This window comes from Kitasatospora sp. NPDC029312 (assembly GCF_055569215.1).
In genome coordinates this window covers 27,499-71,234 of record NZ_JBVHXY010000043.1, presented here as the reverse complement: position 1 = coordinate 71,234, position 43,736 = coordinate 27,499, and the positions used below count along the sequence as shown (strand labels likewise).

General features: G+C 73.2%; 32 protein-coding genes. 7 read left to right on the top strand and 25 right to left on the bottom strand.

Annotation, left to right across the window (positions count from 1 at the left end; translation table 11 throughout):
- Nucleotides 1–347: 347 nt before the first annotated feature.
- The 9 genes from ACZ4WV_RS28525 to eccD form a co-directional block, all read right to left on the bottom strand.
- The gene (locus tag ACZ4WV_RS28525; protein WP_465751502.1) at nt 348–2,033 is read right to left on the bottom strand and encodes a ribonuclease J; all 1,686 of its coding nucleotides are present in this window, start codon (nt 2,031–2,033) and stop codon (nt 348–350) included.
- 170 nt (nt 2,034–2,203) lie between these two features.
- Nucleotides 2,204–3,103 (bottom strand): 4-hydroxy-tetrahydrodipicolinate synthase, encoded by a 900-nt coding sequence (gene dapA / locus ACZ4WV_RS28520; RefSeq protein WP_465751501.1) that lies wholly within the window; start codon nt 3,101–3,103, stop codon nt 2,204–2,206.
- A gap of 215 nt (nt 3,104–3,318) precedes the next feature.
- On the bottom strand, nt 3,319–4,050 hold the full coding sequence (thyX, locus tag ACZ4WV_RS28515; RefSeq protein ID WP_465751500.1) for an FAD-dependent thymidylate synthase: 732 nt from the start codon (nt 4,048–4,050) through the stop codon (nt 3,319–3,321).
- The gene (locus tag ACZ4WV_RS28510) at nt 4,047–4,505 is read right to left on the bottom strand and encodes a tetratricopeptide repeat protein (protein ID WP_465751499.1); all 459 of its coding nucleotides are present in this window, start codon (nt 4,503–4,505) and stop codon (nt 4,047–4,049) included. Before ACZ4WV_RS28510 ends, thyX begins: the two co-directional genes overlap by 4 nt.
- 7 nt (nt 4,506–4,512) lie before the next feature.
- A complete protein-coding gene (dapB, locus tag ACZ4WV_RS28505; RefSeq protein ID WP_465751498.1) occupies nt 4,513–5,259 on the bottom strand; it encodes a 4-hydroxy-tetrahydrodipicolinate reductase in 747 nt (248 codons plus the stop codon).
- A gap of 83 nt (nt 5,260–5,342) precedes the next feature.
- Nucleotides 5,343–6,710, bottom strand: a complete 1,368-nt coding sequence (locus ACZ4WV_RS28500) for a M16 family metallopeptidase (RefSeq protein ID WP_465751504.1) — start codon at nt 6,708–6,710, stop codon at nt 5,343–5,345.
- Between the two features lie 103 nt (nt 6,711–6,813).
- Nucleotides 6,814–9,021 (bottom strand): polyribonucleotide nucleotidyltransferase, encoded by a 2,208-nt coding sequence (locus ACZ4WV_RS28495; RefSeq protein WP_465751497.1) that lies wholly within the window; start codon nt 9,019–9,021, stop codon nt 6,814–6,816.
- A gap of 453 nt (nt 9,022–9,474) precedes the next feature.
- Nucleotides 9,475–9,765 (bottom strand): 30S ribosomal protein S15, encoded by a 291-nt coding sequence (gene rpsO, locus ACZ4WV_RS28490; RefSeq protein WP_030062424.1) that lies wholly within the window; start codon nt 9,763–9,765, stop codon nt 9,475–9,477.
- A 204-nt stretch (nt 9,766–9,969) separates the two neighbouring features.
- A complete protein-coding gene (gene eccD, locus ACZ4WV_RS28485; protein WP_465751496.1) occupies nt 9,970–11,433 on the bottom strand; it encodes a type VII secretion integral membrane protein EccD in 1,464 nt (487 codons plus the stop codon).
- A gap of 342 nt (nt 11,434–11,775) precedes the next feature.
- On the opposite strand from eccD, the gene eccCa reads away from it, so the two are divergent.
- Nucleotides 11,776–15,717 carry a type VII secretion protein EccCa gene (gene eccCa / locus ACZ4WV_RS28480; RefSeq protein ID WP_465751495.1) on the top strand — a complete coding sequence of 1,314 codons (3,942 nt, stop codon included), beginning with the start codon at nt 11,776–11,778 and terminating at the stop codon, nt 15,715–15,717.
- A 468-nt stretch (nt 15,718–16,185) separates the two neighbouring features.
- Nucleotides 16,186–17,592: an APC family permease gene (locus tag ACZ4WV_RS28475; RefSeq protein ID WP_465751494.1), complete on the top strand. Its 1,407-nt coding sequence runs from the start codon at nt 16,186–16,188 to the stop codon at nt 17,590–17,592.
- 90 nt (nt 17,593–17,682) lie between these two features.
- Here the strand turns inward: ACZ4WV_RS28475 and mycP are convergent, their stop codons facing one another.
- From mycP to ACZ4WV_RS28455, 4 genes are all read right to left on the bottom strand, one after another.
- The gene (mycP, locus tag ACZ4WV_RS28470; protein WP_465751493.1) at nt 17,683–18,957 is read right to left on the bottom strand and encodes a type VII secretion-associated serine protease mycosin; all 1,275 of its coding nucleotides are present in this window, start codon (nt 18,955–18,957) and stop codon (nt 17,683–17,685) included.
- Nucleotides 18,958–19,056: 99 nt separating this feature from the next.
- Nucleotides 19,057–19,347: a WXG100 family type VII secretion target gene (locus tag ACZ4WV_RS28465; protein ID WP_465751492.1), complete on the bottom strand. Its 291-nt coding sequence runs from the start codon at nt 19,345–19,347 to the stop codon at nt 19,057–19,059.
- Nucleotides 19,348–19,449: 102 nt separating this feature from the next.
- Entirely contained in the window at nt 19,450–19,752 is a 303-nt protein-coding gene (locus ACZ4WV_RS28460) for a WXG100 family type VII secretion target (protein ID WP_350747805.1), read from the bottom strand.
- 180 nt (nt 19,753–19,932) lie between these two features.
- Nucleotides 19,933–21,606: a type VII secretion protein EccB gene (locus ACZ4WV_RS28455; RefSeq protein WP_465751491.1), complete on the bottom strand. Its 1,674-nt coding sequence runs from the start codon at nt 21,604–21,606 to the stop codon at nt 19,933–19,935.
- Between the two features lie 333 nt (nt 21,607–21,939).
- On the opposite strand from ACZ4WV_RS28455, the gene eccE reads away from it, so the two are divergent.
- The 3 genes from eccE to ACZ4WV_RS28440 all read left to right on the top strand — a co-directional run bounded on the left by eccE (nt 21,940) and on the right by ACZ4WV_RS28440 (nt 26,280).
- Entirely contained in the window at nt 21,940–23,199 is a 1,260-nt protein-coding gene (gene eccE, locus ACZ4WV_RS28450) for a type VII secretion protein EccE (protein WP_465751490.1), read from the top strand.
- Complete coding sequence (locus ACZ4WV_RS28445; RefSeq protein ID WP_465751489.1) at nt 23,199–23,966, top strand: hypothetical protein; 768 nt, start codon at nt 23,199–23,201, stop codon at nt 23,964–23,966. The genes eccE and ACZ4WV_RS28445 overlap by 1 nt, the downstream gene beginning before the upstream one ends.
- Before the next feature lie 130 nt (nt 23,967–24,096).
- Nucleotides 24,097–26,280: a MinD/ParA family ATP-binding protein gene (locus ACZ4WV_RS28440; protein WP_465751488.1), complete on the top strand. Its 2,184-nt coding sequence runs from the start codon at nt 24,097–24,099 to the stop codon at nt 26,278–26,280.
- A 56-nt stretch (nt 26,281–26,336) separates the two neighbouring features.
- Here the strand turns inward: ACZ4WV_RS28440 and ACZ4WV_RS28435 are convergent, their stop codons facing one another.
- The 10 genes from ACZ4WV_RS28435 to rimP all read right to left on the bottom strand — a co-directional run bounded on the left by ACZ4WV_RS28435 (nt 26,337) and on the right by rimP (nt 39,646).
- Nucleotides 26,337–27,281: a bifunctional riboflavin kinase/FAD synthetase gene (locus ACZ4WV_RS28435; protein WP_465751487.1), complete on the bottom strand. Its 945-nt coding sequence runs from the start codon at nt 27,279–27,281 to the stop codon at nt 26,337–26,339.
- 65 nt (nt 27,282–27,346) lie between these two features.
- Nucleotides 27,347–30,925 carry a serine protease gene (locus tag ACZ4WV_RS28430; RefSeq protein ID WP_465751486.1) on the bottom strand — a complete coding sequence of 1,193 codons (3,579 nt, stop codon included), beginning with the start codon at nt 30,923–30,925 and terminating at the stop codon, nt 27,347–27,349.
- Nucleotides 30,926–31,161: 236 nt separating this feature from the next.
- Nucleotides 31,162–32,091 (bottom strand): tRNA pseudouridine(55) synthase TruB, encoded by a 930-nt coding sequence (gene truB, locus ACZ4WV_RS28425; protein ID WP_465751485.1) that lies wholly within the window; start codon nt 32,089–32,091, stop codon nt 31,162–31,164.
- A gap of 42 nt (nt 32,092–32,133) precedes the next feature.
- On the bottom strand, nt 32,134–33,237 hold the full coding sequence (locus tag ACZ4WV_RS28420; RefSeq protein WP_465751484.1) for a DHH family phosphoesterase: 1,104 nt from the start codon (nt 33,235–33,237) through the stop codon (nt 32,134–32,136).
- A gap of 2 nt (nt 33,238–33,239) precedes the next feature.
- Entirely contained in the window at nt 33,240–33,683 is a 444-nt protein-coding gene (gene rbfA / locus ACZ4WV_RS28415) for a 30S ribosome-binding factor RbfA (protein ID WP_465751483.1), read from the bottom strand.
- A gap of 152 nt (nt 33,684–33,835) precedes the next feature.
- The gene (locus tag ACZ4WV_RS28410; RefSeq protein ID WP_465751482.1) at nt 33,836–34,132 is read right to left on the bottom strand and encodes a DUF503 domain-containing protein; all 297 of its coding nucleotides are present in this window, start codon (nt 34,130–34,132) and stop codon (nt 33,836–33,838) included.
- Nucleotides 34,133–34,268: 136 nt separating this feature from the next.
- Nucleotides 34,269–37,403, bottom strand: a complete 3,135-nt coding sequence (infB, locus tag ACZ4WV_RS28405) for a translation initiation factor IF-2 (RefSeq protein WP_465751481.1) — start codon at nt 37,401–37,403, stop codon at nt 34,269–34,271.
- 230 nt (nt 37,404–37,633) lie between these two features.
- The gene (locus ACZ4WV_RS28400) at nt 37,634–37,876 is read right to left on the bottom strand and encodes a YlxR family protein (RefSeq protein ID WP_465751480.1); all 243 of its coding nucleotides are present in this window, start codon (nt 37,874–37,876) and stop codon (nt 37,634–37,636) included.
- Between the two features lie 126 nt (nt 37,877–38,002).
- The gene (nusA, locus tag ACZ4WV_RS28395; protein WP_465751479.1) at nt 38,003–39,004 is read right to left on the bottom strand and encodes a transcription termination factor NusA; all 1,002 of its coding nucleotides are present in this window, start codon (nt 39,002–39,004) and stop codon (nt 38,003–38,005) included.
- Between the two features lie 54 nt (nt 39,005–39,058).
- Nucleotides 39,059–39,646 (bottom strand): ribosome maturation factor RimP, encoded by a 588-nt coding sequence (rimP, locus tag ACZ4WV_RS28390; protein ID WP_465751478.1) that lies wholly within the window; start codon nt 39,644–39,646, stop codon nt 39,059–39,061.
- 293 nt (nt 39,647–39,939) lie between these two features.
- On the opposite strand from rimP, the gene ACZ4WV_RS28385 reads away from it, so the two are divergent.
- Nucleotides 39,940–40,944 (top strand): ferritin-like domain-containing protein, encoded by a 1,005-nt coding sequence (locus ACZ4WV_RS28385; protein WP_465751477.1) that lies wholly within the window; start codon nt 39,940–39,942, stop codon nt 40,942–40,944.
- A gap of 121 nt (nt 40,945–41,065) precedes the next feature.
- On the top strand, nt 41,066–42,004 hold the full coding sequence (locus ACZ4WV_RS28380) for an aminoglycoside phosphotransferase family protein (protein WP_465751476.1): 939 nt from the start codon (nt 41,066–41,068) through the stop codon (nt 42,002–42,004).
- A 29-nt stretch (nt 42,005–42,033) separates the two neighbouring features.
- Here ACZ4WV_RS28380 and ACZ4WV_RS28375 read toward each other — a convergent pair whose 3' ends face one another.
- Together ACZ4WV_RS28375 and ACZ4WV_RS28370 are read right to left on the bottom strand one after the other, a co-directional pair.
- A complete protein-coding gene (locus ACZ4WV_RS28375; protein ID WP_465751475.1) occupies nt 42,034–42,591 on the bottom strand; it encodes a GNAT family N-acetyltransferase in 558 nt (185 codons plus the stop codon).
- Between the two features lie 88 nt (nt 42,592–42,679).
- Nucleotides 42,680–43,573 carry a GNAT family N-acetyltransferase gene (locus tag ACZ4WV_RS28370; RefSeq protein ID WP_465751474.1) on the bottom strand — a complete coding sequence of 298 codons (894 nt, stop codon included), beginning with the start codon at nt 43,571–43,573 and terminating at the stop codon, nt 42,680–42,682.
- Nucleotides 43,574–43,736 lie beyond the last annotated feature (163 nt).

Sequence of the window (43,736 nt, the reverse complement as noted above, 5' to 3'; positions counted from 1 at the left end):
GTTGACTTTTGGCACGCTGTTGAGTTCTCAAGGAACGGACACTTCCTTCAGGCCGCCTTCCAGCGGGCCCTCCGGGCGCTTCGTTCTTTCGTGTTTCCAGCTTATCAGATGTTTTCCGCTCCGTTTTCCGAAGTTTCATTCATCCGATTCGGCTTTTGCCTTTCGGCGCTCCCGAACTCTACCAGAGTTTCTCGGTCCGTTTTCCCGGTCCTTCTCGAATTCAGATTCGAGAACTTCCTTGGGGCTCGTCCCGTGGGGCAACCCGGAGAACATTACGCACCGGGTCGCCCCACGTCAAACCAGCCCCAGGGGGCGGACGAGACTCAACCGCAAGCTGAGGAGGAGCCTCAGACCTCGACCACGACCGGCAGGATCATCGGCCGGCGGCGGTAGTTGTCCGCGACCCACTTGCCGACGGTCCGGCGCACCAGCTGCTGCACCTGCCGGGGCTCCAGCACGCCGTCGCTCGCCGAGCGGTCCAGTGCTTCCTGCAGCTTGGAGGCCACCGGTACGAAGGCGCCGTCGTCGATGCCGGAGCCGCGTGCCTGGATGGTCGGGCCGCCGATGATCTTGCCGTTGGTCGAATCGACCGCGACGAAGACGGAAATGAAGCCCTCCTCGCCGAGGATCCTGCGGTCCTTGAGCGAGGCCTCGGTGATGTCACCGACCGAGGAACCGTCCACGTAGACGTAGCCGGCCTGCACCTTGCCGACGATGCGGGCGACGCCCTGCTCCAGGTCGACGCAGACGCCGTCCTCGGCGATGACCACGCGGTTGCGCGGGACACCCGTGGCGATGCCCAGCTCGGCGGCGGCGCGCAGGTGACGCCATTCGCCGTGGACCGGCATCAGGTTGCGCGGCTTGCAGATGTTGAAGAAGTACAGCAGCTCGCCGGCCGAGGCGTGGCCGGAGACGTGCACCTTGGCGTTGCCCTTGTGCACGACCTTGGCGCCCCAGCGGGTCAGGCCGTTGATCACGCGGTAGACGGCGTTCTCGTTGCCCGGGATGAGCGAGGACGCCAGGACGACGGTGTCGCCCTCGACGATGCGGATCTGGTGGTCGCGGTTGGCCATCCGGGACAGCGCCGCCATCGGCTCGCCCTGGGAGCCGGTACAGATCAGCACGACGTCCTTGTCCGGCAGGTCGTCCAGCTGCTTGACGTCCACGACCATGTTGCCCGGGACCTTCAGGTAGCCGAGGTCGCGGGCGATGCCCATGTTGCGGACCATCGACCGGCCGACGAAGGCGACCTTCCTGCCGTACTCGTGCGCGGCGTCCAGCACCTGCTGGATGCGGTGCACGTGGCTGGCGAAGGAGGCGACGATGATGCGCCGGTCGGCGTTCGCGAAAACGTTTCGCAGCGCCGCCGAGATGTCCCGCTCGTGCGGGATGAAGCCGGGGACCTCGGCGTTGGTGGAGTCCACCAGCAGCAGGTCCATGCCCTCCTCGGCCAGCTTGGCGAAGGTCGGCAGGTCGGTGAGGCGCCCGTCCAGCGGCAGCTGGTCCATCTTGAAGTCACCGGTGGCCACGACCATGCCGGCGGGGGTGCGGACGGCCACGGCGAGGGCGTCCGGGATGGAGTGGTTCACCGCGATGAACTCGCAGTCGAAGGGGCCGATGCGCTCGCGCTCGCCCTCCTTGACCTCCAGCACGTACGGCCGGATGCGGTGCTCGACGAGCTTGGCCTCGATCAGGGCCAGGGTCAGCTTCGAGCCGATCAGCGGAATGTCCGGGTTCTCCCGTAGGAGGAAGGGGACGGCACCGATGTGGTCCTCGTGCCCGTGGGTGAGGACGATGCCGTCGATCTTGTCGAGACGGTCCCGGATGTAGGTGAAGTCCGGGAGGATCAGGTCCACGCCGGGCTGCTCGTCCTCGGGGAAGAGGACGCCGCAGTCGACGATCAGGATGCGGCCGCCGTACTCGAAGACCGTCATGTTGCGGCCGATCTCGCCGAGGCCGCCGAGCGGAGTGATGCGGAGGGCGCCCTCCTTCAGGGCCGGGGGCGCGCCGAGCTCGGGGTGCGGGTGGCTCAAAAGACTCTCCTCACGACGCACGCCATATGCCCGGGGTCCTCCCCCTGGAGACATATGGCGTGCGTACTCAGTGTCGTTTTCCTACTGGGTCTGTGCTCTCACGCCTGCTGTCCGGTCCAGCGGCGGGCCCGTGAGGGTCCGGCGAGCCGGGGCGCGCACGTCTGTGTCTGCTACAGGTGTACCCCGCCGGCGGCGAGATCCTGCTTCAATCGGTCGATCTCCTCGGCCGTCGCGCCGACCAGCGGCAGCCGCAGCGGGCCGGCCGGCCGGCCCTGGAGTTCCAGCGCGGCCTTGGCCAGGATGACGCCCTGGGTGCGGAACATACCGCTGAAGACGGGCAGCAGTCCCTGGTGGACGGCGGTGGCCTTGGCCACATCGCCCGCCAGGTAGGCCTCGATCATCGCCTTCAGCTCACCGGCCACCACGTGCCCGACGACGCTGACCACGCCGACGGCTCCGACCGACAGCAGCGGCAGGTTGAGGATGTCGTCACCGGAGTACCAGGCCAGGTCCGAGCGGGCGATCGCCCAGGCCGCGGCGCCGAGGTCGCCCTTGGCGTCCTTGTTGGCCACGATCCGCGGGTGCTCGCCGAGCCGGACCAGCGTCTCGTGGCTCAGCGCGACCCCGCTGCGGCCCGGGATGTCGTACGCCATGACCGGCAGGCCGGTGGCGTCGGCGACCTGCGTGAAGTGCCGGTACAGGCCCTCCTGCGGGGGCTTGTTGTAGTACGGGGTGACCACCAGCAGGCCGTGCGCCCCGGCGGCCTCCGCCTGCCGGGCCAGCTCGGCGCTGTGGCGGGTGTCGTTGGTGCCGACGCCGGCCACCACATGGGCCCGGTCGCCGACCGCCTCCACCACGGCGCGGACGAGCTGGGCCTTCTCGGCGTCGCTGGTGGTCGGGGACTCACCGGTGGTGCCGTTGACGACGAGGCCGTCGTTCCCGGAGTCGACGAGGTGCGTGGCGAGGCGCTGGGCGCCGTCGAGGTCGAGTCCACCGTCGGCGGTGAACGGGGTGACCATCGCGGTCAGCACCCGGCCGAACGGCGTCTGGGGGGTGGAGGTCGGAGCCATGCGTCCAAAGCTACTCGTAGGCGGTGGGGCGGTACCCATGCCGGTCCAGGGTTCGGACAGGTGTAGCAGGTCAGGGCTGAGGGAAATGGGATCCCGGTGCTGCCCGCTCGGGGGTTCGGGCAGCACCGGAATCCGTGTCATGAATGTAGGGAGCGGCTACAAAAGCCGCAATCCAGACATGCCCGACACTCTGCCCATATGCCTGTCATCCCAGGTCAGGGGGCGACCCGGCCGTGCTTCTCGAAGGCCGCATGGGTGAGCGGCATCAGCCGGGCCCACTGCTGCTCCATCTGCTCGGCGACCATCTCGATCTCGCGCTGCGGGAACGACGGCACCGCCGAGTTCTCCCGCTTGGTGCGCAGCGAGAGGAAGTGCATCAGCGAGCGCGCGTTGCAGGTCGCGTACATCGAGGAGAACAGGCCGACCGGCAGCACCGCGCGGGCCACCTCCCGGGCCACGCCCGCCGCCAGCATCTCCCGGTAGCGCGCGTACGCCTCGCGGTACGCGGCCTCCATCGCCCCGGTGGTGGTCCGGTGCTGCTCCGCAGTGCCGTCGACGAACTCGTAGCGACCGGGCCGGCCCTGCTGGACGAGCTTGCGCTCCTCGGCCGGCAGGTAGAACACCGGCTGCAGCTCGCGGTATCGCCCGGACTCCTCGTTGTACGACCATCCGCTGCGGTGGCGGTGGAACTCGCGGAAGACGAAGATCGGGGCGCTGATGAAGAAGGTCATCGAGTTGTGCTCGAAGGGCGTGCCGTGCCGGTCCCGCATCAGGTAGTTGATCAGGCCCTTGGACTTCTCCGGGTCCTGCTGGAGCGCCTCCAGGGACTGCTCCCCCGCGGTCGAGACCCGGGCCGCCCAGATGACGTCCGAGTCGGCGGCGGCGCTGCGGACCAGCTCCACCGTCACGTCGCTGCGGAAGCTGGGGGCCGTCGGTTCGTCGCTCACGCGTTACTCCTTGCGGGTTCGGTGCTGTGCAGCTTGATGGCGTGCTGCATGGTCTTGCGGGCGCGCGGGGTGTCACCGGCGTCGGCGTAGGCCACGGCGAGCCGGAACCAGACCCGCCAGTCGCCCGGTTCGGCCTCCGCCTCGGCCTGGCGGCGGGCGAAGACCGCGTCGGCCGAGGCCCGGTCGATCCGTCCGCCGGTGGTGCGCTTCAGCTCGTCCACCGGCAGGCCGCCCTCGGCCTCCAGCTCGCGGGCGAGCTGCTCGCTGGCCCGGCCGAAGCGGACGGTCTGGCGCAGGAACCAGACGCCGATCAGCGGGATGACGAAGGCGCAGAGGCCGATGCCGATGCCGAGCGGCTTGCCGGTGGCGACCAGCTGGACGCCCTCTCCCACGCAGAGCAGGGCGACCAGCAGCAGCACGCCGGACAGGACGAAGAAACCGGTACGGGAGGTCATGTCGGGCTCACAGGTCCAGGAAGTGTTCGAGGCCGAAGGTCAGTCCGGGCGTCTCGACGACCTTGCGCACGCCCAGCAGGATGCCCGGCATGAAGCTGCTGTGGTGCAGCGAGTCGTGCCGGATGGTGAGCGTCTCGCCGGTGTCGCCGAACATCACCTGCTGGTGGGCGAGGAGGCCGCGCAGCCGTACGGCGTGCACCGGCACGCCGTCCACGTCGGCGCCGCGGGCGCCGGGCAGACTGTGGGTGGTGGGGTCCTGCTGGGGCGGGCGGCCGGCCTCGGCGCGGGCGGCGGCGATCAGCTGGGCGGTGCGGGTGGCGGTGCCGCTGGGGGCGTCGGCCTTGCGGTCGTGGTGCAGTTCGACCACCTCGACCGATTCGAAGTACCGGGCGGCGATCTGCGAGAACTTCATGCCGAGGATGGCGCCGATGGAGAAGTTCGGCGCGATCAGCAGGCCGAGCTCCGGGGCGTCGTCGAGCCAACCGCGGACGGTGGCGAGCCGTTCGTCCGTCCAGCCGGTGGTGCCGGTGACCACGTGGACGCCGTGGTGCAGGCAGTAGTCGAGGTTGCCCATCACCGAGTCGGGGTGGGTCAGCTCGACGGCGACCTGGACGCCCGCCTCGGTCAGCTCCTCCGGCTTGGACCCGCGGCCGAGGGTGGCGACGAGTTCCAGGTCGGGCGCGGCCTCGACGGCCTTGACCGCCTCGGAGCCGATCCGGCCCCCGGCGCCGATCACGGCGACACGCAGCGTCATAGCGAAAGTCCTCTCACCAGCGAACTCGGATGGGATGGTCCCGGCCCGGGCGACCTCGGCCGGGCCGTCTCGACCGCGCAGTCTCAGACCAGCAGATCGGCGAGCTTGGCGGCCCGCTTGTCGTTGACCGGCCCGATCAGGGCCAGCGACGGCCGGTACGCGCCCAGCACATCACGGGCCACCGCGTGGACGTCCTCGAGGGTCACGGCCGCGATCCGCTCCAGCATGTCGTCCACGGACAGGTGGTGGCCGTAGCTGAGCTCGGCCTTGCCGATCCGGTTCATCAGCGAGCCGGTGTCCTCCATGCCGAGCACGGTGGAGCCGGAGATCTGGCCGATGGCCCGGTGCAGCTCCTCCTCGGTGATGCCGTCGGCGACCACCTTGGCCAGCTCGGCGCGGCAGATCCGCAACACCTCCTCGACCCGCTTGGGCTGGCAGCCGGCGTAGATGCCGAACAGGCCACTGTCCGCGTAGGAGGAGGAGTACGAGTAGACCGAGTACGCCAGGCCGCGCTTCTCCCGGATCTCCTGGAAGAGCCGGGAGCTCATTCCGCCGCCGAGGGCCGCGTTGAGCACGCCCATGGCCCAGCGGCGCTCGTCGTGCCGGGGCACCCCGGGCACGCCCAGCACCAGGTGGGCCTGCTCGGTGGAGCGGTTGAGGACCTCGACCCTGCCGGCCGTGCGCACGGCCTTGACGCCGCGCCGGGCCTCGGCGGGCGCGGCGGTGGAGCGGGCCAGCACCGGCGCGAAGGCCTGCTCGACCTGCTTGACCACCTTGCGGTGGTCGAGGTTGCCGGCCGCGGCGACGACCAGGTGCTCCGGGCGGTAGCGGCGGTGGTAGAAGCCGGCGACCTGGTCCCGGGTGAGCGCCTTGATGGTCTCCTGGGTGCCGAGGATCGGGCGGCCGAGCGGGCCGCTGCCGTAGATGACCTTGGCGAAGAGGTCGTGGACCACGTCGCCCGGGTCGTCCTCGGCCATCGCCATCTCCTCGAGGATGACGCCGCGCTCGGCCTCGACGTCCTCGGTGCGGATCAGCGAGCCGGTGAGCATGTCGCAGACCACGTCGATGGCCAGCGGCAGGTCGGTGTCCAGGACCCGGGCGTAGTAGCAGGTGTTCTCCTTCGCGGTGAAGGCGTTCATCTCGCCGCCGACCGCGTCCAGGGCGGCCGAGATGTCCAGCGCGCTGCGCCGCTCGGTGCCCTTGAAGAGCAGGTGCTCCAGGTAGTGGGTGGCGCCGTTGAGCTGCGGGGTCTCGTCCCGCGAGCCGACGCCGACCCAGATGCCGAAGGTCGCGGAGCGCACCGTCGGCAGGGTCTCGGTGACGACCCGCAGGCCGCCGGGCAGCACGGTGCGGCGCACGGTGCCGGCGCCGTCGACGCCCTTGAGCAGGGTCCGGGTGGTGCCGGGGCGCTGCTTTACCGCCGGGGCCTGGGCCACGGTGGGTACCTCCAGAGAAAACGCACGTGCGGGGCACGTACGGACGAACGCGTGGGCAACAGGGTGCGGCCCGCACGCCGGGAGGCGTACGGGCCGCAAGGGGTCAGCTAGCGGCGCTTCACTCGGAAGCGGCCTCGCCGCCTTCCTCGCCCTCGATGACCGGGATGAGCGAGAGCTTGCCGCGCGGGTCGATCTCGGCGATCTCGACCTGCACCTTGGCGCCGACGCCGAGGACGTCCTCGACGTTCTCGACGCGCTTGCCGCCGGCCAGCTTGCGGATCTGCGAGATGTGCAGCAGGCCGTCCTTGCCCGGCATGAGCGAGACGAACGCGCCGAAGGTCGTGGTCTTGACCACGGTGCCCAGGTAGCGCTCGCCGACCTCCGGCATGGTCGGGTTGGCGATCTGGTTGATCGTGGTGCGGGCGGCCTCGGCGGCCGGGCCGTCGGAGGCACCGATGTAGATGGTGCCGTCGTCCTCGATCGTGATCTCGGCGCCGGTGTCCTCCTGGATCTGGTTGATCATCTTGCCCTTGGGGCCGATGACCTCGCCGATCTTGTCCACCGGGATCTTGATGGTGATGATGCGCGGCGCGTTCGGGGACATCTCGTCCGGGGAGTCGATGGCCTCGTTCATCACGTCGAGGATGTGCAGGCGGGCGTCGCGGGCCTGCTTCAGCGCGGCGGCCAGCACCGAGGCCGGGATGCCGTTGAGCTTGGTGTCCAGCTGCAGTGCGGTGATGAAGTTGCGGGTGCCGGCGACCTTGAAGTCCATGTCGCCGTACGCGTCCTCGGCGCCCAGGATGTCGGTCAGCGCGACGTAGTGGGTCTCACCGTCGATCTCCTGGGAGATCAGGCCCATGGCGATACCGGCGACGGCGGCCTTCAGCGGCACACCGGCGTTCAGCAGCGACATGGTCGAGGCGCAGACCGAGCCCATCGAGGTGGAGCCGTTGGAGCTGAGCGCCTCGGAGACCTGGCGGATGGCGTACGGGAACTCCTCGCGGGAGGGCAGCACCGGCAGGATGGCCCGCTCGGCCAGGGCGCCGTGGCCGATCTCGCGGCGCTTGGGGGAGCCCACGCGGCCGGTCTCGCCGACGGAGTACGGCGGGAAGTTGTAGTTGTGCATGTAGCGGCGGCGCGTCTCCGGGGAGAGCGTGTCCAGCTGCTGCTCCATGCGCAGCATGTTCAGGGTGGTGACGCCCAGGATCTGGGTCTCGCCGCGCTCGAACAGGGCCGAGCCGTGGACGCGCGGGATGGCCTCGACCTCGGCGGCCAGGGTGCGGATGTCGGTGACACCGCGGCCGTCGATGCGGACCTTGTCCTTGATGACGCGCTCGCGGACGATCTTCTTGGTCAGCGCGTTGTAGGCGGCGCTGATCTCCTTCTCGCGGCCCTCGAACTCGGGGAGCAGCTTCTCGGCCGCCACCGCCTTGACGCGGTCGAGCTCGTTGTTGCGCTCCTGCTTGCCCGGGATGGTGAGGGCCTGGGCCAGCTCGTCCTTGACGGCGGCGGTCAGCGCGGCGAGGACGTCGTCCTGGTAGTCCAGGAAGACCGGGAACTCGGCGGTCGGCTTGGCGGCCTGGGCGGCCAGCTGCGACTGCGCGGCGCACAGCACCTTGATGAACGGCTTGGCGGCTTCGAGGCCGGCGGCCACGACCTCCTCGGTCGGCGCCTCGGCGCCGCCCTCGACCAGCTTGATGGTCTTGTCGGTGGCCTCGGCCTCGACCATCATGATCGCGACGTCGCCGTCCGGCAGGACGCGACCGGCGACGACCATGTCGAAGACGGCCGACTCCAGCTCGCTGTGGGTCGGGAAGGCGACCCACTGGCCGTTGATCAGCGCGACGCGCACGCCGCCGATCGGGCCGGAGAACGGCAGGCCCGCCAGCTGGGTGGAGGCGGAGGCGGCGTTGATGGCGACCACGTCGTACAGGTGGTCGGGGTTGAGCGCCATGATGGTGCAGACGACCTGGACCTCGTTGCGCAGGCCCTTGACGAAGGACGGGCGCAGCGGGCGGTCGATCAGGCGGCAGGTGAGGATCGCGTCCTCGGAGGGCCGGCCCTCACGACGGAAGAACGAGCCGGGGATGCGGCCCGCGGCGTACATCCGCTCCTCGACGTCCACGGTCAGCGGGAAGAAGTCGAAGTGCTCCTTCGGCTGCTTGGACGCGCTGGTGGCCGACAGCACCATGGTGTCGTCGTCCAGGTAGGCCACGGCGGAGCCGGCGGCCTGACGGGCCAGGCGGCCGGTCTCGAAGCGGATGGTACGGGTGCCGAAGGTACCGTTGTCGATCACGGCTTCGGCGTAGAACACGTTCTCTTCCACCTGGAAGATCTCCTCTTTCGTACGTCTCCGGGAGAGCGTCTCCGCGCACTGCCTCGTGCTGGCCCCGGGCCCTCCTGATCAGGGAGGGCGGCAGTCGGGCCGGTCTTCGATCGAAGCCTCCGGGGTGCCCCGCTCGCTGCGGGGGTTCCGGGGGCCACTACCGAGGACCGGCGCCTCACGGCTGCCGGGCCGGACGGGCGGTCCTGCGTCTGGACGCTCTCTCGGATGCGGGCGGCTTCCGTTTGAAGCCTTCGTCCCGCGGGGGTTCGGGCTGTCTGCCCGGGTGGCGCGCTGGTGCGCCATCACCCGGCATGCCCATAACCCTACGGTGCAATCCTCGGCCACCTGGGGAGGTGCGCGCGAGTTGTTATGTCCGGGCGCCGCGGCTCAACCGCCGCGGCATACGCGCGAGGGGCGGCTCCCCGGTGTGGGGAGCCGCCCCGAGCGGCGTTCTCAGCGGGCGCCGCCGGCGGCACCGCGACGGATGCCCAGGCGGTCGACGAGCGTACGGAAGCGCTCGATGTCCTTCTTGGCCAGGTACTGCAGCAGGCGGCGGCGCTGGCCGACCAGGATCAGCAGGCCACGACGCGAGTGGTGGTCGTGCTTGTGGGTCTTGAGGTGCTCGGTCAGGTCCGAGATGCGACGGGACAGCATGGCCACCTGGACCTCGGGGGAGCCGGTGTCGCCCTCCTTGGTGCCGAACTCAGCCATGATCTGCTTCTTGACGTCAGAGGCGAGAGCCACTGCAACTCCTTCAAGGTCTACCGAGCGTTCCTGGTCGACAACACAGGATCTTGGAGAACTCGGTGTCGTGACGGGCGCGGCTCGCGGTCTGCGGCCCACTGGGGCGGACACACGGCTGCGCTCGAAGGCCAAGCGTACCAGTGCTGCTCACCGGGCCGGTCGGCGGGCCGGGTGGGCCGCGACGGGCCGCCGCGGCGGCTCCGGTCAGCCGGTGGCGCCGCGGACCAGCCGGTAGACGTTCAGCACGGCGAGGGCCAGCGGGACGAGGGACATCAGGGTGAGGCTGTCGACCATGTCCAGGATGCGCCCCCAGAACGGGGAGACGCCGAGCCTGGGGACCACCAGGGCGATCGCGGTGAGCAGCGCGGCGCCGAACGCGATGGAGGCGCCCAGCCAGATGGTGCGCAGGTCGAGCTGGGTGCTGGAGCCGGCCACGCGCAGGAAGAACTGCGGGGTGTGCAGCGACAGTCCGACGATCAGCAGGCACAGGCCCAGCAGTCCGGCCGCGGTGAGGCTGAGGACCTGGGCGGTGTAGCGGAACAGCCGGGCGCGCAGCATGGTGGCGATGCCCAGGGCCAGCGCGAGCAGTTCGGGGAAGGTCCGGTCGGTGAAGGCGAGGACGGCGCAGGCGCCGACCACGACCGCGGCGCAGCCGCCGACCAGGCCGACCAGGACCTCGTGGCCGCGGCGGGCCTGGTGGGCGATCCGCTCGTACTGGACGGCCTCGGCGCGCTCGGCTTCCTCGTCATAGTCGCGGCTGCGGGTGCGGGCCTGGCCGGGGGCGCTGAAGCCGACCGGCAGCCGGGCGAAGCGGGCGGAGAGGCTGGGCAGGAAGCCGACCGCGGCGACGGCGGCGACGCCGGTGACGGCGGCGATGTTCCCGGCCGGGGTGGCGGGCATCAGCACGGCGGTGAAGGTGGCGAGGGTCCCGGCGACGGCGACGAAGGCGGCGGCGACGAAGGCCGCGTCCTTCTCGGGCAGCAGCCCGGCCAGCAGGACGGAGACCACCAGGACGGCGACGCAGCCGGTGAGGAACTGGAGTCGGCCGGGGCCGTCCCCCAGGTGGGTGACGGCGAGGATGCCGCTGCCGCCGATCATGGCGTGCGGCAGGGCGCCGAGGCCGAGTGCGAGGGCGGAGTGGGCGTCCTGGTAGACCCGGGCGCGAACCCCGGCGAGGGCGGTGAGCACGACGGCGGTGACGCCGGCCAGGACGCCGGGCAGGCCGTGCATGTCGTGGCGCAGGTCGGAGAACCAGAGGGCGAAGCCGAGCAGGGTGAGCAGCACTCCGGCGCCGATCAGGCCGAAGCCGCGCATGAGCTCGACGGTCCAGAAGCGGCGGTCGGCCTCGACGGCGCTGGCGATGGCGTCGGCGACGTCGTCGTAGACGGCCGGCGGGAGGGATTCGGCGAAGGGGCGCAGCGCGAGCAGGTCGCCGTCGCGGACCTGTTGGGCGGCGAGCGGGAGGCTGCTGTCGAGCACGGTGCCGTCGCGGCGGACCAGGTGGAAGCCGGTGGGGGTGCCGTCGGGCTGGCTCTGCTTGGCCAGCCGCAGCACCTCGGGGTAGACGTCGGCGAGCGGGACGTCCTCGGGCAGGGCGACGTCGATCTTGCGGTCCGGGGCCACGACGGTCACCCGGCAGTACCCGGTGGCGGCTGCGGTGGAACTCATGCCTCCACCTCGGTCCTTCGACGCACTGGCGCTCCCCCTTGTTGACGGTGCCGCGGCGCGGACGCGCGCGGTGTGGCTGTGGAACCGGCCCGGCCGGGCCGCGAGTTGGCGCGGCGTTACCCTACCCGCTCGGTTCCCGCGGGGCTCCGGTGGCCGGTGGGGGCGGTGCGGGGGCGCCCGGGGCGGGGCGGCGCCGCTATGTAGGATCGGCGCCTGCGCAGGGTGGTGCGGGGGCTGCGCTGTGTGGGGCGTCCTCAGCCGCGACCACCCCGTACGGTCCTGCGCAGTCGGGTGAGGGCAGGATGCCGAAGTGATCGATCGACGCCGCGGGGTGGATGACGCATGGGTGTGATCACGGTCAAGCGACCGCCGAGGGTCTACCCGCCGACCGTGCCGGACGAGCCGGTCGAGCTGGTGACGCCGCCCGAACTGCCCCGGCAGGGTGGCGAGGACTGGATGATGAACCTCCTGCCGATGCTCGGCATGGGCGGTTCGGCGGTGTTCTTCTTCTCGCCGGGCGCGGCCGCCCCGATGAAGATCATGGGCGGTCTGATGGTCGCCTCGACGGTCGGCATGGTGCTGGCCCAGATCGTGCGGGCCCGCAAGGGCGGCTCGACGGCGATGGCGGACGAGCGGCGCGACTACCTCAAGTACCTGCAGCAGACGCGCCGCCAGGTGCGCCGCACGGCGGAGAGCCAGCGCGGCGCGCTGCTGTTCCTGAACCCGGCGCCGGACCAGTTGTGGTCGATCGTGGAGGACGGCCGGCGGCTGTGGGAGCGGCGGACCGCGGACGGCGACTTCGCGCAGATCCGGGTGGGCCTGGGGCCGGTGCAGCTGTCCACCCCGCTGGTGGCGCCGCAGACCGCGCCGATGGACGAGCTGGAGCCGTTGTCGGCGGCCGCGATGCACTCCTTCCTGAAGGCGCACGGCACCTTGCAGGACCTGCCGCTGGCGGTGTCGCTGCGGGCCTTCTACCACATCACGGTGTGCGGGGACCCGGACTCGGTGTACGGAAACGTGCGCGCGATGATCGCCCAGTTGACCACCCTGCACTCGCCGGACGACCTGCTGGTGGCGGTCGCGGCGGCGCCCGGGGCGGCCGAGGAGTGGGGCTGGACCAAGTGGCTCCCGCACAACCAGCACCGCAAGGAGGCGGACGGCGCGGGCTCGCGTCGGCTGTTCGCCACCGACCTGGGCGATCTGGAGCACCTGCTGCAGGACGAGCTGGCCGGCCGCCAGCGCTTCGTCCGGGACGCCGCGCCGGCGGCGGACCAGCCGCACCTGGTGGTGGTCATGGACGGCGCCGGGGTGCCGCACGACTCGCTGCTGGCGGGCCCGGAGGGCGTCCAGGGGGTGACCGTCATCGAGGTCGTCCCAGGCGAGGTGGACGAGCCCAGCGGTCACCTGATGGTGACGGTCAACTCCGAGGAGCTGGTGCTGCGTTCGGCCTCCGGTGCGACGTACACCGGCAAGCCGGACCTGCTCTCGGTGTGGCAGTCCGAGGCGCTGGCGCGGCAGTTGGCGCCGTACCGGATCTCAGCCGGTGGCGACGACGAGCCGCTGCTGTCCAACCTGGACTTCACCGACATGATGAACTCGGGGGATCCGGGTTCCTTCGACGTGAGCCGCAGCTGGCGCGCCCGCCCGCAGCACGAGCGGCTGCGGGTCCCGATCGGCATCGGCGCCAGCGGCGAGCACGTGTACCTGGACATCAAGGAGGCGGCGCTGGAGGGCATGGGCCCGCACGGCCTGTGCGTCGGCGCGACCGGCTCCGGCAAGTCGGAGCTGCTGCGCACCCTGGTGCTGGCGCTGGCGATGACGCACTCCTCGGAGACGCTGAACTTCGTGCTCGCCGACTTCAAGGGCGGTGCGACCTTCTCCGGCATGGCGGACATGCCGCACACCTCCGCGGTGATCACCAACCTGGAGGGTGAGCTCACCCTGGTCGACCGCATGCGGGACGCGATCGAGGGCGAGCTGCAGCGCCGCCAGGAGCTGCTGCACCGCTCCGGCAACTACGCCAACATCCACGAGTACGAGCGGGCCCGGGCGGCCGGCGCGGCGCTGGACCCGTTGCCCTCGCTGGTGCTGATCATCGACGAGTTCTCCGAACTGCTCAGCGCCAAGCCCGACTTCATCGAGATGTTCATCCAGATCGGCCGCATCGGCCGATCGCTGGGCGTGCACCTGCTGCTGGCCTCGCAGCGCCTGGAGGAGGGCAAGCTGCGCGGCCTGGACACCTACCTGTCGTACCGGATCGGTCTGCGCACCTTCTCGGCGGCCGAGTCCCGGGCGGCGATCGGGGTGCCGGACGCGTACCACCTGCCGCCGGTGCCGGGTGTCGGCTACCTGAAGTTCGGCGAGGACGTGATGGACCGGTTCAAGGCCGCGTACGTCTCGGGGCCGTACCGGGCGCCGGGGCAGCAGCGGTCGACCGGCGGGCGGCGGGTGAACGCCCGCCCGGTGGAGTTCACCGCGGCCTACGTGGACCTGCCGGACCCGGTGGAGGAGGAGGTGCCGCAGGCGCCGGAGCAGGACGACGCGCTGGTGGACACCGTGCTGGACGTCTTCGTCCAGCGGATGGCCGGCCAGGGCCCGGCCGCGCACCAGGTGTGGCTGCCGCCGCTGGACGAGGCGCCGAGCATCGACCACCTGCTGCCGCCGCTGCAGGTCGTTCCGGAGCGCGGACTGACGGCGCCGGGCTACCCGGTCGGCCGGCTGCGGACGCCGATCGGCATCGTGGACAAGCCGCGCGAGCAGAAGACGGACATCCTGGAGGTCGACTACGCGGGGGCGGCCGGCCACGGGCTGATCGTGGGCGGCCCGCGCTCGGGCAAGTCGACCGTGGTGCGCACCGCGGTGGCCTCCTTCGGCGTCACCCACACCCCGCGCGAGGTGCAGTTCTACCTGCTGGACTTCGGCGCGGGCAGTTTCCAGTCGCTGACCGGGCTGCCGCACGTCGGCGGGGTGGCCGGGCGCCTGGACGTGGACAAGGTGCGCCGGATGGTCTCCGAGGTGCACGGCGTGATGAACCGGCGCGAGGAGTTGTTCCGGACGTCCGGGATCGACACCATCGGGACGTACCGGGCCCGCCGGGCGGCCGGGCAGCTGCCGGACGAGGCCTTCGGCGACGTCTTCCTGGTGATCGACGGCTGGAACACCTTCAAGCAGGAGTTCGAGGCGCTGGAGCCGGTGATCGGCGACATCGCCCAGCGCGGCCTCGGCTACGGCGTCCACCTGGTGATCACCGCGGCCCGCTACGCGGAGGTGCGTCCGGCGCTGAAGGACCTGCTGCAGAACCGCATCGAGCTGAAGCTCGGTGACGCGATGGAGTCCGAGGTGGACCGCCGGCTGGCGCAGAACGTCCCGCCGCTGGCCGGTCGCGGTGTCACCGCGGAGCGGCTGCACTTCCTGTCCGGCCTGCCGCGTCTGGACGGCTCCTCCTCGGTGGAGGACCTCCAGGAGGGCGTGACCGGGCTGGTGGGTTCGATCGACGGCGCATGGGCCGGACCGCGCGCCCCGCAGGTGCGCATGCTGCCGGCCGTGCTGGACGGGAACTCGCTGCCGAAGGGCTTCGAGCACCCGGAGCGCGGGGTGTGCTTCGGCGTGGACGAGGCCGAGCTGGCGCCGGTGTTCGTCAACTTCGAGACCGACCCGCTGTTCATCGTGTTCGGCGACACCGAGTCGGGGAAGTCGGCGCTGCTGCGCATGCTGGTCAAGCAGATCACCGAGCGGTACACGCCGGACCAGGCGGGCATCGTGGTGGGCGACTACCGGCGCGCGCTGCTGGGCGCCGTCCCGTCGGAGTACCTGGTGGAGTACGCGGCGGCGCAGCCGGCCATGTCGGCCGTGGTCGACATGCTGCGCGGGGCCTGCGCCCGCCGTCTGCCCGGTCCGGACGTGACCGCCGAGCAGTTGCGCAACCGCAGCTGGTACAGCGGCAAGGACATGTTCGTGATCGTCGACGACTACGAGCTGGTCGCGACCAGCTCGGGCAATCCGCTGGCGCCGCTGGCCGAGTTCCTGCCGTTCGCCCGGGACATCGGTCTGCGGGTGATCGTGGCCCGCAGTGCGGGCGGTGCCGGGCGCTCGCTGTACGAGCCGGTGCTGCAGCGGATGCGGGAGCTGGGCGGGCAGGGCGTGATCCTCTCCGGTAACCGGGACGAGGGCGCGCTGCTGGGCACGGTGCGGCCGCAGGCGCTGCCGCCGGGCCGGGGGGTCTTCGTGTCACGGCGCGCCACGAACGGGCAGATGGTCCAGACCGGCTGGCTGCCGGTGGTGTGACCGGGTCGTTCGCTACGGACGGTGATCGAAGGGGCCGGACTCGGGAGAGTCCGGCCCTTCGGCGTCCCAGCTGCTGAAACGTTACCTAGATCTTTCCCGGTCGGGGCTGCGGTTCCCGTACCCCTGGGGAGAGTTGCCAGCTCGGGAAGATGCGCCTGGGGCTCACGCCGTTCGAGCGAAGTACGGCCTTCGAATGGAGGCGTGCAATCCGCAATTCACCTTCGATTCATCCTGGATGAGGTCGAGGTAACAAGTCGGACAAACCGCGCGATGACCGTACGTGATCATCAGATCGCATGTTTATACCGTTCATGGCAACGGATTCCGAAGCGGTTCCGGCGTTGACGCAGTCAATACGCCCAAGGTTCCATTGCGGCCCGGGAGCGACCGGAAAGACCCGAGCAACCAGCCAGCGGAGGCGATACCGCTCCCCCGCCCCAGGACCGCCCAGAGCCGATCGGAAGCCACATGACCGACACGCTTCGCCCGCCACAGGCCGTAGCCGCCACGGCGGCCGCGGCAGCCGCGCCCCAGCAGCTCAAGCGCTCGATCGGCGTGGTGGGCGGCACCCTGCTCACGCTGTCCTGCGTCACCCCGGCCTCGACGCTGTTCGTGATCGTGCCGGAGCTGTTCTCCAGCATCGGCAGCGCCACCGCCCTGGCCATCGCCATCGGCTCGGTGCTCTGCATCGCGGTCGCGTTCTGCTACTCCGAGCTCGGCACCCTGATCCCCAGCGCCGGCGGCGAGTACGCGATGGTCGGCACCCTGGCCGGACGGCTGGCCGGCTGGCTGGTCTTCATCCAGTCGCTCATCGTGGTGATGATCGTCCCCTCCGTCATCGCCCTCGGCACCGCCGACTACCTGGCGCCCGTCCTCCACGTCGACAAGCCGATCGCCGGCGCCGCGGTGATGATCGCCGCCACCCTGGCCGGCCTGCTCGACCTGCGCGCCAACGCCTGGATCACCGGCATCTTCCTGGTCCTGGAGGTCATCGCCGCCGGCGTCGTCTCGGTGCTCGGCTTCTCCCACGCCAACCCCGCCCACCCCAGCCTGCTGCACGGTGTGGTCGCCGGCGACGGCGGCGCCGTCAGCCCGGTCGGCATCGGCGCCATCATCGGCGCGCTCGGCATCGCCCTCTTCGCCACCCAGGGCTTCTCCACCGCCGTCTACCTGTCCGAGGAACTGGAGAACCCCCGCCGCACCGTCTCGCGCACCGTGCTGTGGACGCTCGGCCTCTCCAGCGCGATCATCCTGATCCCGGTCGCCGCCATCACCATCGGCGCCCCCGACCTGCAGACCCTCGCCTCCGGCGACATCTCCGGCATGGTCACCGCCTGGAGCAACTCCGCGGTCGGCACCTTCATCAGCCTGTGCATCGCGCTGGCCATCATCAACGCCGGCATCGTCATGGTCATCCAGAACTCCCGGGTGCTGTTCGCCTCCGCCCGTGACAAGGCCTGGCCCGAGCCGGTCAACAAGGCCTTCGGCACCCTCGGCCGCTTCGGCTCCCCGTGGGTCGCCACCCTCGCGGTCGGCCTGCCCGGCGCCGCGCTCTGCTTCGTCAAGGGCGAGCTGCTGAGCAACATCACCGGCGTCGCCGTCACCGCGATGTACCTGCTGGTCGCGATCGCCTCGCTGCTCTCCCGCCGCGGCCACCACAAGCACGGCTCCGCCTGGCGGATGCCGCTGTGGCCGGTCGTCCCGGCGGTGCTGATCGTCGTGCTGGTCTACATCATGACCCAGCTGGACGCCCAGCCCCTGCTGTGGACCGGCGGCATCACGGCCGCCGCCGCCCTCTACTGGCTGCTGTACCTGCGCCCCCGGCAGGCCACCCACTGGGTGATCAGCCTCCCCGAGGACCAGCAGCAGGGCTGACCCGCCCCCCTGATCCCCCACCCCTCCCCCACACGGCAGTGGCCCGGGCTCCCCCCGCCCGGGGCACTGCCACGTCCGGGGACCTCCGGATCAGTCGGCGGACCCGCGGCGCCGGTCGCGCAGCACCACGCCGCCGCCGATCAGCAGCGCCACCAGCAGCGCCCCGACGCCGAGCACGTACGTCGCGGTGCGGCCGTCCCGGTCCGCCTGGGTCTCGCCGAGGCCGACCGGTGCCGGCACGATCGGGGCCGCGGCCAGCTGCACCGGGGCGTCCGGGACGGCGGCGGACGGCGGGGCCTCGGGGGCCGTGGTGACGGCCTTGACCGGATCCACCACGCCCCAGCCGATGAACCGGTTCGGGTCGCGCTCGGTGCGCTGGGCGGTCTGCTCGATCCAGGCCCGCACCTGGGCCGCCGTCCACTGCGGGTGCGCGCCGATCAGCAGCGCGGCCAGCCCGGAGACGTACGGGGCGGCGAAGCTGGTGCCGTTGTCCACGCACTGCCCGCCGCCGGGCACCGTGGAGAGCATGTCGACGCCGGGCGCGGCGACCTTCACGAACGACCCGTACTGGGAGAACGGCGCGCGCTCGTTGTTGCGGTCGGAGGCGCCGACGGCCAGCACGGTCGGGAAGGCGCCCGGGAAGGTGTCGCCCTCCTTGCCGTCGTTGCCGGTGGAGGCGACCACCACGACGTTCTTCTGCTCGGCGTGCTGGACGGCGTCCTTCAGATCCGCGTAGCCGCCGAAGTGGGTGTCGCCCGCGCCGCGGACGTCCTGCGAGATGTTGATGACCCTGACGTTGGCATCGATCGCGTCGTTGATGGCCTTGACGAGGGTGGTGACGTCACCGTTGCCCTCGCTGTCGTTCTGCCGGATCGAGAGGATCTGGGCGTCGGGGGCCAACCCGACGAAACCGGTCCGGTCGCTGCGGGCCGCGGCGATGATGCCGGCCACCTTGGTGCCGTGGCCGACCGGGTCGTCCTTGGAGGTGCCGTCGACGGGCTGGTTGGTCTCCTTGTTGACCAGCAGGCTGGGGCCGGCCTGGACCTTGTCGACCGGCTGCGGGTGGTGGGCGTCGCCGGACGGCACCTGTCCGGCGAGCTGCGGGTTGCGGGTGTCGACCCCAGTGTCGATGACCGCCACCCTCACGCCCGCCCCGGTGGTCCTGCCGCCCTGCCAGAGCGCGTCCAGCAGCAGTCGCTGCAGCGACCACGGCACGGTCTGCACGTCGGGCGCGGGCTTGGGGCAGTCACCGGCGGCGGCCAGGCCGGGCCCGCCGTCCGCGTACGCCGGGGCGGTGAGCGGGCCGCCCAGCACCGCGAACGCGGCCAGCGCCGCGGCCGTCCTACGGAACCCGCGTCGGGACACCCTGCCACCCCTCATGTCTGTCCACCCGTGCCACGCGCCGAAGGGCGGGTGCCCGGAACCCGGGTACCCGCCCCTGTCGCCCCTTCCGGGAACGCCCCGTCAGTGCCAGAGCTTGGCGTTGGCGTCCTCGGTCTGCTTGTAGCTCTGCGCGGCGCTCTCCAGCGAGCCCGCGATCTTCGAGCAGGTTTCCTTCAGGTTGGTGGCGGCGTTGTCCCACTTGAGCTGCTGGGCGTGGTAACCCTCCTGGGCCTTGCCCTGCCAGCTCTGGGCGATGCGGGTGACGTCCTTCTTCAGGTCGTTCAGCATCGTGTCGATGCGGCCGGCCGAGGCCTTGACCTCCTCGGCGGCGTTGTGGACGGTCTGGAAGTTCACGAGGATGTGGTCGGACACGGTGTCTCCCTTGACGAGTGGGCGGGGCACGCCGCGTTCAACCGCGGGCGCCCCGGCGGGCGGAAGGTCGGAACAGAGCGGTGGTCAGTGCGAACCGGGCGATCAGCCCTGGTTGCCGAACAGCGCCTTCTGCTCCTCTTCGGTGCTCGCGTAGTGCTTCGTGGTCAGCTCGATGGCGTGCTGGATCTTGCCCAGCGACTCCTTGAGATCGGCGATGTCCTTGTTGACCTGCGTCTGCAGCGTCGTGTAGGCGCTCGCCGCCTGGCCCTTCCAACCGCTGGTGATGTTGGTGACCGTGCTCTCGAGCTTCACCCGCTCGGCCTCGATCTTGCCGATCGCGTCCTCGATGCGCTTGGCGAAAGCCTGCATCTCCTGAGCAGTCATCGTGAACTGACCGTCAGCCATGCTCCACCGTCCCCCATGAGACAACCATTGCGTACACGGAGGGCCACCGGACCCCCCGCCACATCACCCGTGTGATGTCCAGCAGCACTGTAGTCGGCACACGCAGCTCGCCCAACATCGAGCACCGAGTAGTTACCAGACCATGACACTGCCACCAATTCCTTTGCGGTGCCCGGCCGATCAGGCGTTCTGCGGCTGCGCGGCGCTCTTCGCGGTCAGCGGCGGGCCGGCCGGAACCAGGTTCGACCACTGCTGCGGCACCGGCAGCGGCTGGACGTTCGGGTAGCCCAACCGTGCCTGGTTGCCGCCCGGTTGGTCGTCCGGGTTCGGGGTGGGCTGCTGGTCCGGGCCGGTGGTGCCCGGCTGCGGGGTCGGCGTCTTCGGGACCGCGCTCTGGCCGGTGCCGGGCGGGGTGGTGGCGCGGCCGCCGTCGCCGTTGGACGGGACGGCGTAGCGCAGGCCGGTCTCGGTGATCAGGAAGTCGGTGCCGGAGCCGCCCGCGGCGTTGTCGAGCGCCCGGTAGAACAGGCCGTGGCCGGGCGTCACGTACGCCGCGCCCGCGCCGTTGTTGTACGGCGCCGGGTAGGCCGCACCGGCCCAGACGCTGCGCTTGGGCGTGCGCCCGTCCTCGGCCATGCCGTCGAAGGTGCTGCACACGACCAGGTGGGCGTCCTGGCGGTCCTGCCAGTTGTTCACCGGCGCACCGGTCTTCAGCGGCCAGTCGTCCGCGGTGCCCGGCAGCCGGGTGTCGGTGTTGTACCGGGACTGCTCGGCCGGGGTCAGCTCGTCGCTGCGCGGCTTCTTGTCCTGGTCGTACTTGTAGAGCACCTGGTAGGCCGGGTTCTGCCGGATCAGCTCCTCCTGGAACGGGGTGATCAGGAAGAGCCTGTCCTTGCCGACGACGTAGTGGCGGTCCTGGTAGTGCACCAGCCGGCCGATCCGGCGGTCCGCCTGGTTGCCCAGCTCCACCGAGGAATTGCCCCCCTGGGTGTCAGTCATCCCCTTGACGTCCGGGAAGGTGATCGGGGTGGCGGGCACCAGGGTGTCCAGCCACTCCCGCTTGACCCGCTGGGGCACCGCGTTGGGCCCGAACACCGCGGTGATCAGCGCCTTGCGCTCCTTGTCGTCCGACTGCGGCGAGCCGATCTCGTGCTTGCGGCCCTGCGCGTCGACCAGGTAGACCTTCGCGCCGCCCGCGGCCGGTTGCCCCGGTGCCGGAGCCGCGGAGACCTGCTGGTCGTCCGCCTGCTGCACCAGCATCAGCTGGTCCTGGCCGAGCACCCGGTCCTTGGCCGACAGCGCCGCCGCGTCCGCGCCCGCCGCCACGAACACCGCCTGGTTGACGGTCTCCTGCTTGTCGTCCGAGCCCGGACGGTCGCAGACCGCCCACTTCATCGGCTGGCTCGCGTTGTCCTTGCTCGGCAACTTGTCCGGCGCGTACGGGATGCCGATCGTCGGGCCGTGGTTCGGGTAGCGGTCGAGCACGCCGTCGTCCACCACCACGACCTTGGCGTCCGCGGGCAGCACCAGCCGCGCCGAGGACATGTTGAGCACCTGGTGCAGCCGCTTGGTCTTGCCGTCCGGGTCGGTCAGCACTACGTACCGGGTGGTCGACTGCTTGCCCTGGATGATGTTCTTGCCGCTGTCCCACTGCAGCGGAGCGGCCGGCTTGAACACCCCCCAGAGCCCGAAGCCGCCCACCACCAACGCTCCGACCAGCACGCTCGGCAGCACCGCCTTCACCGGTCGCGGCGCGTCCTCGTCACTGCCTCCGCCGGAGGGCAGCAGGAACGCCCCCACCGTGCGCTTGCGGGCGAAGGTGTACGCGTTCAGCTCGTCCCGGCGCGATGCCATCCTCGTCGTCCCCCTTGTCAGACGTGTGCCGGACGTGGTCGGCCCCGTCGGCACGACCTGCCCCGTGGTCCGCACCCGCCGGGCGGGATCCGGCTCGAACCCTCTACGATGCGGCAGCGGACGGTGAGTACGGTACGGGTACGGTCCGCGGACCAGCCAGCCGGGCCGCGACAACGGATCAGAGAGGGCCACCGGGGGATGCCAAGCCAGACCGCTCCAGGACGCCGCGGCACCGCAGGTGACGGGAGGCCACGCCGGTCCGGACGCTCCCGGCGCGGGCCGGCCGTCGAGACCTCGGCCGGCCGTCCGCCCACGGCCGGCGGGCCCGTCCAGGTGCGCGTCAACCCCCGCCCCGGGCTGCTCGGCGGCCGGCTGAAGCTCCAACAGCTGGTCCTGGTCGAGGTCGCGGTCGCCCTGGTCGCGGCGGGCTGGACGATCAGCCGCCCGGTCGCGGCCGGCTTCGGCGCGGTCTCGCTGGTCCTGCTGGTGCTGGCGGTCGTCCCGCTGCGCGGGCGCACCATCCCCGAGCTGCTGCGCGTCCGCTCCGCCCTCAAGTCCCGCCGCAGGCAGGCGAAGGCGCTGCTGCCGCCGCCCGGCACCGACCCGGCGCTGGCCCCCGCGCTGGAGCTCGAACCGGGGCTGCGCACCTGCACCCACGCCACCGAGGCCGAGTTCGGCGGCCGCCCCGTCCGCCGGGAGACCGGCATGGTCGGCGACGGCACCTTCCTCAGCTCGGTGCTGCTCGTCCAGGCCAAGGACCAGCCGCTGCGCCCGGTGCGCACCGCGCTGCCGCTGCCGCTGGACGTGGTCTGCTCGGCGCTCACCGTGGACGACATCACCCTGGAGTCGGTGCAGCTGGTCCAGCACACCCAGCCCGCCCCGGCCCCGCACCTGCCCGAGCAGTCGCTGGCCGCCCGCGCCTACCGCGAGCTGGCGGACGGCACCACCACCCCCGGGCTGCGGCTGACCTGGATCGCCCTCAAGCTCGACCCGGAGCGCGCGGCCACCGCCGTCCGGGCCCGCGGCGGCGGCGAGGAGGGCGCCCGCAAGGCGCTCCAGCGGGTGACCGACCAGCTGGCCGGGCGGCTCAACAGCGCCGGGTTCAACGCGACCGTCCTGGACGAGCGCGAGTTGATCGCCGCCCTGGCCATCGCCACCTGCGCCAACCCGATCGCGGTCGCCGGGCGGCAGGGCACCGGCAGCGGCGGCGGCACCACCCGCCGCACCCAGGAGGGCAACCGCTTCTGGCGGATCGACGACCGCTGGCACAGCACCTACTGGATCTCCCGCTGGCCGCAGCTGAGCCGCCCCGGCGGCGCCCCCGGCCGGATCGCCGCGCCGGACCTGGTCAACCTGATCACCGGCTCCCCGGCGCTGGCCAGCACCTTCAGCCTGACCGCCGCGCACGGCACCGGCGGCTCGGTGACCGTCAGCGGACACCTGCGGGTGACCGGACGCAGCGAGAGCGAAGTCGGCCAGGTCGGCCGCCAGGTCGAGGCCCGGGCCCAGAGCTGCGGGCTCGGGCTCGTCCGGCTCGACCTGGAGCAGGCCCCCGGCATGCTCGCCACCCTGCCGCTGGGAGGAGCGTCCTGATGGCGTACCAGACCTACCCCGCCCCCGGCCCGACGCCCGGCGCGGAGCAGCGCCGGCCCAGGCCGCGGATCCTGCCCGGCTTCGGGCTGCGCGGCCCGCGCCGGGAGAAGCACGTGCTGGAGGCCGCCGACCTCTCGGCGCTGGCCTTCCCGGTCGGCGACGACGGCGTGGTCATCGGCGTCGACCCGCAGGGACTGCCCGCGGTGCTCGGGCTGTTCCGCCCCAGCGCCTACGACCTGGTGCTGGTCGGCGGCATGTGGACGGCGCAGATCATCGCGCTGCGGGCGGCCGCGGTCGGCGCCCGGGTCGTGGTGGAGACCGCCCGCGGGCAGCTCTGGGGCCCGCTGGCGCAGGCCGCCGGCGGCGGGCAGCCCTGCGTGACGGTCCACCAGGTCGGCCGGCTCGGCCCCCAGGGCGCCTCGGTCGCCTCACCGGTGCTGGTGGTGCGCGACCTCGGCGCACGCCCGCCGCGCAGCCGGCTCTCCGCCGCACCCTGGCAGACCACCCTGACCCTGCTGCCCTACCTGGGCCCGAACGCCGCCCGGGTGCTGAACGCCGCCGACCTGGTCGGCGTGCAGCGGGTCTCCCCGCAGGAGGCGGAGCTGACCGGCCGGGTGCTGTCCCTCCCGCCGGACGTCGTGGCCGCGCTGCCGACCCTCGGCGACGACGTGACGCTCTGGGCGACCCGGATGCGGCGCCAGTACGTCCGGGCGGTGGCCGGACAGGCCGAACAGCAGGTGCTCGGCGGCCCGCGCCGGATGGACTGAGCCGGCCGTTCCGGGCCGGTCGCCACCGGTCCGGAACGAAGCCGCCTTCAACGGGGGCAGCCGTACGGCCTAGTCTTTGTTGCGGCAACGGCACCGCTGAACAAGCGGCGGCGAACACGAGGGAGCCCTAGTGAGCAGCGATCGGGACGGCGTCTACGTCGGCGACAACGCGGCGGAGGACGACGACGACTGGTCCGACGCGCCTGACTACACTCCCCCGTCCTGGTACGTGCAGTCGGACGCCCCGGCGGCTCCGGGCGGAGGGCCGGCCGGCAGCTCCGCTCCGGGCGGTCCGGCAGCCGCGCCCACGCCCGCGCCCACCGTCGAGGCCGCCGCCCAGGCGGCGGCGCCCGACCCCGCTGCGGCTCCGGCTGCCGCTGCGGCGGCGGTGCAGGGCCCGCCGCCGGTCCCGGGCCAGGCACCCGAGGCGGCTGCGGCTGCCGCGCCGGGGGCGCCCGCGCCGTCCGTCCAGGCCGAGGCGCGGCACGTGCCGTTCCCGACGGCGGCCCCGGCCACGACGCCCGAGCAGCAGGCGCCCGCCGCGGCCTGGCCGACGGCGGAGGCGCAGGCCCAGCCGGGCGCGCCGCAGGCGCAGCCGTACCCGGCGCCCGCGTCCGCCTCCGTTCAGCCGGGCCAGCCCTTCCCGCCGCAGAACCCCGGGCAGCCGCAGGTCCAGCAGCAGGCGGCTCAGGCAGCTCAGCCTCCGCAGGCCGGGCAGGCGCCGCAGGACCCGCAGGCGGCGTGGGACCCCCAGGCCTCGTGGGCCGTCCAGCCGCCCGCCGCCGGACAGCCGCAGCCCGGCCAGCAGGCTCAGCCCGTACCGCCGCAGCCCGTACCGCCGCAGCCGGTCCAGGCCCACCCCGGCCCGGTGGACCCGCGTCAGGGCGGCTGGCCGCAGCCCGGCGCCTACCAGCCGCCGCCCGCCGTCCAGCCCCAGCCCGGCCAACCCGGACAGCCCGGACAGCCCGGACAGCTGCAGCAGCCGGTCCCCGGGCAGCCGTGGTCGCCGCAGGGCGCCGCCGCCGCGCAGCCCGCCGCGTTCCAGCAGGCGGCCGCCCCGCAGCAGACCGCGCACGGCGCCCCGCTCGGCTACACCGCCGCCGTCGAGCTGTCCTCGGACCGGCTGCTGCGCAGCCAGCCCAAGCAGCAGCGCCAGCAGCCGCGGTTTCAGTTCGGCGGCAAGGCCGCGGCGGCCGAGAAGGCCCGCAAGCTGGAGATCATCCGCACCCCCGTGCTGAGCTGCTACCGGATCGCCGTGATCAGCCTCAAGGGCGGCGTCGGCAAGACCACGACCACCACCGCGCTCGGCGCGACCCTGGCCAGCGAGCGCCAGGACAAGGTGATCGCGATCGACGCCAACCCGGACGCCGGCACCCTGGGCCGCCGGGTCAAGCGCCAGACCGGCGCGACCATCCGCGATCTGGTGACGGCCATCCCGCACCTGCGCAGCTACATGGATATCCGTCAGTTCACCTCGCAGGACCTGAACTCGGGCCTGGAGATCCTGGCGAACGACGTCGACCCGGCCGTCTCGACCACCTTCAACGACTCGGACTACCGGCAGGTCATCGACGTGCTGGGCCGCCAGTACCCGATCATCCTGACCGACTCGGGCACCGGCCTGCTGTACAGCGCGATGCGCGGGGTGCTGGACCTCGCCGACCAGCTGATCATCGTCTCCACCCCGAGCGTGGACGGCGCCTCCAGCGCCTCCACCACGCTGGACTGGCTCTCCGCGCACGGCTACGCGGACCTGGTGCAGCGCAGCATCACGGTGGTCTCCGGGGTGCGCGAGACCAGCAAGATGATCAAGGTCGAGGACATCGTCGCGCACTTCCAGACCCGCTGCCGGGGCGTCGTCGTGGTGCCCTTCGACGAGAGTCTGGCGGCCGGTGCCGAGGTCAACCTCGACATGATGCGGCCCAAGGTCCGCGAGGCGTACTTCGATCTGGCCACCCTGGTCGGCGAGGACATCATCCGGGCCCAGCAGGCGGCCGCCCAGCAGGCCGGCTGGCAGCAGCAGGCCCACCAGCCCCAGCCGCAGCCGTACCAGCCGCAGGCCCCCCAGCCCGCGCCGGGCGCGCCGTGGGCGCCGCAGCCCGGCCAGGCTCCGCCGCCCCCGCCCGGCTACGGCTACCCGCCCCAGCAGGGCGCGCCGGCCCCGTGGCCGCCGCAGCAGGGCGCCCCGCAGCCCGGCCCGGGCTACGGCTACCCGTCCCCGGGTGCCCCGGGCCAGCCGCCGGCGTCCGCGGCGGACGGCTACCCGACCCCGCCGCCCGGCTACGGCTACCCGCCGCAGGCACCGCAGCAGTGAACGACCGCAGGGCCCGCCGACACGGAGTCGGCGGGCCCTGCGGCGTTTCCCCGGGGTCAGACCCCGTCGGTCAGCTCACGCGCGCGCTTGACGTCGTCGGCCATCCGGTCCAGCAGCGCCTCGACGGAGTCGAACTTCTCCATGCCGCGCAGGTAGGCGAGGAAGTCCACCGCGACGTGCAGCCCGTACAGGTCCAGGCCGATCCGGTCGATGGCGTAGGCCTCGACGGTGCGGGCGGTGCCGTCGAAGGTGGGGTTGGTGCCGACCGAGATCGCCGCCGGCATCCTCTCGCCCTCGGCGGTCAGCCAGCCCGCGTAGACCCCGTCGGCCGGGATCGCGCTGTGCGGCACGGTCTCCACGTTGGCGGTGGGGTAGCCCAGTTCGCGGCCGCGCTGCGCGCCGCGCACCACCACGCCCTCGACCCGGTGCGGGCGGCCCAGCACCTCGTTCGCCCCGGCCATGTCCCCGGACTCGACCAGGCGGCGGGTCAGGCTGGAGGAGAACGGCTCGCCGTCCCCGGCGGTGCCGCACACCTGGAGGTCGACCACCTCGACCTCGAAGTCGTCCGCCCGGCCCAGCTCGGCGAGCAGCGCGACGTCCCCGGCGGCCCGGTGGCCGAAGCGGAAGTTGGGGCCCTCGATGACGACCCGGGCGTGCAGCGCGTCCACCAGGACCTGCTGGACGAAGGTCTCGGGGGACTCCTGGGAGAAGGCGGTGGTGAACGGCAGGACCAGCACCGCGTCCACGCCGAGTTCGGCGATCAGCTCGGCCCGGCGCGGGTGCGGCGCCAGCAGCGGCGGGTGGCTGCCCGGGCGGATCACCTCGCGCGGGTGCGGGTCGAAGGTCACCACGACCGCGGGGATGCCGAGTTCGCGGGCCCGCTCGACGGCCCGTCCGATGATCAGCTGATGTCCACGGTGCACCCCGTCGAACGAGCCGATGGTGACGACGCTGCGTCCCCAGTCACCGGGGATCTCCTCCAGGCCACGCCAGCGCTGCACCCGACCGCTCCTTGTTCCGTACGGTGCGTACCCTCGGTACGCTCAAACGCTCAATACCCGAACCCCTATAGCGTGCCATGCGCCTGCCCCGGCTCCGGCACCGGAATGGGGGTTGACGGCACCGATGGCCGCGGCGCCCGGGCGGGTACGGTCCGCTCGGCCTCGGCGGCGGCGTACTGGGGATCGCGTCCGGCCGCCACGAGGGCCCGCATCCGGGCCAGCCGGGGGCCGTCCGGGGCGGTCGGCGCGGCGTCCCGCGGCCACTGGGCGAGCAACTGGGCGAAGGCGGCCGAACGCCCGGCGCAGCGCACCAGCAGTTCGTCGGCGTCCGCCAGCGCCGGGGTCGCCCGGGCCAGCACGGCGCGGACCCGCGCCGGGTTCTCGGCCGCGCAGTGCTCGGCGAGGCCCGCCACCGCGGCCGTGAGCACCTCCGGGTCGGTCTCGGTGGCGAGCAGGGCGTCCAGCAGCTCGCACCGCAGCGCGTCCGCCGCCGGATCGGCCACCGGCACGGACAGCACCTCGGCGAACGGCCGGCGGGCGGCCGAGGTGGGGGCGGCCAGCGCGGCGCCGAGCAGCACCCGCAGCTCCAGCCGGGCCGCCGGGCCGTCGACGGCGGCCCGCGCCAGCTTCCGGCCGAGGTAGTCGACGGCGACCGGCCCGGCCAGCTCCGGCTGTCGGCGCAGCAGCCGGGCGGCCAGTTCGGCGCTGCGCCGGGCGGCCGCCGGGGCCTGGGCGTCGGCGAGCACCCAGAGGGTCTCGGCGGTGGCCGCGCCGGGGGCCGCCAACCGGTCGGCGAGCGCGGCCAGCACGGGCTCCGGGTCGCTTTCCAAAGCGGGGGCGAGCGCCCACGGGGTGAGGAAGGCGTCACCGCCGGCCCGGTAGCGGGCCAGCGCGGCGTCCAGGTGCTCTGCCCTGGTCGCCGCGTCCCCGACCAGCAGGGCCAGCGCGGCGCCGTGCAGGCCCGGCTCAGCCTCGCGGGCGAGCAGGGTCAGCGCGGTGAACCGCAGCAGTTCGGCCCCGGCGCCGGCCGCGTACGGCGCCGTCCGCAGCGCGTGCACGGCGGCGGCGACGTGCCGTTCGGGCCGCCGGTCGTGGCTCCAGCGGTCCACCGCCCGGCACAGCGCGGACGGCTCCTCGGCGGCGAGCACGGTCAGCAGCGCGTCCGCCCTCGGGTGCGCGGCGTCGGCCAGCGCGTCGGCCAACTCGTCCAGGGCCAGCCACCGGTGGGCGTACAGCAGGTCGTGGGCGAGGTCGGCGACGCTCCCGCCGGGAAGGCCCGGCAGGCCGCGCGGGTCGTCGAACCAGGCGCAGAGCAGCGGGAAGACCGCCACCGGGTCGGCGCGCAGCCGTTCGGCCACCGCGTCGAGGAAGCGCCGCCCCGGGCCGTCGGCGACCACCAGCCGGCGCAGCAGCGCGAGTTCGGCTTCGACGGGCAGGCCGAGACCGGTCCAGAAGGCCGGCCCGAAGCGGCCCGGTCCCCCCAGTGCCTCCCAACCGCCCGCCGCGGCGGCCCGCTCCGCGATCCGGCCGGCCAACTGCTCCAGCAGCGCGCGGTGTTCGGCCGGGTCGGGGCTGGCGGCCAGTCCGGCGGTGAGCAACCGGGCCGCCCACCAGGCCGGTTCGCTGCCTGCGGGGCGCAGGTCGAGGGCCCGCCAGATCCGGTGCAGCCACGGGTCCAGGGCGGGGGCGCCCCAGGTCTCGGCCACCCGGCGCAGCGCGGCGGCGACCGGGCCGATCCGGTGCCGGGGGACGGAGTTCGCCCCGGCGGCGGGCGGGGCGGGGGTGTCCTCGGCCTCGCCGAGCAGCAGCCGCAGCGCCGCGTCCAGGTCCAGGTGCTGGCCCTGCAGCCAGTCGGCGAACTCGCCGTGGGTGAAGCGGTACCCGGGCCCGGCGGGGACGAACAGCCCCTCGGCGAGCACCGCCGTGGCCCAGCCGCCGTCGGCCGGGAACAGCTCCTCGAAGGTCTCCCGGCGCAGGCCCCCCGGCTCCCCGCCGAGCATCCGCCGGGCCGCCTCGTGCACCCGCCCGGCCACCGCCGCGGCGAGCCGCCGCACCCGCCCGTGCCCCGGCCCGGCGGGCCGGGCGGCGCCCTTGCGGTGTGCGCCCGGGCGGCGCGGGCGGCCGTCCCCGGCGAGCCGCTGGGCCACCCGTAGGCAGCGCAGGTCCAGGTGGGCGCCGAACAGCTCGCTGCGGCGCACCGGTTGGTCGTGCAGGCCTTGCGCCCACAGCTCCCCGGCCAGCCGGACGGCCAGCGGGTGCCGGGCGTCCTCGGCGGCGGGCGGGCGGCCCGGTGGCAGTCCGTAGCGGCGGCGCACCCGCTCGGCCGCCTCGGCGGGCAACGGGCCCAGTCGGTGCCCGGCCAGGCTCGGCGCGCCGGGGCCGGCGCCGTCCATCCGGATCGTGGGGGCGCTGTTCAGATCCCCGTCCGGGCCGGGCTCCGCCAGGTGCCGCAGGCCGTCCGCGCCGCTGCCCCAGGGCTCGGCCGCCAGCCGTTCCCAGACCTCCTCGCCGCAGGCGGTCAGCAGCCGCGCACCGCAGCCGGTCAGCCACTGCCCGGCGCCGCGCAGCCAGCGCGGGCCCAGGTCGGCCGGGGCCTCCTCGGGGCCGTCCAGCACCACCAGCAGTGGCCGCCCGGCCGCCGCGCAGAGCGCCGCCACCGGCTCGGGCGCGGGCGCCGGGGTGCCCAGTTCGGCCGCCGCCGCGGCCAGGGCCCGCTCCACCGGCTCGGCCAGCGAGCGGTCCTCGGCGCGCAGGTCGGCGCCGCGCAGCCAGAGCGTGGGCAGCGGCCGGGCAGCGCCGGAGCGGCGGACGGCCAGCGCGGCCAGTTCGGTGGAGCGCCCGCTGCCGGGGGCGCCGACCAGGGCGGTGACGGTCGCCGTCAGCTCCTCGCCGCTCAGGCCGTCCGGCCGGTCCACCCGGTCGGCGGCCAGCCCGGCCACCCGGTCCGGCCCGGCCCCGGCGGCGGCCAGCTGTGCGGCGGTCAGCCGCAGCACCCCGGCCAGGTTGAGCGCCGGACCGTACGCGGGCACGGCCGCCGCGTTGCGCGCCAGCAGCTCCGCCAGCGCCTCGGCGACCACCCGGCCGCCGCCGGCTGGAACGGCCGGCAGCGCCCCGCCGTACTGCGGGCCGCGCAGGCCGGGCGCGGCCACCGCGACCACGGCGCCGCTGCGGGCGTCCAGCACCGGCGTGCCGGGCGGCACCGCGATCCCGCCGTCCAGCGGCACGTCCAGCAGCAGCACCCCGGCGAGCGGGTGCCCGCCGTACACCGCGCCGGCGACGCCCAGCAGCCCGCAGCGCAGCGCGGCCACCCGCTCGTCCTGCCCGGTCAGCGCGGGCAGCAGCACCTCGTGCCCGGCACCCACGGCGGCCACCGGCAGCGGCGGCACCGGGAGGCCGCCGACCGCATCGGTCCGCAGCAGGGCGAGGCCGTGCTCGGGCAGCGGCAGCACGGCGTCCGGGCCGAGCACCCGGGTCTGCCCGCCGGGGGTGTGCAGCACCACCCGGGCCAGGCCCGCCACGCTCTCGTGGGCGGTCAGCACGCCGCCCTGCGGGTCGGCGACGAACCCTAAGCCGTGCAGCCGCCCGTTGAGGTCCCGGATCCGCAGCAGGTGCCGCCCCGGATCGCCCTCGAGAAACCCCGGCATGTGTGCCCCTTCGACCGTCGCTCGCCGCCGCCGGGAGCCTGCCCGCCGGGGCGGCGGCCGGACCGCTCACGCGCCGCTCACCACGGTCGTTCACCTCTCGCGCTCCCCCGCGCGGGTGACCCCCTGTTCGAGTGAGGAGCCCGGAACGGTGAAACCCCCCGCCGGGAGGTCGCTCTCTCCCGACGAGGGGTTTCACCGATCGTGACGCCGATCGTGACGCCGATGGTGCCGGCGGCTCAGCCGACGAACACCGCCACCGGCTTCGCCTGGCCGCCGGTCTCCTCGACCAGCGCCAGGAAGCGCCCGTCCGGCCCGAACACCGCGATCGGCCCGTCCACGCCCAGCCCCGGCGCCTTCAGCCGCGCGCCGTGCGAGAGCTTCTGCGCCGAGTCCTCGTCCAGGTCCCAGCGCGGGAAGGCGGCCGCCGCGGCCTGCGCGATCGGCAGCACCTCCAGGCCCGTGGCGGACTCGCCGGTGACGTCGGCCTCCAGCTGCTCCAGGGTCCGCGCCGACTCGACGCCGTACGGCCCGACCTTGGTGCGCCGCAGCGCGGTCAGGTGTCCGCCGACGCCCAGGCCGGCGCCGAGGTCGCGGGCCAGTGCCCGGATGTAGGTGCCGGAGGAGCACTCCACGGTCACGTCCAGGTCGATCACGGGCGTCCCGTCCTCGGCGACCGCCGCACGCTGCCCGTGCACGGTGAAGGAGTGGATGGTGGTCGGCCGGGCCGCCAGCTCGAAGTCCTCGCCCTCGCGCACCCGGGCGTACGACCGCTTGCCGTCGATCTTGATCGCGCTGACCTTCGACGGCACCTGCATGATCTCGCCGGTGAGCGCCGTGATCCCGGCGTCGATCGCCTCGCGGGTGACGCCGTCGGCCGGAGTCGAGGAGGTGACCTCACCCTCCCGGTCGTCGGTGACGGTGGTCTGGCCGAGCCGGATGGTCGCCTCGTAGGTCTTGGCGGTCAGCATCAGGTGGCCGAGCAGCCGGGTGGCCCGCTCGACGCCGATCACCAGGACGCCGGTGGCCATCGGGTCCAGCGTGCCGGCGTGCCCGACCTTCCGTGTCCCGGCCAGCCACCGCATCTTGGCGACGACCCCGTGCGAAGTGATGCCCTCGGGCTTGTCGACGATCACCAGGCCGTCCGGGCCGGTGCCTTTGCGCTTCATCGAGTTCTTTCTCTGAAAACTTCGGAAAACCCCAGCAGAGGGTCAACGTACCGGTCGCAGCGCGCTCCGGAACCGCTCGACCACCGTGGCCACGTCCTCCCGGGCGCTGAACCCGGCCGCGAAGACGTGCCCGCCGCCGCCCAGTCCGGCGCAGGCGGCGGCGACGTCCACCGCGCCCTTGGAGCGCGAGGAGCCGCGCAGCGTGCCGTCCGGGTCCTGCTTGAGGACCAGCGCCACCTCGGCCTCGGCCGGCCGGCGCAGGATGTCGATCAGCCCCTCGATCTCCTCGACCGTCACGCTGAACAGCGCCAGGTCCTGGTACGGCACCCAGGTCCACACCAGGCCCAGCCCGCCGGCCGCGTCCGGCTCGTAGACGGCCCGGTCGAGCGCGGCCGCGAGCACCTTGAGGTAGCCGAAGGAGGAGGTGTCCCACAGCTGTCGGGAGATCAGGTCGTGCCGGATGCCGGTGGCCAGCAGCCGGGCGGCGAGCTCGTGGGTCGCGGGCGTGGTGGCCCGGTACTTGAAGGAGCCGGTGTCGGTCGCGACCCCGGTGTACAGACAGGTGGCCAGCTCCTGGTCGAGTTCCACGCCCAGCCGTCGCAGCAGCTCGTCGACCAGCACGGCGGTGGCCGGCGCGGTCGGGTCGATCAGCTGGTGGGTGCCGAAGCCCGGGTTGGAGGCGTGGTGGTCGAACACCACCAGGACGGGCGCGGCGAAGGCCTTGTCGTGCAACAGGCCCAGCCGGCTCTGCGCGGCCACGTCGAAGCAGAGCACCAGCTCGGGCACGTCCGGCACCTCGGCGGCCGGCACGATCAGCTCCTGGCCGGGCAGGAAGGCCAGCGACTCGGGCACGATCTGCGGGTCGTCGCCGAAGGAGACCCGCACCTGCTTGCCGAGCCCGCGCAGCGCCAGCGCCGCCGCCAGCGAGGAGCCCAGCGCGTCGCCGTCCGGGCAGATGTGGCAGATCAGGTCGATCGAGCGGGCCCGCCCGATCTCCGCCACCACCTGCTGCCAGAGCAGCTCGAAACCGCTCTCCTCGGCGCGCGGCCCCGGGAGCGCCGCGAGGGCACCCTCCACCGTGCTGGTGGAGAACGCCCCCGTGGTCGATCCGGCTCGCGAGGCGGCCTGAGCCGGCTCACCCGCCATGACTACTCGTCCTCGTCGTCACGCTCGGCCGCCGGCACCCGGTACGGGTCCGCCTCTCCGGCGTAGGTCGCCCCCGCGGCCTGGGTGCGCACGGCGGCGTCGGAGGAGCGGACCCGGTCGAGCAGGTCGTCGATGTTCCGGGCGTTCTCCGGCAGCGCGTCCGCGACGAAGGTCAGCGACGGGGTGAAGCGCACCCCCGTCTGCTTGCCGACCTCCGAGCGGAGCACGCCCTTGGCGCTCTCCAGCGCGGCCGCGGTGGCCTGGCGCTCGGTCTCGTCACCGAAGACGGTGTAGAAGACGGTGGCCTCGCGCAGGTCGCCCGTCACCCGGGTGTCGGTGATGGTCACGAACCCCAGCCGCGGGTCCTTGATCCGCCGCTCCAGGGTCTGGGCGACGACCACCTGGATGCGGTCGGCGAGCTTGCGCGCCCTTGCGGTGTCGGTCACGTTGCCTCCTCGTGCAGTGGGCCCGGTACCCGGGTGAGCTGCCACCCGTCGGGGCCCACGCCCCAAAGTACCGGCCCGCGCCCGGCCTTGCGGGCGCTCTGGCTCCTGATCTGTGTGAGAACGGCGACTTCCGTCGGCACCCTCCACAGCGGTCATTCATCGTCGTCGTTGTGGTACCTCCTCCTCGCGGAGAGGAGCTGCACCTCGGGGCGGCCGACGACCAACCGCTCACAGCTGTCCAGGATCTCGGTGACGTACCCGGCGTCGCCGGACACCACCGCGAGGCCGATCTCGGCCCGGCGGTGCAGATCCTGGTTCCCGGTCTCAGCAGCGCACACGCTGTACTTGCGCTGCAGTTCGGCCACGATGGGCCGCACGATCGAACGCTTCTCCTTGAGCGAGTGGACGTCGCCCAGCAGCAGGTCGAAGGTGAGTGTTCCCACGAACATGTGTGACAGGTCTCGCCGACCTGGAAGGCCTCGGGAAGCACGGCCCGGAACCGGGCCGGTCTACCAGGACCCTACACAGCGAGACCGGGGCCGGTCGACGGAAATACACCCGTCGACCGGCCCCGGTGACCAGCGACTACGCGCGCGGCTTCTCGCGCATCTCGTAGGTCTCGATGACGTCCTCGACCTTGATGTCGTTGAACGACCCCAGGGTCACACCGGCCTCGAAGCCCTCGCGGACCTCGGTCGCGTCGTCCTTGAAGCGGCGCAGACCCTCGATCGTGAGGTTCTCCGCCACGACCTTGCCGTCGCGCAGCAGGCGGGCCTTGGCGTTGCGGCGGATGAGGCCCTCGCGGACCAGGACACCGGCGATGTTGCCGAACTTGGAGGAGCGGAAGACCTCGCGGACCTCCGCGGCGCCGAGGCGCACCTCCTCGTACTCCGGCTTGAGCATGCCCTTGAGGGCGTTCTCGATCTCCTCGATCGCCTGGTAGATGACCGAGTAGTACCGGACGTCCACGCCTTCCTTCTCGGCCGCGGTGCGCGCACGGCCTTCGGCGCGCACGTTGAAGCCGATGATGATGGCGTCCGAGCCCATCGCCAGGTCCACGTCGGACTCGGTGATGGCACCCACACCGCGGTGCAGGACCCGGAGCTCGACCTCCTCGCCCACGTCCAGCTTGACGAGGGCGTCCTCGAGGGCTTCGACCGAACCGGAGACGTCACCCTTGATGATGAGGTTGAGCTGCTCGATGGAGCCGGCGGCGATGGCCTTGTCCAGGTCCTCCAGGGACACCCGGACCCGACGCTGCGCGAAGGCGGCGTTGCGGTCGCGGGCCGAGCGCTTCTCGGCGATCTGACGGGCGGTGCGGTCCTCGTCGACGACGATGAAGCTGTCGCCGGCGCGGGGCACCGAGGTCAGACCGAGCAGCAGCACCGGGCGGGACGGGCCAGCCTCGGAGAGGCTGTTGCCGTTCTCGTCCAGCATCGCGCGGACGCGGCCGTAGGCGTCGCCCACGACGATCGAGTCGCCGACGCGGAGCGTACCGCGCTGCACCAGCACGGTCGCCATGGCGCCGCGGCCCTTGTCCAGGTGCGCCTCGATGGCGATACCCTGCGCGTCCTGCTCGGGGTTGGCCCGCAGGTCCAGCGAGGCGTCCGCGGTCAGGACCACGGCCTCCAGCAGCTGGTCGATGTGCAGGCCCTGGCGCGCGGAGATGTCGACGAACATGGTGTCGCCGCCGTACTCCTCGGCCACCAGACCGAACTCGGTCAGCTGACCGCGGACCTTGGTCGGGTCGGCGCCCTCGACGTCGATCTTGTTGACGGCGACCACGATCGGCACACCGGCGGCCTTGGCGTGGTTCAGCGCCTCGACCGTCTGCGGCATGACACCGTCGTTGGCCGCGACCACCAGGATCGCGATGTCGGTGGACTTGGCACCACGGGCACGCATGGCGGAGAACGCCTCGTGACCCGGGGTGTCCAGGAAGGTGATCGGACGCTGCTCGCCGTTCACCTCGGTGACCACCTGGTAGGCACCGATGTGCTGGGTGATGCCACCGGCCTCGCCGGCCACCACGTTGGACTTGCGGATGGCGTCCAGCAGGCGGGTCTTACCGTGGTCGACGTGACCCATGACGGTGACGACCGGCGGGCGCGGGGCCAGCTGGTCCTCGTCGCCCTCGTTGGCACCGAAGTCGATGTCGAACGACTCCAGCAGCTCGCGGTCCTCGTCGTCCCGGCTGACGATCTCCAGGACGAAGCCCATCTCGTCCGCCAGCAGCTGCAGCGTGGCGTCGGAGACCGACTGCGTCGCGGTGACCATCTCACCGAGGTTGAACATGACGGAGACGAGCGCGGCCGGGTTGGCGTTGATCTTCTCCGCGAAGTCCATCAGCGAGGCGCCGCTCGACAGGCGAACGGTCTGGCCGTTGCCGCGAGGCAGCATCACACCGCCGACGGACGGGGCCTGCATGGCCTCGTACTCCTGGCGCTTCGCCCGCTTCGACTTGCGACCGCGAGCCGGGCGACCGCCCGGGCCACGACCGAAGGCGCCCTGCGTGCCACCACGGGCACCCGGGCCGCCGGGACGACCGCCGAAGCCGCCGGGGCGCGGGCCGCCGAAGCCGCCGCCACCACCCGGAGCACCGCCACCCGGACGCGGGCCGCCGAAGCCGCCACCGGCCGGACGCGAGCCCGGACCGGCCGGACGGCCCTGGAAGCCGGGACGGGCACCGCCGCCGCCGCCGGGACCGCCGGCCGGACGGCCGCCGGGGCCACCCGGACCGCGGCCACCCGGGCCCGGACGCGGGCCGGCCGGACGCTGCGGCATCATGCCCGGGTTCGGACGCGGCATGCCGGACGGGGTCGGCCCGCCGGGACGCGGCGCGGCCGGACGCGGCATGCCGTCGGGACGGGGGGCGCCACCCGGACGGGCGGCACCGGCGCCCGGCGCACCGGCCGAACGCGGACGGTCACCACCGGGACGCGGCGCACCGGCACCCGGCGCACCGGCCGAACGCGGACGGTCACCACCGGGACGCGGCGCACCGGCACCCGGCGCACCGGCCGGACGCGGACGGTCGCCACCGGGACGCGGACGGTCGCCGCCCTGCGCGCCCGGAGCACCCGGACGGGCACCCGGCGCGCCCGGACGGCGGTCGCCGGGGCGGGCCATGCCGGTCGCACTGCCCGAGGTGAACGGGTTGTTGCCCGGACGCGGGCCGGCCGGACGCGGGCCCGGACGGGCACCGCCGCCGGCCTGACCGGTCTGACCGGTCTGACCGGCCGGACGCGGGGCCTGGGCGGCCGGACGCGGGGCCTCGGCCGGAGCCGGTGAGGAGAACTCGGCCGCGGGCGCGGCCGGGGCCGCCGGAGCGGCGGGACGCGCGGCCGGGCGCGGGCCCGGGGTCGGCGCGCCCGAACGCGGGGCGGCGGGGGCGGCCGGCGCGGCGGGAGCCGCGGCGGCCGGGGTGGGACGGGGACCAGGGGCCGCGGCAGGGCGCGGACCCGGGGTCGGGGCACCCGGCTTGGGTGCACCCGCGGCAGGTGCCGCGGGCTGGGGCGCCGCGGTCTTCCGCGGGCCAGGCTTGGCGCCACCACCGGTGGGGGCCACGCCAAGCGCGTCAGTCAGCTTGCGCACGACCGGCGCCTCGATCGTCGAGGACGCCGAACGGACGAACTCGCCGAGCTCGGTCAGCTTGGCCATGACGGCCTTGCTCTCCAAGCCAAGCTCCTTGGCGAGTTCATAAACCCGGACCTTAGCCACTTCACTCCTGTCTATGAGTCCGGGGGTCTCGTCCGCCGGACTGTCGCTACTTCATGGGCGTACCCATCGCGTACTCATCGCGTACTCATCGAGTGCTCATCGCAATCTCGACCTACTTCCACATCGCGAGGTACCTGACTGGTGGCGCGGCGCGCGGCTGCCCGCACGCCGTGCTTGTTGCGGTGGTTCTCCGCCGCACTGGGCGGCGGCTGTCGCGGGAGGTGGCCCGTCTAGGAGGCCCCGCCTACCCGCTCCTCGATGAACTCGCGGAGCCGCTCCGTGTCGAGCGCGCCCTGGAGCCGGAAGGCCCGGGGGAACGCCCGACGGCGGACCGCGAGGTCGAGGCAGGCCGGATCGGGGTGCAGGTGCGCGCCCCGGCCCGGGAGTGCGCCACGGGGATCGGGGACGCAGACGCCCTCGACCGCCGTGACACGCAACAGCTGGTGCTTGGCCGCGCGCTTGCGGCAGCCCACGCAGGTGCGTTCCGGGCGTGCTCGGACATGCGTCCGGCCAGACGAAGGCAAGTCTACCCCTCCGAAGCGACATGGCGTCGCCCCGTGGATCCCGGAGGACCGCGGGGACGCCGAGGACAACACTGACTAGTGGGCCGGGGATTCCTCGGCCTGGCCCTCGGTGTCCGGCCGGATGTCGATCCGCCAGCCCGTCAGACGCGCGGCCAGGCGGGCGTTCTGCCCCTCCTTGCCGATCGCCAGCGACAGCTGGTAGTCCGGGACGATCACCCGCGCGGAGCGCTGGGCGGCGTCCACGATCTCCACACTGGTCACCCGTGCGGGGGACAGCGCGGCGGCCACCATCTCGCGCGGATCCTCGGACCAGTCGACGATGTCGATCTTCTCGCCGTGCAGCTCGCCCATCACGGCGCGCACCCGGGAGCCCATCGGACCGATGCAGGCGCCCTTGGCGTTCAACCCGGCGCGGCGCGACCAGACCGCGATCTTCGTCCGGTGGCCGGCCTCACGGGCGATCGCGGCGATCTCCACGCTGCCGTCCGCGATCTCCGGGACCTCCAGCGCGAACAGCTTCTTCACCAGGTTCGGGTGGGTGCGCGAGAGCGTCACCGACGGCCCGCGAACCCCGCGGCGCACCGCCACCACGTAGCACTTCAGCCGGGTACCGTGCCGGTAGTCCTCGCCCGGGACCTGCTCCTGCGGCGGCAGGATGGCCTCCAGCTTGCCGATGTCGACCAGCACGTTCTTCGGGTCGTTGCCCTGCTGGACGACACCGGTGACGATGTCGCCCTCCTTGCCCGCGTACTCGCCGAAGGTCTGGTCGTCCGCGGCGTCGCGCAGGCGCTGCATCATCACCTGGATGCCGATGCTGGACGCGATCCGGCCGAATCCGCTCGGGGTGTCGTCGAACTCCTTCGGCTCGACGCCCTCGTCCAGCTCCGCCGGGTCCTCCATGGCCCACACGGTGACGTGGCCGCTCTTGCGGTCCAGCTGCACCCGGGCCCGGCGGCGCGAGCCCTCGGTGCGGTGGTACGCGGTGAGGAGGGCGGACTCGATGGACTCGACCAGCAGGTCGAAGGGGATGTTCTTCTCGTTGACCAGCGTGCGCAGGGCACTCATGTCGATGTCCACGGCTACGCCTCCTCGTCTTTCGTCACGTTCATGATGGTCCTGCGGCGGCCGGGCTCACTCGGCGCCGTCGTCCCCCTCGTCGGAGTCGGCGGCCTCGTCGAAGTCGGCCTCGTCGAAGTCGGCAGCGTCGTCGAGGTCGGCCTCGTCCAGGAGCTTCTCGTCGTCCTTGCGGTTGAACTCCACCTGGACCCGCGCCCGGGCCACCTCGCCGTACTCCAGGCGGCGCTCCTTGGGACGGCCGCGCCCCTTCACCGGCTGCACCTCGACCAGCGCGCCGTCCTCGTCCGCCTCCAGCACCCGGGCGACGATCTCCCCGCCGTCAGCCAGGTGGATCTTGGCCAGCCGGCCCTGCGCGCGCTGCCAGTGCCGGGGCAGGACCAGGGGACGCTCCGCACCCGGCGAACCGATCTCCAGCAGGTAGGGCTCCTCGCCCATCACGTCGGACGCGTCGAGGGCCTCGCCGACCACCCGGCTGAACTCGGCGATGGCGTCCATGTCCACGCCGCCGTCGGTGTCGACGTCGATCTGCACCTGCCGGCGACTGCCCGCCTTGGTGACCTTGACGTCCTCCAGGTCCAGTCCGGCCTGCGCGGCCAGCGGCTCGAGCAACGCGCGCAGCCGGTCGGTGTGGGTGGTGCTCATCCGGGTGGACTCCTCGGCCGCGTCTGCTGTTGTCGGAAGGTCGCCCCGCACCCTCCGCGCCCCACGGGCGCACACCGGGTCACGGCAGCTCGGCCCAAAGCCTAGCCGGTGAAGCCCCCAACCACCGATTCCGGTCCACCCCCGACCGGTCGGACGCCACCCACTGCGAGCAAGCTCACATCCACCCGCTCATCCCGGACGCCCACCCGCGATCGTGAGGGTTCTGCGAGGATTCAGGCCCACGAGGGCAGGCGGGGAGGCCGTCCTCCCGTCCACGCCCCGGAGTGACCGCGATGCAGCCGCACAGCCGACGGACGTTCCTGGCCCTCGGACTGATCACCCTCACCACCGCCTGCACCGACTCCACCGACGTCGACCCCAACGGCGACGTGATGCCGGGCAACAAACGCCCCGGCCCCGACCCGGACCTCCCGGTCCGCCTGCGCGCCCTCGCCGCCACCGACACCCTGCTGGCCGGCTACGACAGCGCCCTCGCCGCCCCCGGCGCGCAGACCACCCTGCTGCGTCCCCTCCGCGCCGACACCGCCCAGCACCGCGCCGCCCTCGCCTACGGCATCCCCGCCGCATCCGTGCCCCCGGCCGCACCTCCCACCACGCCCCCGGCGGCCGCCACCCCCACCACTCCGGCCGCCCTGGCCACCCTGGAGCACCGGACCGCCCAGTCCCACCTCGCCGACCTCGGCGCCGCCCGGCCGCCCCTGGCCCGGCTGCTCGCCTCCGTCGCCACCTCCAACGCCCTGCACGCCACCGCCCTCGACCCGACCGACCAGGGCGTCGACCAGCCCGCCCCGACCACCCCCCCGACGCCCGCCGCCCCGGGCAGTTCCCCCGTAGCCGCCCTGCAGAACGCCCTCAGCGCCGAACACGCCGCCGTCTACGGCTACGGCGTCGTCGGCGCCCACCTCCCCGAAGACCAACGACGCGCCGACGCCCGTACCGCCTACGCCGCCCACCAGGCCCAGCGCGACACCTGGCAACGCCTGCTCACCACCCTCGGCGCCACCCCCACCCCCGCCGCCGGCGGCTACCAGCTTCCCTTCCCCGTCACCGACGCCCCCGCCGCCACCGCACTCGCCGCCCACCTCGAAACCCGGCTCACCGCCGTCTACGCCGACCTCGTCGCCGCCCTCCCCGGCGCCCAACGCCCCACCGCCGCCACCGCCCTGCGCGACTGCGCCCGCCGCGCCCACCGCTGGGGCGCCCTCGACGCGCCCTTCCCCGGCATCCCGGAACCCGTCCCCACCCCCACGGCGACCACGGTGACGGGCCGACCCTGACCGCCGCACCGGGCAACCCTCCCGCCACACGAACACCTGCCGTGCCACGGACCAGCGATTCCCCCTCCATCCCCGACAATGGACACGCCCCCCAAGGACCACACCACCCGGAAGGCCAGGCATGTCGGGAAACCCACCCCACGTCCCCATCCCCACCTGGCTGTCCAACAGCGTCGCCGCCGCCCACGGCGAAGCGGGCCGCCAATGGCTGGCCACCCTCCCCGCCCGGGCAGCCGCCCATCTGACCCGGTGGAACCTCACCCCCGAACGCACCCTGGACCCCGGCGGCAGCCTCAGCCTGATCACGTACGTCCACCGCGACGACCTCTCCCCCGCCGTCCTCAAGACCGGCCTGGTCACCCCCGAGACCGCCCACGAGCACACCGCCCTCGCCCACTGGGCCGGCCGGGGCGCCGTCCTCCTCCTCGACGCGGACCCCGCCGAGGGCGTCCTACTGCTGGAACGCCTCCACGGCGAGATCCCGCTGCGCTCGCTGGCCGAGCCGAAGGCCATGCTGGAGGCCACCAGCCTGCTGCACCGCCTCTGGGTGGAGCTGCCCGTCCCGCCGACCCCCTACCCCGCCCTCGCCAGCCGGGTCGCCGACACCGCCGCCCGCGTCCTCGACCTCACCCGGCACGGCGACGACCCCGCGACGGCCGCCGCCCAGCCCCTGATCAACGAGGCGCTGGCCACCGCCGAGTCCCTGGCCGCCTCCGCCACCGAGACCTTCCTCCTCCACGGCGACTTCCACCACGGCAACGTCCTGGCCGCCGACCGCGCCCCCTGGCTGGCCATCGACCCCCGCCCGCTGGCCGGCGAGCGCGCCTACGACCTGGCCCGGCTCGCCCTCGACCGCGCCGACAGCCTGCTCGGCTCCCCCGGCGCCCCCGCCGCCCTCCGCCGCCGGCTCCACCAGCTCTCCGACGCCCTCGACGTCGACCAGGACCGCCTGCGCGGCTGGACCCTCTTCCGTTCGGTGGACCTGGCCGTCCGCTCCCTCACCGCAGGCCGCCACGAGGACGCCGAGCTCTACCTGGAGTTCGCGGGGCACCTCTCCTAGCAGAACCCGAAGGCCCGCGCCCCCGTCTCCTAGACCCGCCCGCCCCCGGGGCCCCGCAGCGGCAACCGTGCCCCCATCACCGCGTACAGCCGGTCCGTGGCGGGAAACCGCACCGCCCGGGCCAAGTCCTGGTACCCCAGCGCCCGGTACAGTCGCCGCGCCGGCGTCTCCGCGTCGATCGCCGACAGGATGCTCCGGTCCAGCCCCGACGCCTCGCAGAGCCTCCGGATCAGCCCGGTCCCGATGCCCTGCCCCTGGAACTCCGGCAGCACGTGCAGTTCGGTGACCGCGAACACCCCGTCCAGCCAGTCCCCGTGCCCCCGGGCGGCCAGGTACGGCTCGATGACCGTGCTCCACCAGTGCTCCCGCCGGTTCGGCATGCCGTACCCGAACCCGACCAGCCGCCCCCCGCTCATCGCGCCGAACGCGATCACCCCGGGCTGCCCGGCATGCCGCCCCACGATGTGCAGCCGTACCGCGACCTCCTCGGGCGTGAGCCCGAACGCCACCGCCTGGACCTCCAGCGCCTGCGGCGCCCAGGCCGCAAGGTCGATGGCCTCGATCGTCACCCCGGTCAGCTGATCCATGCTCCGGACGTTACTACCAGCGGCCCGGCGGTGCGGCCGAAGATCAGAACCCGGCCCGCGACGACCGCGCGGGCGCCGACGGAAGCCCTCAGAACAGCACGCTCATGAACGCCCCGACCTCCCGGAACCCCACCCGCCGGTACGCCGCTCTCGCCCGCAGGTTGAAGTCGTTGACGTACAGCGAGACCACCGGCGCCACCTCCCGCAGCGCGATGTCCAGCACCGCCGCCATCCCGGTCTCGGACAGCCCCCGCCCCCGGTACTCCGGCGCCACCCAGACCCCCTGGATCTGGCACGCCCCCTCCGTCACGGCCCCGATCTCCGCCTTGAACACCACCTGCCCGTCGTCCGTGAACCGCGCGAACGACCGTCCGGTGGAGACGAGTTCGGCCACCCGGGCCTGGTAGAGCAGCCCACCGTCCCCCGCCAGCGGCGACACCCCCACCTCCTCGGTGAACATCGCCACGCACGCGGGCATCAGCGTCTCGACCTCGTCGCTCCGCACCCTCCGCACCAGCGGATCCGGCGCGATCTCCGCCGAGGGCGTGGAGGTCGCCAACAACGGCTGGTGGCCCCGGACTTCACGGGGCGGCCCCCAACTGCGCTCGAGCAGCGCCCAGAAGGAGGCGGTCGCCTCGGCCGGCCCCACGATCGAGGAGCAGCGCCGCCCCTGCCGCCGGGCCCGCTCGGCGAAGGCGGCGACGGCCTCCGGTCCGGCGTTGACCAGGACGAGGTTCGCGCCCGCGTAGCAGAGGGCGTCCAGCACCCCCGACCGGTCGTACCAGCCCCACATCTCCCCGCCGAGCCGCCACGGGTCCAGTCCGACGGCCTCGACCCGGGTGGCGACGAAGGCGTTGGCGACCGGGTCGCGGTGGAGGACCTCCAGGGCGTCCGCGAGGTCCGGGGGTTCCAGCACGCGGGTGGCGGCCAGGGCCCGGGCGACCTGGAAGGAGCTGGGGAGAATCACACCTCGATCGAGCATCGAGACCGCACCTCACTGAGACGACTCTGGCCGCACCCTACTCCGTGGCCCCACCCGGCTACGGCTGCGGGGGGGGGGGGGGGGGGGGGGGGGAGAGGTGGGGGGGGGGGGGGGGGGGGGGGGGGGACCGGTTGATTCTGGTGGCGAGGGAGGCGATCGCCCA

What these genes read in the sequence shown, in the direction of transcription:
- dapA (WP_465751501.1), bottom strand. Translation starts at nt 3,103, where the DNA reads ATGGCTCCGACCTCCACCCCCCAGACGCCGTTCGGCCGGGTGCTGACC.
- ACZ4WV_RS28510 (WP_465751499.1), bottom strand. Translation starts at nt 4,505, where the DNA reads ATGACCTCCCGTACCGGTTTCTTCGTCCTGTCCGGCGTGCTGCTGCTG.
- dapB (WP_465751498.1), bottom strand. Translation starts at nt 5,259, where the DNA reads ATGACGCTGCGTGTCGCCGTGATCGGCGCCGGGGGCCGGATCGGCTCC.
- eccD (WP_465751496.1), bottom strand. Translation starts at nt 11,433, where the DNA reads ATGAGTTCCACCGCAGCCGCCACCGGGTACTGCCGGGTGACCGTCGTG.
- eccCa (WP_465751495.1), top strand. Translation starts at nt 11,776, where the DNA reads ATGGGTGTGATCACGGTCAAGCGACCGCCGAGGGTCTACCCGCCGACC.
- ACZ4WV_RS28475 (WP_465751494.1), top strand. Translation starts at nt 16,186, where the DNA reads ATGACCGACACGCTTCGCCCGCCACAGGCCGTAGCCGCCACGGCGGCC.
- ACZ4WV_RS28460 (WP_350747805.1), bottom strand. Translation starts at nt 19,752, where the DNA reads ATGGCTGACGGTCAGTTCACGATGACTGCTCAGGAGATGCAGGCTTTC.
- ACZ4WV_RS28455 (WP_465751491.1), bottom strand. Translation starts at nt 21,606, where the DNA reads ATGGCATCGCGCCGGGACGAGCTGAACGCGTACACCTTCGCCCGCAAG.
- ACZ4WV_RS28445 (WP_465751489.1), top strand. Translation starts at nt 23,199, where the DNA reads ATGGCGTACCAGACCTACCCCGCCCCCGGCCCGACGCCCGGCGCGGAG.
- ACZ4WV_RS28430 (WP_465751486.1), bottom strand. Translation starts at nt 30,925, where the DNA reads ATGCCGGGGTTTCTCGAGGGCGATCCGGGGCGGCACCTGCTGCGGATC.
- truB (WP_465751485.1), bottom strand. Translation starts at nt 32,091, where the DNA reads ATGAAGCGCAAAGGCACCGGCCCGGACGGCCTGGTGATCGTCGACAAG.
- ACZ4WV_RS28420 (WP_465751484.1), bottom strand. Translation starts at nt 33,237, where the DNA reads ATGGCGGGTGAGCCGGCTCAGGCCGCCTCGCGAGCCGGATCGACCACG.
- ACZ4WV_RS28410 (WP_465751482.1), bottom strand. Translation starts at nt 34,132, where the DNA reads ATGTTCGTGGGAACACTCACCTTCGACCTGCTGCTGGGCGACGTCCAC.
- rimP (WP_465751478.1), bottom strand. Translation starts at nt 39,646, where the DNA reads ATGAGCACCACCCACACCGACCGGCTGCGCGCGTTGCTCGAGCCGCTG.
- ACZ4WV_RS28385 (WP_465751477.1), top strand. Translation starts at nt 39,940, where the DNA reads ATGCAGCCGCACAGCCGACGGACGTTCCTGGCCCTCGGACTGATCACC.
- ACZ4WV_RS28380 (WP_465751476.1), top strand. Translation starts at nt 41,066, where the DNA reads ATGTCGGGAAACCCACCCCACGTCCCCATCCCCACCTGGCTGTCCAAC.
- ACZ4WV_RS28375 (WP_465751475.1), bottom strand. Translation starts at nt 42,591, where the DNA reads ATGGATCAGCTGACCGGGGTGACGATCGAGGCCATCGACCTTGCGGCC.
- ACZ4WV_RS28370 (WP_465751474.1), bottom strand. Translation starts at nt 43,573, where the DNA reads ATGCTCGATCGAGGTGTGATTCTCCCCAGCTCCTTCCAGGTCGCCCGG.